59 protein-coding genes, 1 tRNA gene and 1 pseudogene (2 of these 61 only partly in view) are annotated in these 54,457 nt (G+C 64.1%); 27 read left to right on the top strand and 34 right to left on the bottom strand.

The features are described from left to right. The 3 genes in view from ASE49_RS03055 to ASE49_RS03045 are tightly spaced (at most 22 nt apart) and all read right to left on the bottom strand, a layout consistent with a single transcriptional unit that may run on beyond the window. Positions 1-738 carry the 5' portion of a class I SAM-dependent methyltransferase gene (locus ASE49_RS03055; protein WP_056768587.1) on the bottom strand. Its footprint begins 447 nt before the window's first position, so the window shows 738 of its 1,185 coding nt (coding positions 1-738); it begins with the start codon at positions 736-738; the stop codon falls past the left edge of the window. 22 nt (positions 739-760) lie between these two features. Continuing rightward, on the bottom strand, positions 761-1,117 hold the full coding sequence (locus tag ASE49_RS03050) for a hypothetical protein (RefSeq protein WP_056768668.1): 357 nt from the start codon (positions 1,115-1,117) through the stop codon (positions 761-763). A gap of 2 nt (positions 1,118-1,119) precedes the next feature. Beyond that, positions 1,120-1,770 (bottom strand): ureidoglycolate lyase, encoded by a 651-nt coding sequence (locus ASE49_RS03045; RefSeq protein WP_235522800.1) that lies wholly within the window; start codon positions 1,768-1,770, stop codon positions 1,120-1,122. A 5-nt stretch (positions 1,771-1,775) separates the two neighbouring features. On the opposite strand from ASE49_RS03045, the gene ASE49_RS17600 reads away from it, so the two are divergent. The 4 genes and pseudogenes from ASE49_RS17600 to ASE49_RS03030 all read left to right on the top strand — a co-directional run bounded on the left by ASE49_RS17600 (position 1,776) and on the right by ASE49_RS03030 (position 6,089). Beyond that, positions 1,776-2,471 (top strand): TetR/AcrR family transcriptional regulator, encoded by a 696-nt coding sequence (locus ASE49_RS17600; RefSeq protein ID WP_156370049.1) that lies wholly within the window; start codon positions 1,776-1,778, stop codon positions 2,469-2,471. A gap of 907 nt (positions 2,472-3,378) precedes the next feature. Beyond that, a complete protein-coding gene (locus ASE49_RS03040) occupies positions 3,379-4,389 on the top strand; it encodes a DUF1838 family protein (protein WP_056768585.1) in 1,011 nt (336 codons plus the stop codon). Positions 4,390-4,553: 164 nt separating this feature from the next. After that, a pseudogene (locus ASE49_RS18020) lies at positions 4,554-4,754 on the top strand (hypothetical protein); the annotation flags it as partial. Positions 4,755-5,627: 873 nt separating this feature from the next. Beyond that, entirely contained in the window at positions 5,628-6,089 is a 462-nt protein-coding gene (locus tag ASE49_RS03030) for a VOC family protein (protein WP_056768667.1), read from the top strand. Between the two features lie 436 nt (positions 6,090-6,525). Here ASE49_RS03030 and ASE49_RS03025 read toward each other — a convergent pair whose 3' ends face one another. Further along, positions 6,526-6,903: an Arm DNA-binding domain-containing protein gene (locus ASE49_RS03025; RefSeq protein ID WP_056768583.1), complete on the bottom strand. Its 378-nt coding sequence runs from the start codon at positions 6,901-6,903 to the stop codon at positions 6,526-6,528. A 186-nt stretch (positions 6,904-7,089) separates the two neighbouring features. After that, positions 7,090-7,179 (bottom strand) — tRNA-Ser (locus ASE49_RS03020). Between the two features lie 158 nt (positions 7,180-7,337). Between ASE49_RS03020 and hspQ the strand changes: the two genes are divergently transcribed. Further along, complete coding sequence (gene hspQ / locus ASE49_RS03015; RefSeq protein ID WP_056768582.1) at positions 7,338-7,718, top strand: heat shock protein HspQ; 381 nt, start codon at positions 7,338-7,340, stop codon at positions 7,716-7,718. Between the two features lie 23 nt (positions 7,719-7,741). Here the strand turns inward: hspQ and ASE49_RS03010 are convergent, their stop codons facing one another. Then, entirely contained in the window at positions 7,742-9,916 is a 2,175-nt protein-coding gene (locus tag ASE49_RS03010) for a putative bifunctional diguanylate cyclase/phosphodiesterase (RefSeq protein ID WP_056768581.1), read from the bottom strand. Positions 9,917-10,063: 147 nt separating this feature from the next. After that, on the bottom strand, positions 10,064-10,957 hold the full coding sequence (locus ASE49_RS03005; protein ID WP_056768580.1) for an ABC transporter permease: 894 nt from the start codon (positions 10,955-10,957) through the stop codon (positions 10,064-10,066). Positions 10,958-11,056: 99 nt separating this feature from the next. Here ASE49_RS03005 and ASE49_RS03000 point away from each other — a divergent pair, with 99 nt between their 5' ends. The 3 genes from ASE49_RS03000 (at position 11,057) to ASE49_RS02990 (ending at position 14,541) form a co-directional block, all read left to right on the top strand. After that, positions 11,057-11,773 (top strand): GcrA family cell cycle regulator, encoded by a 717-nt coding sequence (locus tag ASE49_RS03000; RefSeq protein ID WP_056768579.1) that lies wholly within the window; start codon positions 11,057-11,059, stop codon positions 11,771-11,773. 23 nt (positions 11,774-11,796) lie between these two features. Next, entirely contained in the window at positions 11,797-12,534 is a 738-nt protein-coding gene (locus ASE49_RS02995) for a peptidylprolyl isomerase (RefSeq protein ID WP_056768578.1), read from the top strand. Between the two features lie 126 nt (positions 12,535-12,660). Continuing rightward, the gene (locus ASE49_RS02990; RefSeq protein WP_162234215.1) at positions 12,661-14,541 is read left to right on the top strand and encodes a hypothetical protein; all 1,881 of its coding nucleotides are present in this window, start codon (positions 12,661-12,663) and stop codon (positions 14,539-14,541) included. 53 nt (positions 14,542-14,594) lie between these two features. On the opposite strand, the gene pnp is transcribed toward ASE49_RS02990, so the two are convergent. The 6 genes from pnp to ASE49_RS02960 all read right to left on the bottom strand — a co-directional run bounded on the left by pnp (position 14,595) and on the right by ASE49_RS02960 (position 19,964). Further along, positions 14,595-16,907 carry a polyribonucleotide nucleotidyltransferase gene (gene pnp / locus ASE49_RS02985; protein WP_056768576.1) on the bottom strand — a complete coding sequence of 771 codons (2,313 nt, stop codon included), beginning with the start codon at positions 16,905-16,907 and terminating at the stop codon, positions 14,595-14,597. A gap of 243 nt (positions 16,908-17,150) precedes the next feature. Beyond that, positions 17,151-17,420, bottom strand: coding sequence for a 30S ribosomal protein S15 (gene rpsO / locus ASE49_RS02980; RefSeq protein ID WP_007686026.1), 270 nt, complete (start codon positions 17,418-17,420; stop codon positions 17,151-17,153). 5 nt (positions 17,421-17,425) lie between these two features. Next, positions 17,426-18,331: a tRNA pseudouridine(55) synthase TruB gene (gene truB, locus ASE49_RS02975; protein ID WP_056768575.1), complete on the bottom strand. Its 906-nt coding sequence runs from the start codon at positions 18,329-18,331 to the stop codon at positions 17,426-17,428. Beyond that, a complete protein-coding gene (locus ASE49_RS02970) occupies positions 18,331-18,837 on the bottom strand; it encodes a DUF2239 family protein (RefSeq protein ID WP_235522799.1) in 507 nt (168 codons plus the stop codon). Before ASE49_RS02970 ends, truB begins: the two co-directional genes overlap by 1 nt. 78 nt (positions 18,838-18,915) lie before the next feature. Further along, entirely contained in the window at positions 18,916-19,275 is a 360-nt protein-coding gene (locus tag ASE49_RS02965) for a DUF6491 family protein (RefSeq protein ID WP_056768573.1), read from the bottom strand. A 98-nt stretch (positions 19,276-19,373) separates the two neighbouring features. Continuing rightward, positions 19,374-19,964, bottom strand: coding sequence for a thymidine kinase (locus ASE49_RS02960; RefSeq protein ID WP_056768572.1), 591 nt, complete (start codon positions 19,962-19,964; stop codon positions 19,374-19,376). A gap of 115 nt (positions 19,965-20,079) precedes the next feature. Here ASE49_RS02960 and ASE49_RS02955 point away from each other — a divergent pair, with 115 nt between their 5' ends. Next, a complete protein-coding gene (locus ASE49_RS02955) occupies positions 20,080-21,564 on the top strand; it encodes a DUF1963 domain-containing protein (protein ID WP_056768571.1) in 1,485 nt (494 codons plus the stop codon). Here ASE49_RS02955 and rbfA read toward each other — a convergent pair. After that, on the bottom strand, positions 21,561-22,004 hold the full coding sequence (gene rbfA / locus ASE49_RS02950; protein ID WP_056768570.1) for a 30S ribosome-binding factor RbfA: 444 nt from the start codon (positions 22,002-22,004) through the stop codon (positions 21,561-21,563). The genes ASE49_RS02955 and rbfA overlap by 4 nt on opposite strands. Before the next feature lie 112 nt (positions 22,005-22,116). Here rbfA and ASE49_RS02945 point away from each other — a divergent pair, with 112 nt between their 5' ends. Further along, positions 22,117-22,503, top strand: a complete 387-nt coding sequence (locus ASE49_RS02945) for an RcnB family protein (RefSeq protein WP_056768569.1) — start codon at positions 22,117-22,119, stop codon at positions 22,501-22,503. Between the two features lie 98 nt (positions 22,504-22,601). Here ASE49_RS02945 and ASE49_RS02940 read toward each other — a convergent pair whose 3' ends face one another. From ASE49_RS02940 to pspF, 8 genes are all read right to left on the bottom strand, one after another. After that, complete coding sequence (locus tag ASE49_RS02940; RefSeq protein ID WP_056768568.1) at positions 22,602-23,135, bottom strand: DUF1697 domain-containing protein; 534 nt, start codon at positions 23,133-23,135, stop codon at positions 22,602-22,604. 114 nt (positions 23,136-23,249) lie between these two features. After that, positions 23,250-26,069 carry a translation initiation factor IF-2 gene (gene infB / locus ASE49_RS02935; RefSeq protein ID WP_056768567.1) on the bottom strand — a complete coding sequence of 940 codons (2,820 nt, stop codon included), beginning with the start codon at positions 26,067-26,069 and terminating at the stop codon, positions 23,250-23,252. Positions 26,070-26,091: 22 nt separating this feature from the next. Then, the gene (locus tag ASE49_RS02930; protein ID WP_056768566.1) at positions 26,092-26,820 is read right to left on the bottom strand and encodes a DUF448 domain-containing protein; all 729 of its coding nucleotides are present in this window, start codon (positions 26,818-26,820) and stop codon (positions 26,092-26,094) included. Further along, positions 26,801-28,435: a transcription termination factor NusA gene (gene nusA / locus ASE49_RS02925; RefSeq protein ID WP_056768565.1), complete on the bottom strand. Its 1,635-nt coding sequence runs from the start codon at positions 28,433-28,435 to the stop codon at positions 26,801-26,803. Before nusA ends, ASE49_RS02930 begins: the two co-directional genes overlap by 20 nt. A gap of 3 nt (positions 28,436-28,438) precedes the next feature. Continuing rightward, on the bottom strand, positions 28,439-29,011 hold the full coding sequence (gene rimP / locus ASE49_RS02920) for a ribosome maturation protein RimP (RefSeq protein WP_056768666.1): 573 nt from the start codon (positions 29,009-29,011) through the stop codon (positions 28,439-28,441). A 197-nt stretch (positions 29,012-29,208) separates the two neighbouring features. Next, positions 29,209-29,982, bottom strand: a complete 774-nt coding sequence (locus tag ASE49_RS02915) for an EAL domain-containing protein (protein ID WP_235522798.1) — start codon at positions 29,980-29,982, stop codon at positions 29,209-29,211. 131 nt (positions 29,983-30,113) lie between these two features. Beyond that, positions 30,114-30,959 (bottom strand): hypothetical protein, encoded by an 846-nt coding sequence (locus ASE49_RS02910; protein WP_056768563.1) that lies wholly within the window; start codon positions 30,957-30,959, stop codon positions 30,114-30,116. A gap of 5 nt (positions 30,960-30,964) precedes the next feature. After that, positions 30,965-31,978, bottom strand: a complete 1,014-nt coding sequence (pspF, locus tag ASE49_RS02905) for a phage shock protein operon transcriptional activator (RefSeq protein ID WP_056768562.1) — start codon at positions 31,976-31,978, stop codon at positions 30,965-30,967. A 174-nt stretch (positions 31,979-32,152) separates the two neighbouring features. Here pspF and ASE49_RS02900 point away from each other — a divergent pair, with 174 nt between their 5' ends. The 6 genes from ASE49_RS02900 to ASE49_RS02875 are packed head-to-tail and all read left to right on the top strand — an operon-like array spanning position 32,153 to position 34,541. After that, entirely contained in the window at positions 32,153-32,410 is a 258-nt protein-coding gene (locus ASE49_RS02900) for a hypothetical protein (protein ID WP_056768561.1), read from the top strand. Further along, positions 32,407-33,252, top strand: coding sequence for a phage shock protein PspA (gene pspA, locus ASE49_RS02895; protein ID WP_082456258.1), 846 nt, complete (start codon positions 32,407-32,409; stop codon positions 33,250-33,252). Before ASE49_RS02900 ends, pspA begins: the two co-directional genes overlap by 4 nt. A 25-nt stretch (positions 33,253-33,277) precedes the next feature. Next, positions 33,278-33,676: a PspC domain-containing protein gene (locus ASE49_RS02890; RefSeq protein ID WP_056768560.1), complete on the top strand. Its 399-nt coding sequence runs from the start codon at positions 33,278-33,280 to the stop codon at positions 33,674-33,676. A 30-nt stretch (positions 33,677-33,706) separates the two neighbouring features. Beyond that, positions 33,707-33,988 carry a hypothetical protein gene (locus ASE49_RS02885; protein ID WP_056768559.1) on the top strand — a complete coding sequence of 94 codons (282 nt, stop codon included), beginning with the start codon at positions 33,707-33,709 and terminating at the stop codon, positions 33,986-33,988. Further along, positions 33,985-34,278 (top strand): hypothetical protein, encoded by a 294-nt coding sequence (locus ASE49_RS02880; protein ID WP_056768558.1) that lies wholly within the window; start codon positions 33,985-33,987, stop codon positions 34,276-34,278. The genes ASE49_RS02885 and ASE49_RS02880 overlap by 4 nt, the downstream gene beginning before the upstream one ends. Then, a complete protein-coding gene (locus tag ASE49_RS02875) occupies positions 34,275-34,541 on the top strand; it encodes a hypothetical protein (protein WP_056768557.1) in 267 nt (88 codons plus the stop codon). Before ASE49_RS02880 ends, ASE49_RS02875 begins: the two co-directional genes overlap by 4 nt. Positions 34,542-34,925: 384 nt before the next feature. On the opposite strand, the gene ASE49_RS02870 is transcribed toward ASE49_RS02875, so the two are convergent. From ASE49_RS02870 to ASE49_RS02855, 4 genes are all read right to left on the bottom strand, one after another. Next, entirely contained in the window at positions 34,926-35,744 is an 819-nt protein-coding gene (locus tag ASE49_RS02870; protein WP_056768556.1) for a sugar phosphate isomerase/epimerase family protein, read from the bottom strand. Between the two features lie 383 nt (positions 35,745-36,127). Then, complete coding sequence (locus ASE49_RS02865; protein WP_056768555.1) at positions 36,128-36,994, bottom strand: dienelactone hydrolase family protein; 867 nt, start codon at positions 36,992-36,994, stop codon at positions 36,128-36,130. A 69-nt stretch (positions 36,995-37,063) separates the two neighbouring features. After that, a complete protein-coding gene (locus ASE49_RS02860) occupies positions 37,064-37,465 on the bottom strand; it encodes a glyoxalase/bleomycin resistance/extradiol dioxygenase family protein (protein WP_056768554.1) in 402 nt (133 codons plus the stop codon). Between the two features lie 15 nt (positions 37,466-37,480). Further along, positions 37,481-38,515 carry an NAD(P)H-dependent flavin oxidoreductase gene (locus tag ASE49_RS02855; protein WP_056768664.1) on the bottom strand — a complete coding sequence of 345 codons (1,035 nt, stop codon included), beginning with the start codon at positions 38,513-38,515 and terminating at the stop codon, positions 37,481-37,483. A gap of 79 nt (positions 38,516-38,594) precedes the next feature. Here ASE49_RS02855 and ASE49_RS02850 point away from each other — a divergent pair, with 79 nt between their 5' ends. After that, entirely contained in the window at positions 38,595-39,041 is a 447-nt protein-coding gene (locus ASE49_RS02850; protein WP_156370045.1) for a hypothetical protein, read from the top strand. Positions 39,042-39,206: 165 nt separating this feature from the next. Beyond that, positions 39,207-40,745 carry a catalase gene (locus ASE49_RS02845; RefSeq protein WP_082456257.1) on the top strand — a complete coding sequence of 513 codons (1,539 nt, stop codon included), beginning with the start codon at positions 39,207-39,209 and terminating at the stop codon, positions 40,743-40,745. Between the two features lie 208 nt (positions 40,746-40,953). Here ASE49_RS02845 and ASE49_RS02840 read toward each other — a convergent pair whose 3' ends face one another. Further along, positions 40,954-42,213: an aspartate kinase gene (locus ASE49_RS02840; RefSeq protein WP_056768552.1), complete on the bottom strand. Its 1,260-nt coding sequence runs from the start codon at positions 42,211-42,213 to the stop codon at positions 40,954-40,956. A gap of 58 nt (positions 42,214-42,271) precedes the next feature. Here ASE49_RS02840 and ubiG point away from each other — a divergent pair, with 58 nt between their 5' ends. Beyond that, entirely contained in the window at positions 42,272-43,033 is a 762-nt protein-coding gene (ubiG, locus tag ASE49_RS02835; RefSeq protein WP_056768551.1) for a bifunctional 2-polyprenyl-6-hydroxyphenol methylase/3-demethylubiquinol 3-O-methyltransferase UbiG, read from the top strand. 3 nt (positions 43,034-43,036) lie between these two features. Here ubiG and ASE49_RS02830 read toward each other — a convergent pair whose 3' ends face one another. The 3 genes from ASE49_RS02830 to ASE49_RS02820 are packed head-to-tail and all read right to left on the bottom strand — an operon-like array spanning position 43,037 to position 44,497. Further along, positions 43,037-43,552, bottom strand: a complete 516-nt coding sequence (locus ASE49_RS02830) for an AAA family ATPase (protein WP_056768550.1) — start codon at positions 43,550-43,552, stop codon at positions 43,037-43,039. Further along, the gene (gene pnuC / locus ASE49_RS02825) at positions 43,549-44,124 is read right to left on the bottom strand and encodes a nicotinamide riboside transporter PnuC (RefSeq protein WP_056768549.1); all 576 of its coding nucleotides are present in this window, start codon (positions 44,122-44,124) and stop codon (positions 43,549-43,551) included. The genes ASE49_RS02830 and pnuC overlap by 4 nt, the downstream gene beginning before the upstream one ends. A 28-nt stretch (positions 44,125-44,152) precedes the next feature. Next, a complete protein-coding gene (locus ASE49_RS02820) occupies positions 44,153-44,497 on the bottom strand; it encodes an arsenate reductase (RefSeq protein WP_056768548.1) in 345 nt (114 codons plus the stop codon). 112 nt (positions 44,498-44,609) lie between these two features. Between ASE49_RS02820 and ASE49_RS02815 the strand changes: the two genes are divergently transcribed. Both ASE49_RS02815 and aroC read left to right on the top strand, forming a co-directional pair. Continuing rightward, positions 44,610-44,810, top strand: a complete 201-nt coding sequence (locus tag ASE49_RS02815) for a hypothetical protein (RefSeq protein WP_056768547.1) — start codon at positions 44,610-44,612, stop codon at positions 44,808-44,810. A gap of 120 nt (positions 44,811-44,930) precedes the next feature. Then, positions 44,931-46,010 (top strand): chorismate synthase, encoded by a 1,080-nt coding sequence (gene aroC / locus ASE49_RS02810; protein ID WP_056768662.1) that lies wholly within the window; start codon positions 44,931-44,933, stop codon positions 46,008-46,010. Here the strand turns inward: aroC and ASE49_RS17595 are convergent. Further along, entirely contained in the window at positions 45,895-46,512 is a 618-nt protein-coding gene (locus tag ASE49_RS17595; RefSeq protein ID WP_235522797.1) for a DedA family protein, read from the bottom strand. The two genes, aroC and ASE49_RS17595, sit on opposite strands and share 116 nt — an antisense overlap. 212 nt (positions 46,513-46,724) lie before the next feature. On the opposite strand from ASE49_RS17595, the gene ASE49_RS02805 reads away from it, so the two are divergent. Continuing rightward, the gene (locus ASE49_RS02805) at positions 46,725-47,177 is read left to right on the top strand and encodes a YaiI/YqxD family protein (RefSeq protein ID WP_156370043.1); all 453 of its coding nucleotides are present in this window, start codon (positions 46,725-46,727) and stop codon (positions 47,175-47,177) included. Positions 47,178-47,186: 9 nt separating this feature from the next. Here the strand turns inward: ASE49_RS02805 and ASE49_RS02800 are convergent, their stop codons facing one another. Further along, the gene (locus ASE49_RS02800) at positions 47,187-47,900 is read right to left on the bottom strand and encodes a hypothetical protein (protein WP_235522796.1); all 714 of its coding nucleotides are present in this window, start codon (positions 47,898-47,900) and stop codon (positions 47,187-47,189) included. 222 nt (positions 47,901-48,122) lie between these two features. Between ASE49_RS02800 and ahpC the strand changes: the two genes are divergently transcribed. Together ahpC and ahpF are read left to right on the top strand one after the other, a co-directional pair. Next, on the top strand, positions 48,123-48,689 hold the full coding sequence (ahpC, locus tag ASE49_RS02795; protein ID WP_056768544.1) for an alkyl hydroperoxide reductase subunit C: 567 nt from the start codon (positions 48,123-48,125) through the stop codon (positions 48,687-48,689). Positions 48,690-48,829: 140 nt separating this feature from the next. Continuing rightward, positions 48,830-50,452: an alkyl hydroperoxide reductase subunit F gene (ahpF, locus tag ASE49_RS02790; protein ID WP_056768543.1), complete on the top strand. Its 1,623-nt coding sequence runs from the start codon at positions 48,830-48,832 to the stop codon at positions 50,450-50,452. 58 nt (positions 50,453-50,510) lie between these two features. On the opposite strand, the gene ASE49_RS02785 is transcribed toward ahpF, so the two are convergent. Next, positions 50,511-51,599, bottom strand: a complete 1,089-nt coding sequence (locus ASE49_RS02785; RefSeq protein ID WP_235522795.1) for a DUF1440 domain-containing protein — start codon at positions 51,597-51,599, stop codon at positions 50,511-50,513. 187 nt (positions 51,600-51,786) lie between these two features. On the opposite strand from ASE49_RS02785, the gene ASE49_RS18825 reads away from it, so the two are divergent. Beyond that, positions 51,787-51,918, top strand: a complete 132-nt coding sequence (locus tag ASE49_RS18825) for a hypothetical protein (RefSeq protein ID WP_268778233.1) — start codon at positions 51,787-51,789, stop codon at positions 51,916-51,918. Positions 51,919-51,991: 73 nt separating this feature from the next. On the opposite strand, the gene ASE49_RS02780 is transcribed toward ASE49_RS18825, so the two are convergent. Next, complete coding sequence (locus ASE49_RS02780; protein WP_442945933.1) at positions 51,992-53,890, bottom strand: ribonucleoside-diphosphate reductase subunit alpha; 1,899 nt, start codon at positions 53,888-53,890, stop codon at positions 51,992-51,994. Between the two features lie 216 nt (positions 53,891-54,106). Between ASE49_RS02780 and ASE49_RS18015 the strand changes: the two genes are divergently transcribed. Both ASE49_RS18015 and ASE49_RS02775 read left to right on the top strand, forming a co-directional pair. Continuing rightward, a complete protein-coding gene (locus ASE49_RS18015) occupies positions 54,107-54,385 on the top strand; it encodes a hypothetical protein (protein WP_156370039.1) in 279 nt (92 codons plus the stop codon). Positions 54,386-54,403: 18 nt separating this feature from the next. Then, on the top strand, positions 54,404-54,457 hold the beginning of the coding sequence (locus ASE49_RS02775) for a GlsB/YeaQ/YmgE family stress response membrane protein (RefSeq protein ID WP_056768541.1). Its footprint extends 192 nt past the window's final position; 54 of the gene's 246 nt are visible here — the first part of the coding sequence; its start codon is at positions 54,404-54,406; the stop codon falls past the right edge of the window.

Raw genomic sequence — 54,457 nt, 5'->3', positions numbered from 1 at the left:
GCCCATCGCTTCGGCACGGGCATGGCCATAGCGCAGCATCGGTGCGCCCACGTCCAGCGCGAAGACTTCCGCGTCGGGGAAAGCCTGCGCAATCGCCACGGTCGAATGTCCCACCGAGCAGCCGAGATCCAGGATGCGCCGCGGCTTGAAGTCCGGGTAGAAATCCTGAACGTGGCTGGCCAGCGTGTGGCCCCGCCCGTCGTTCTTCCATCCGCCGTTGAGCGCACGCAGATAAGTCGAGGCGAAGCGATCGTAGAGAGCGCCGGCACGGAAATCGTCCTGTGCCGTATCGACGATGTAGCTGCCTGGCATGCGGTGATGGTCGAACGCCGAGATGTAGCGCGGAATTGCCAACTCGGGATTCAGCCGCAGGCTTCCCTTGGGTTCGGCGACCTGCGCCTCGACCTTGGCGGCCAGATCGTCGAACTGGCGGTCGATCGCGCCGTCGAGCGTCACCCAGATGCGGTCCTGATAGAACAGCGAAAGCGTCAGCCACAACTGATGCAGCGGGTGAGCCTCCAGCGCCTGGCGGATCTGGGTGCTGGAGGTCGGCGCGGCGCCAGTCTTCTTTTCGATCTGCGGCACGATCACTTCGTCAAGCAGACGGCGATCGAGCGGGTCCATGTTGCGGTTGGTCCACATCCGCATCGCAAGGAAGTGATCTTCCATGGCCTGCTCATCGTGGTTGGCCTGCGGCATGACCGCGTGGCCGAAGTGTTCCTGACTATACTGTTCCATGTCGGCGCTCCTTTTGGAGAAATCAGTCGCGGGTCACGGCGTCGAGCACGCCTTCATAAGCGGTCTGCTCGGTCAGCGCGTTCGGCATCAGCTTGTCGCGCGCAGTGCCCAGCACGCGATCGTAAATGCCCTGCCGGTAGGTGCCGCGATAGTCGCGCGCCTGCGCATCGGGTGCGAACGTGTCGATGTTTGCCGGCCCATGCAACCCGGCCGCTTCGAGCAGGCGCTCGTTCGCGTCGAGCCGGTCCTTGAGCACGACCACTTCGCCCAACAGCGCCAGGATTATGCCGGCCAGGGCGTCCACCGTCTCGCTTTCGAAGACCACCGGCTGGCTGCCCTTGGACCAGGTCTTGCGATCCAGGTTGATACGCTCCGCCATCGTCATTGCACTCCCATCAGTTCGAAACGGAATACGTGGCCCGTGCGGGCGACGATGTCCTTCTTGTCGAGGTCGGGGCCATGGGCCTCCTCCGTCACCGCATCCTTCGCCTTGAGATCGTAGCCGGTCTGGCTGGACAGCAGCACGACAAGATCGGTGCCGTCTTCCACCGCGAAGGGAAATTCGTGCCAGGTGCCAAGATGCATCGCGAAGCCGGCGCTGCCATCGAAGCGGAAGGCGCGCACTTGCGAAAGGTCGGGCAGGTCACTGTCGGAAGGCGGAGCCATGACGGCGATGAAGGACTTGCCGGCCAGCGGCAGGAACGCCTGCGTGTGCTGGAAATGGCGCTCCATGTAGCGCACTTCGCCAGGACGGCGATCCAGCTGCGCCAGCGTGACTTCCACCGGATGTTCGCACACGAAGCGGGCGGGGTAGCTCATTTTCACCGCGCCCTTGTAGAAGTCCACCGACACCGGCTGCACAGGCGCGTCGCGGCCGATAACCGCGCCGAATGGCGCCAGCGCTTCGGCCGTGGCAGGCTCAACGGTAAGCTCGATTACTTTCGCTTCGCCTGGGCCATTATAGCTTCCCTCGAAAATGTCGGAATTGTCCATACGATCATTGTGGCGCGCGACCTGTTGAGACAGACACATTATCCTTGTTCCTCACCACGATTTCCCGATACGAAGTTTATATGAAGGATGTTTCACCTACGCCACTCGCATTCCCGCACGCACTCAGTGACCTGCAAAAAGCCCGGAAATCGCCGCGCCAAGCTCGATCCGCAGCAACGGTCGAAGCGATTCTTAGCGCAACCATTCAGCTTTTAACGCGGGAGGAGCACGGCCATGTGACTACAACCCGTGTCGCAGAGCGCGCTGGGGTATCAATTGGCACAATTTATCAGTATTTCCCGCACAAGAGGGCTTTGCTTTTCGCAGTCTTGAAATCACATCTTGATGAAATAGTAGCATCCGTTGAAGCTGTATCAAATAATAGCTCCGGATATAAGCTAAAGATAATCTCAGACCGTCTAGTTTCGGCGTTTTTAGAAATAAGAATAAATAATATAGCTGCCTCTAGGGCTATATACTTACTTGCTTCAGATTTAGATACAGCGGCGTTGCTGGCAGATGTGCTGTGCCGCCTGCGTAATGCTGTAGCAATCGCGTTGTCAGCCGCAACCGACGCTAATTTCGAAGATATTGATGTCGTTAGTAGCATGATTTGTGCGACATTGTCGGGAACCACCAGAACAGTTTTAGAGCGCGAAGATTCTGAAGCATTGGAAGTTATTGCCCTCCAGCTTCCGGTACTTTGCCGCGCTTATCTTGAGGCGGTGGCAGTTCGTTAGTTTGTAATACTGTGGATCGGCGTCGAACGCGGGACCCCACTGTGAGCGACGCAACTATTTGTAGTCTTGTGGAAAACGTAGATAAGGGAGGAGTTCCAATCGGCGCTGATCTGCTCCCAGCTACGCAAATATTCACCGCAAATTCAACGTTTTATGGAGATTTTTCCGGCGTCGTACCTTCGGCGCCGATCCGCAAACCTGAGCCTCTGCAAGCTCAACTAACCCCAAAGATGTAGTGGTAACACTCGCGCCAGTGCGTGCATGTTATTGAACATAAAAGACTTTATCAAAAGAACTGTTCAAGTTGGGTCTGGCTCGAGGGGGGGGTAGTGCGACTGCATGAAGGGAAATGCCGCAACCCAGGCCGTCCTTGCACCGAAAATCAGACCATCATGTCCCCAAAGAGGGCCACACTGACCAATCTCCTCCCCTTCGCCTCCGGGACGCAAAATTTGCAGGTTCTTCGAGGTCTCCAGCTTGAGGTTCGCGTGTCCGAACTGCGAGCAGTCACGCATGCTGCCATGGATTTTTTAAGAGCCTTCCTATTGGATAAATGTAGAAGTTGCGGCGAAAAGTAAAACTGACCTAGTTCATCCGAATATGGGGGTGCGAGTAATATTCCGAGGAAATCTTGGGCCGGATTGGAGCGCCTGCCAATATTTAGTATTTTTCGAGTGCCTACCTGTCCGATTTTTATATATTTGGTGAACAACTAGCTGACCAAGTAAGTTAGGGGTGACGAATCCACATTCAGTGCGACATAGGCGGTGAAAGACGCTGCACCTAGTTACCGGTGAGCAATGGGCATGAATATAAAATCTGCGTCGAGACGATTTAATTATTACAGATTGAAAATAAAAGCGAATACGTTTTGATAATTTCGGTAATATTTCTCAGGAGATTTTTGATGGATATCACGCGACGCCAGGGCCTTGGCTTGGTAGGTATCGGAACAATGCTTGCGGTTGCCCCATCTTCTAACGCGCTAGCACGTAAAGAGATGCCGAAGTTCTTGACTAAAATTGATTTGCAAAGCGCAGAATGGAATCGAGACACCCGAGCGCGCCTCAATGGTGATCTCAATGAGAGCAATCAACTGGTCGGCTGGTTAGAGGGGGTAATCCAAGGTGTTCGCCCGAACGAGCCCGTTCGTGATCTGATGACCTATGAAGGTGTTAGCGTAGTTCGCATGCATCGGCGATCCGACGGAAGCTGGCGCAAACTACTGCGGGAGACCGTCGTCTACCGTGATATCAAAACTGGAAGGATCATGGATACTTGGCTCAACCCATATACGGAAGAAACCGTAGGCGTCGTACCGATCGCGAACAATCCTTATAACCAGACGATCGAGATCAACTTCATGGGTAAGCCATGGATCGGCAATTGGACCCGGAATCCGGACGGCACACTGACTTTGTTCTCTAACGTCAACTTGTTCTACCCAAACGCCCTGGTGCCATCAGCTTGGCCACGAGAGTCGACGGGCGACTACGCTCAAGTTACGGAAAACTTCAACTGGACGGTTTCTGAGGCAGACCTTGTAAATCCGGAAATGACGTATCTGCCTCGCCTAGGGTCCTGGCAGCGCGTCACTCCGTGGCTGCCCTGGATGTTGATGGGAGCCGCGCCCGGGCACATTAACTACTTCGGGCATTCCGCTTTGCTGCCGGGTGGCATTGATGCGCTGGCACGGCTGCCCCAGGACTTGATCGCGGCGGTTCGCGCGATTGATCCCAACATGCTTCGAGCGCCAACGCTTGAGGAGGATACCCTGCCTAACGAATCCAGTCTTGAAGCCTATGCGAAGGAACAGAAGCCAGCCCCCATGCCTGCCGGTTGGTCACCTCCGCAGCCGCCTGCCCCGCCTAAGTTTAGCGGGGACAAGTCCAAACTGGGCCAGCAGTTTGGACAGTAGGTCTGACTGGCTGTCGTCTTATCAACTCGCGTGTGCTGCGCTCGATTCATGCGGTATCGGCGAGGCGGACGTCAAGGCAACTCGCTGCAGATATTGTTGACACTCCCCTGTCCTGGAATTGCGACCGGCAAGAACGGGAGACCCGGGGGGCAGCGGTCGGGGTTAACGGCGTCGAGTATTCGGACGTCATGATAAAGGGCCCGCACACGTTGACGGTCGGCCGTCTCGGCCTTGATCCCTATTCCGACACGGTCTACTCGTCCTCCCCCCGCACCTTCGCGCAGATCCATGATCTGCTCGGTCAGGGCCTGACGATGGAAGAGGCGATCGAGCGGGTCGCCTTGCCGAACAATCCCGAGAATTGAGGCGCCAGTGCAGGCGTCCCCATGGCGGCGGAGTGAGCCCAGAGGCTGCACGTCCCATCAAGCCGGCCGCCTCCTTCGACTATGGTTTCCTGCTCTATGCAGGGCTCCACATCCTGGGCTTTCTCGCGGTTACGCGAGGCGTTCTCGGGTTTACCATATCCTGGGGGGGTCTTGACATAGACTTCATACTGTCGGCCGGATTGCGATCTCGCTTGCAGGACGGCACTGTCCTCGACTGCGAACGGCTCTGGCTTCTGAGAGCCTGATGCTGCGAATGATGGTTTCTTTTCCGTCGTAGCGGCATCCTGCGCGCTGACGCCACATGCAGCCAAGAGCAAGGTAATAAGAGCTGTAGAAGGCTTAGGTTGCAATGGGTTTGACCCTCACGAGCAATGCTGACCCCTATGTCTACTTTTTTAACCAGTGCCAATGACCGCTTTGCGGGCGTGTCCGGAATGGCTTCTTTGGGGCGCCAGCGATCGGACACTTGCCCTCCATTTACCTCTGAACCAAGGTCCATTTTCGGCTGCCGCTACACTAGGAGGTGCCGTTCGGGAACCGCCCTCAACCCGGACGGTCAGGCGATCCGGGCGCCCAATAACGGCCATTCGTTAAGCGCAATTTTTTCCGTTTCTCCGTCTCCGATTGCCCATTTCGGGAAAGAGCATATGGGAACAAATTTTGGGAGAGCGACACCCGAAGGCGTTCGTCACCGCGATCGAGGCAGCAACGTTCCCGCCAAACGTTCCTATTCGAGAAGAGCCCAAAGTGTTAAAGAAGCACTATGAAGATCATGTTCGCCATGCTGCTGGCGTCGGTTGCAGCCGGGCCGCAGGCCAGACAGCGCAAGCACGGCCCAGTGAGAGTGCAGCAATGAACGACGCCGCAAACGTAATTGCCGTGGACCACACAGGTTTCGCTGTATCGTCTTTGGACGACGCCGTTCGGTTTTGGACGGGAGCGCTCGGTTTCACACTTGAGCGCCAATCGGAGATGGGGGGCGACTTTCTGCACCAGGTGACAGGTGTCGATGATCCGAGTGTGAAAACGGCGATCGTCAGGGCACCAGACGGCTACGTTGTCGAACTGTTGCAATATTCAAGAGGGCACCAGAACGGGGCGGTGCCTTCCAGCGCGGGATCGATCGGAGCGGCCCACCTGGCGCTGACCGTGAAAGATATTCATGCCGCTATGGCCCGCGTCAAGGCAGCAGGATGGAAGGCCAAGGGTAGTCCGCTGCCGATTGCGGGTGGTCCACGGAAGGGTACGTTGGTGGCATACGTTTCAGGCCCCGATCATATCACGATAGAGCTTATGCAACCGCCGGCCCGTTAATGAGCCTGCGGAAGTTTTCCCGCCTCACCATCCCTCTTGGGAAAAGCTGGAGCCCCGCAACGTCGGCTATTGCCACCCGCCTTCCCGAAAGCTGCCGCTCCCCTTCCCACCCCTGATAATGGGCGTTCCTGAAGGCAAATCGCTGCTCCGAAACTAGCCGTCTGTTCATATGGCCAGGCATAGGACTGTCGAATGGCGGCTATCGGCGACATCAGTCCTTCCGAAAGCCCGTGGGGAACGGCAAATTTGTCCCACTTCAAGGCTATGAACGAAGGGCCGTAATCGGCCCCCCATTTTGGTTCGGTAACGTCAGGGATGAGGCCGAACGTTCCCATTCCCTCGACCTTTTCGAAAGACCACCATGGCGATTTCGTACCAGTACCCCGGCTCAAGAAGAACGCGGGCAGAAGTGCTCCATCCGCTAGGTCTCCTGCGGTTATGCGTAAAGCTCGAGGGTCTTGAGCCATTGTTTGGTGTGTTTGCCGTTCTTCCAGCTTTTCACCATCTCGGCGTGCACCGACTTGGCGGCCTGTTCGAACGTCGGAATGACCCTCGTGACCTTGCGTCGTTCTTCGAGGGGATCGATCCCTGCGGCAGCTAGTTTTTTGGCGGCGCCCGCTTCGAGACGAGCTGTGCGGACCGGAATATGCTTGGCGTCGCCCAGGCCGATGTCACGCCTGGTTCCGTTCACCTGGATACGAAGCACCCAGCTCTTGCCGCCCGACGGCGAAACCTTGAGATAGAGCCCTTCCCCGTCCGGATAACGGCCGGGTTCGACAAGTTCCTTGATGATGCTGGCGTTGAGCTTTCCCATGTCTGGGAATTTAGCATCGAATCGGCCTGATCTGAAGCCCCTCGCCCGGCCCCAGTCCCACACTCAGTCCCACATTCATTTTCGAACGACCCCGAACAAGGATGGTCGACACCGGACAATAATCCTTGATTACCGGTGGTTTAGTCCGATTTTCCCGTAAGTGGTGAATGTCGGTGAAGGGGCTCTTGGCGGAGAGGGTGGGATTCGAACCCACGGTACGGTTACCCGTACACTGCATTTCGAGTGCAGCGCATTCGACCACTCTGCCACCTCTCCGCAATGAGATCGTGCTGCGACGGGCGGGCCCGCCGGGGTCAAGCGAAGGGCGCCGGTAGCCGACTTGGGCAGGCTTGCCAAGCCCCGATCTGCAATTATCCCGGCAGCGGTGCCGGGCTTCGCTTGCCTGAAATGCTTGCGAAACCTATATCGGTGGAATGAACAGAGCGTCCTTCTTTTCCCCTCAGGCCGGGCGGGTAATCGATGCTCCCCGGCAGACCCGCGCGCGCTTTGCGATCGGCGAGGTCGTGCGGCACCGTCATCATGATTTTCGCGGCGTCGTTTTCGATATCGATCCGGTCTTCGCCAACAGCGAGGAATGGTATCAGTCCATCCCTGCCGACGTGCGCCCGGTGCGCGACCAGCCCTATTATCACCTCCTCGCCGAAAACGAGGAATCCAGCTATGTCGCTTATGTGAGCCAGCAGAACCTGGACGGGGATGCCGAGGGCGGGCCGGTCGATCATCCGGCGCTGTCGCAGATGTTCGAGGCGTATGCCGGCGGGCGCTATCAGTTACGCCATGGGCTGGCGCATTGACCCGTCCTCGTCCGAGCCGGGTGTTACAACCCCAGAGCGGCGGCTCCCGGACCGGCATCGTGGTCCACATCATCCTGCAACAGCTGCGTTATTGAGTCTGCGGGAATAGGTTTGGACAACAGGAAGCCCTGAACTTCGTGGCATCCGACGCGGCGCAGGAACGCCTGCTGCTCGGGCTTTTCCACACCTTCTGCCGTCAGCCTCAGGCCGTTGGCCCGCGCGAGGTTGACGATCGCCTCGACCAGCGCCGCGCCGGCCTTGGTATCGATGGCATTGACGAACGAACGGTCGATCTTCACCCGGTCCACTGCAAAGTCGCGGATGTGGCTGAGGGAGGAATAGCCGGTCCCGAAATCGTCCAGCGCGCACGCGACGCCGAGCCCGCGCAACGCGGCAAGGCAATGGCCCACCTCGTCGGGCGCGGCCATCAGCGCGGTTTCCGTCAGCTCCACTTCCAGCCGATCCGCCGTGATGGCGCCGCTGGCGAGGACCTGCCGCACCGTGTCCACGAACTTCCGGCTGCGCAGCTGCAAAGGCGAGACGTTGACGGCAACGCGCAACGTCGGCCAGGCGCGGGCATCCTGCACGGCGCGATGCAGGACCCAATCGCCCAGCACTTCGATCAGGCCGGACTCTTCCGCCGAACGGACCAGATCCGCCGGCGGCATAAGCCCATGTTCGGGGTGATACCAGCGCAGCAGTGCTTCCACGCCGACCATGTGCCCGGTCTCCAGCGTGTAGATCGGCTGATAGTGCAACGCCAGCTGACGGTCGCAATCGGCAAGTGCCTGGCGCAGATCGCGGTAAGTTTCCTCGCGCGCCTGCACGTCGACATCAAGGTCGGGCGTGAAGAACCGGTAACGGCTGCGTCCCTCCGTCTTGGCGCGATACAGCGCGATGTCCGCTTTGCGAGTCAGTTCGGTGCGATCAAGACCGTGGAGCGGCGCAAGCGCGACGCCGATGCTGGCCCCGATGAAGGCCTGCGATCCCGCAAGATCGAACGGACGTTCCACCTCGGCCACAATGCGCGCGCAGATGCGTTCGACGGCGTGGCGGTTTTCAGGCTCGCCAACGATGATCGCGAACTCGTCTCCGCCCACGCGTGCAACAAAATCGTAAATGCGCACTTCGGCCAGCAGCCTGCGCGCGACCTGGCGGATCAGCGCATCCCCGGCGGGATGGCCCAGGGTATCGTTGACCTGCTTGAAGCGGTCGAGGTCGATATACAGCAGCGCCAGCAGGGTCTTGTGCCGCCGTGCGCGCGCCAGCGCCTCATCCAGCCGCTGCTCGAACATCGAACGGTTGCCAAGGCCGGTAAGCTCGTCATGGGTGGCGCGGTGCTGGGCATGGCGGCGGCTGTCCTCCAAATCGTGGGTGCGCCGCGCGAGGCGGCTGGCCAAGAGGTAGACGAGCGCGCCTGTCAGCAGCAGCACAACCAGCAGCACCGGGGCCAGAGCGGCAATGACCTGGCTGCCGGGTGCGAACGGCCGCCAGTGCAGATACCCTATTGTATGGCCTTGGTGGTCTTGCATCCCAACCGAACGTTGGCCGCGCAAGGTATCCGGCGCGATGGCGTAATGCGCGTCCGCCAACCCGAACTGGCTGCCGATCCGGCCGAAGAATTCCGCGTCGAGATATTCCACAGCAACATGAAGCGCCTCGGTGCCCGGCTTTTGGGGTATCCGGCCGCTGTCCGAAACGATGGGCTTGACGCTGACGAGAGCAGGCCGTCCCCGCACAATGCCAAAGTCCGCCCGCCCGGCCGACAACATGGCCACATCGCTTTGCCCCCGCCCCACCGGCTTGCCGCTTTTGCGCAAGGCGGCCACCAGCCGGTCAGCCACGCCCTCTACCGCGATGAAGGCTTCCGGCTTCGCGCGCCGTCCGTCCCGCATGGCATAGACTGGCCGATTTTGCGGATCGAGAATGTAGATCTCGTCGATGCCGGCATAGTTCTGGAACCAGATGCCAAGATTCTGGTCGATCCATCCCATGTCGAGCGGACGCCTGCGAACCTGAAGCACGGCATCATCCCACACGGTGGACGATTCCTGCGCATGGCCCACCCGGTCGACCATCTGGCTCAGCACCAGCGCGACCAGCGCACGGTCACGATGCCGGGCGATCCGATCCGCTTCCTTGCCGGACCAGAACAACAACCCCAGGATCAGGACCAGCAGGCAAAAAGCCGCCAGCATCGCCGGCGCCGTGAACCTTGCGGCCTTTGGCCGGCGGCTGTCGCTGGAAGGGTCTCGGGGTGTCACCCCGACAGCTTGCCCTACAGGCAATAACTTTCCGTTAACGATTTATGGTAAGTTCTTGCGGCTACCGCGTCGCGCGCGCGGTTAACCTTTGAGCTTCCAGCCCGAGCGCAGTACCAGGAACGTCACCACCGCCAGCACGACGTCAACCACCCCCATGCCGATCGCGCCGTGCAATACCGCCATGTTGGTATCGCCGATGTCGCTTGCGCCGAGGAAACCGAAGCGAAAGCCGGAGATGACGTAGAAGAACGGGTTGGCCCGGCTGATCGCCTGGAAGGCCGGGGCCAGGTTGTCGATCACGTAGAAGGTGCCCGACAGCAGCGAGAGCGGGGCGATCACGAAGTTGGTGACCGCCGCGTTGTGATCGAACTTTTCCGCCCAGATCGAGGTCAGCAGCCCCAGCAGCGCGAGGAACACCGATCCGACGAGGCCGAACCACACCACCGCCCATGGGTGCGCCATCGACAGGTTGACGCCCGGCCAGAGCAGCATCGCCGCGCTCAGCGCCAGGCCCACCAGGAGCGCGCGGGTAACCGCCGCGCCGACCATCGCCAGCATCAGTTCGCCCTCGGTCAGCGGCGGCATCAGGAAGTCGATGATGGTCCCCTGGATCTTGCCGGCCAGGAACGAGAAGCTGGAATTGGCGAACGCGTTCTGCATCATGCCCATCACGATCAGGCCCGGCGCGACGAACGTGGCGAAGTTGACGCCCAGCATTTCCCGGTTGCCTCGGCCCATCGCCACGGTGAAGATCACCAGGAACATCATTGTCGTGATCGCCGGTGCCCAGATCGTCTGGGTCTGCACCTTGAAGAAGCGGCGAACTTCCTTCATATAAAGGGTCTTGAGCCCTTCCCAGTTGACCGTGTGGATCACCGGCTGGCCCTTGGGTGGAAACCGGCTTGCCGGGGCCCCTTCAGGAGCCAGGATGCCGGCGGTGCCAGGCAGTTCACGCGATTGGGGTTGATCGGCCATGGCCCCGCGACTATCGGCTGATGCGTTCCGAGGCAAGCGGCGGCTGGAAAATCGGGGGCGATTCTGAAAATTGCCCTCCTTCGATGTGATGGAATTGAAATGAGCTGGACGGACGAACGGATCGAGAAGCTGACCAAGATGTGGGAGGGTGGTTCCACCGCCAGCCAGATCGCGGAAGATCTCGGCGGCGTCAGCCGCAACGCGGTGATCGGCAAAGCCCATCGCCTGGGCCTGAAAGCACGCCCGTCTCCGGTCAAGGCCAACGAGAAGCCCGCGCGCCCCGCTGCTCCTGCCGGCGTTACCGCCGCTGCCGCGCCGCGAAAACCAAAGCCGGAAGCCGCGCCCGCGCCGTCCGAGCCGGTAGCAGAGCGCGCCCCTGCCCCGCACGTCGCGCGGCCTGTTGCCCCGGCGGCGCCATCGCCGCGTGCGCCCGAGCCGTCGATGGACGCAGCACCGACGCCCCCTCCAGCCGCTCCGCAGCCGCGTATCGTCTCGGTTGGCCCCGGCGGCTTCCTGCGTCAGGGGCCTGGCGATCAGCAGCCGCCCATTCCGCCCGCGCCGCCGCGCCGTCTGGTTCCCGCCAAGCCGAGCGCGGAAATCTCCGGCAAGACCAGCCTGCTCGACCTTAACGACCGGATCTGCCGCTGGCCGATGGGCCACCCTGGTGAGCCTGACTTCCACTTCTGCGGTGAAAAGGTGAACCCCGGCTTCCCGTATTGCGTGGAACATTGCGGTCGTGCTTATCAGGCGCAGCTGCCGCGCGGTGCGCGCCGGGCGCCGCCGCCGCTGCCCTTCGGTGGTCCGCGGGTTCGCTGACCGGCATGGGGGGCCATAGTAGCATGCGCCGGATCGCCAGGGCTGGGCTGGCGTCGCTGGTGCTATTGCTGCCGCTGTCCGTGCACGCGCAGGACACAGGCCCGGCGCCGGCCACTGCAGCCGCCCCGGCCCCCGCGCCCGTCCCGGCAACGTACGTCTACGTGGCCCTCACCACGTCGCAGGGTGTTATAACCCTTGCGCTCGACAAGACCCATGCGCCGCTAACCGTCGCCAACTTCCTGAAGTACGTGGACACCAAGCGGCTCGATGGCACGACGTTCTATCGCGCCATGCATCTGGACTGGGGAACCACGCCCACCGGCCTGCTGCAAGGTGGCCTGCAAGGCCTGCCGGGCAAAGTTCTGCCTCCGGTGGCGCACGAGCCCACCAACGTTACGGGCCTCAGCCACACGTCGGGCACCATCTCGATGGCGCGCTATGCGCCCGGCACGGCCACGGCGGACTTCACGATCATGATCGGCGATGTCGTAACGCTGGACGCCAATCCCGCCGCTACCGATCCTGACACCCGTGCCGGCTTTGCCGCGTTCGGGCACGTGGTTGCGGGGATGGACGTGGTGAAGGCAATCTGGAACGCGCCGCTTTCCGCCACCAAGGGTGAAGGCGTGATGCGCGGGCAAATGCTGGAGCCGCCGGTGAAAATCCTCACCGCACGGCGAACCTCGGCCCCGCCTACGGCTGCGGTACCCGCCTCCGCTTCGGTCCCTGCACCCGCGTCGGCCCCTAACGCGGCACCCTAGAGCCGGTCACCCTGCGGGGGCGGCGCTAAACCAAATTGTAGCACCGTTTGCCCGGCCCGGGATGGACGGCGGGAATGGCCTGTGGCAGATCCGCGCGGCGGGGCAGCCGCGTGCCGGAGGTGCCATTTGCAGGCCATCAAATACGTCAGCCCGTTGCTCCACGCCCATGCCGGCAGCTGCGCGCCATGTGGCGGCATGGCCCTCCGGTTCGTGCGGACAGACATTCCTGGCAAGGACGCGGTTATCTATGCGGACGCCGGCCTGGTGTTGCGGCACCCCAATCCCGTAATGTCCGACATGCTGGGACATTTCCCGGCGATCTATCTCGATGCATCGCGCCCTGTGCAGGTGCAACTGCTCAGCGCCGCGCGCAGTGTAGTGGCATCCCACCGCATGGCGCCAGGCATGGCCGGCATAGCCACTACCCCAGATGACGGCGGGCTGTTCGCCGATCTTGTTCACATGGCCCCGCCCGCACACCTGCGTGCCTTGCGCACCGAAGGCTGGGACAGCCACGGCAGCGGCGCAGCGGACTATGTTTCGGATGCGCTCGCCACGCCTGATCTTGCCCGCGACCATCCCCGGTTTTGCGTGACGACGGCGAACGGGCGCTGCTTTCGCCTCAATCCCACCGGCGGCATGATCACCGTGGAGCAAGGCGGCGCTCGCGGGGATCCTTCGGGCAGCGGCAGGATAGACGATCGCGCCGCCATCCAGGCGACGGTGGATTATGCAGCAACGGTAGGCGTGACGAAGATCGGCCTGTCCGCCCCTTTGTACACCGTGTGGTTCCCGAAGCGCACCTCCCCGCCCTTCACCGAAGCGGTGGACGGGCACGGGATCGTGATCGCGCCGGACCAGCAGATCCATATGATCGGGCTGGGTTCCGCCCGCTCGACGCTACGCTTCCTGTCGCCAGGCGGCGTTTCGCCCGATGGCACCACCCCCGGCCAGGCGTTCCAGGTGGTGGACGGCAAAGTGTGGCGCGGCAGCGGCTTCTATCTCTACGCCACCCGCCCCATCGAACGCCGCGTGCTGGATCGCACAAGCCCACGCCAGTCGCTGACGCTGGAACACCTGGTGATCGACGGCGCAACGCGCAAATCGGGGTATTACGGCTGGCCCGCACGGCTTGCGGACGGGGCGGGCTGGGACATCACCCACAAGGGCATCCGCAGCCGCGCGGATCTGCGCGGCGCCGACATCACTATCCTCGATTGCGTGATGACCGGGTGGCGCGGTGAGACCGTCTACGCAACCGACGATCCCGCCGCAAAACTGACGGTGCGCAATTCCACCTTCCTGCATTCCAACGGACAGGGCCTGAACCCCAACGGATGCATGGTCGATGTGCAGGGGTGCAAGATCCAGGATTGCTACGTCGGCATCGAAGGGTGGACCGGGCTTGGACGAGGCCGGATCATCGATGTCGAGATCACCGATTGCTACGGCATTCCTGGCAAGTCCGGTGGGGCCTTCGCGCTCGACGGCGAATTTGCGGAGAACCGCCGCATCCAGATGCACGCCCCCGGCCCTGACATCGCCGACAACCCGGCGCCACCGGGCAATCTTGGCCGCTTCCGCACCCAGCAAGGGCAGATCTCCCTGGTCGTGCGCAATTGCGGGCCCGGCCTGATCGGATCGTGGCTGACGGGCAAGATCGTGGCGACCGATACGCGGCTGGTTCTGGGCGATGGCACCGCATTCGCAGGGGGCGCGCGCCATCTCGACCTCGATATAACGCTGATCACCGACACGAACGAGCAGGCGCACGTCGTGATCGCCAACCGCTACACCGGCGTTACGACGGACCATATTCACCTGCGTATTGACAATCAGGCGACCCCCGCCGCCATTGCGGCCAACCGCCGGCCGGACACGGTGATGACCTGGCACGGTGCACTCGGCTCCGACGTCACGGTGCAGATCAGTGGGCGCGACGGTGTACAGGCGCCCAAGCCCGATGCGCCGACCAGCGGGCCGTCCCCGCGTATTACGCATAAGTGAACGAAAAAGGCCGAGATCGCTCCCGGCCTTTTCCTGTCAGTGATCGGTTGCGATCAGTCTTCCTTGAGGAAGGCCGGCAGGTGGTCGGGGTTGCCGCCACCATTGTCGCCGCCGCCATCGCGACGCGGGCCGCGATCGCCGCGCGGACGATCGCCGCCACGGCCACCGCCATCACGGCGCGGACCACGACGGTCACCACCGCGATCGCCGCCACCGCTACGCTCGGGGCGATCGCCACGCGGTTCGCGGGCCGGACGGGTATCTTCCAGCTCAGCGCCGGTTTCCTGATCGACGACGCGCATCGACAGACGCACCTTGCCGCGCTGGTCGATCTCGAGGACCTTGACCTTCACGGCCTGGCCTTCCTTGACCACGTCGGTGGGCTTCTCGACCCGCTCGTTGCGCATCTCGGAGACGTGGACGAGGCCGTCCTTGCCACCCATGAAGTTCACGAACGCGCCGAAATCGACGATGTTGACGACCTTGCCGTCATACACCTTGCCGACTTCCGCTTCCTCGACGATGCCCAGGATCCACTTCTTGGCCGCTTCGATCTGCGCGGTGTCGGACGAGGAGATCTTGATGATCCCTTCATCGTCGATGTCCACCTTGGCGCCGGTTTCGGCCACGATTTCGCGGATGACTTTGCCGCCGGTGCCGATGATGTCGCGGATCTTCGACTTGTCGATCTGGATCGTCTCGATGCGCGGGGCGTGGGCCGACAGCTCGTTGCGCGACGAACCAAGGGCCTTGGTCATTTCACCCAGGATGTGCGCACGGCCGGCCTTCGCCTGCTCCAGCGCCTTGCCCATGATTTCCTTGGTGATGCCGGCGATCTTGATGTCCATCTGCATCGTGGTGATGCCAAGTTCGGTGCCTGCGACCTTGAAGTCCATGTCGCCCAGGTGATCTTCGTCGCCCAGAATGTCTGACAGGACGGCGAAATCGTCGCCTTCCAGGATCAGGCCCATGGCGATGCCCGAAACCGGGCGGACCAGCGGCACGCCGGCATCCATCATCGAGAGCGAACCGCCGCACACCGTCGCCATCGAGGACGAGCCGTTGGACTCGGTGATGTCGGACAGGACGCGGATGGTGTAGGGGAAGTCTTCCTTGGCGGGCAGCACGGGGTGCAGCGCACGCCATGCCAGCTTACCGTGGCCCACTTCGCGGCGACCCGGCGCGCCGAAGCGACCGACCTCGCCCACCGAGTACGGCGGGAAGTTGTAGTGCAGCATGAACGACGAGTACGACAGGCCTTCGAGGCCGTCGATCATCTGTTCGGCTTCCTTGGTGCCCAGCGTGGTGGTGCAGATCGCCTGCGTTTCACCGCGCGTGAACAGCGAGGAACCGTGCGTGCGCGGCAGGAAGCCCACGATCGCCTCGATCGGGCGAACCTGGTCGAGCTTGCGGCCGTCGATGCGCTTGCCGTCCTTGAGGATGGCGGTGCGCACGATGTCCGCCTCGACCTTCTTCATGGACTTGATGGCGATCATCTGAACCTGCGGGCTCTCGCTCGCGAAAGCGTCCTTGGCCTTGGCGCGCGCGGCGTTGAGCGCCTCGGAGCGGGCCGACTTGTCGGTCAGCTTGTAGGCGGCGGCAACGTCCTTGCCGACGGCCTTCTTGAGCTTGGCCTTGATGTCGGCGGTGTTGTCCGACAGGTCGACTTCCCAAGGCTCCTTCGCGGCCTTTTCGGCCAGGTCGATGATGAGGTTTACGACCTTGCGGATTTCGTCATGCGCAAACATGACGGCGCCCAGCATTTCTTCCTCGGTCAGCTCCTTGGCTTCCGATTCCACCATCATCACGGCATCGCCGGTGGCGGCGACGACGAGATCGAGGCGACCGTCCTTGAGGGCGGCGTCCTGCTTGGGGTTGAGCGTGTATTCGCCATCGACGAAGCCAACGCGCGCGGCGGCGATCGGGCCCATGAACGGCACGCCCGAAATGGTCAGCGCGGCAGAGGCGGCGATCATCGCGACCACGTCGGCCTCGGTTTCACCGTCATAGCTCAGGACCTGGGCGATGACGTTGATTTCGTTGTAGAAACCTTCGGGGAACAGCGGGCGGATCGGACGGTCGATCAGGCGGCTGGTCAGCGTTTCCTTTTCGGTCGCGCCGCGCTCACGCTTGAAGAAGCCACCGGGGATGCGACCGGCTGCGGAAAACTTTTCCTGGTAGTGCACGGTGAGCGGGAAGAAATCCTGCCCTTCCTTCACCGACTTGGCGGCGGTAACGGCGCACAGCACCACGGTTTCGCCGTAGGTGGCGAGGACCGCGCCGTTCGCCTGGCGAGCGATGCGGCCGGTTTCGAGAGTGAGGGTCTTGCCGCCCCACTCCATGCTTACAGTCTTGACGTCGAACATAGGTTTTTCCTCGACCCACCGGCCCTATTGCAACGGCGGGGCTTACTGCCGGGGTACCGTCCCGGTCCGGTGCGGGGCTTTTTCGAAGGCCCCAAGGCCCCCCGCCGAATTGCGGGAGATGCCTGGTATTGTAAGCGCGGGCGGCATTCCTGCCAGCCACGCCGTGCGAATGCGCGATAGGCTCTTACCACATCGCGGGCCGCACATGCAAAACGGCCCGCCGAAGCGGGCCGTCACTCGATCTTACTTACGCAGACCCAGCTTCTGGATGAGCGAGTTGTACCGCGCCACATCCTTCTTCTTCAGGTAGTCCAGCAGCGAGCGGCGCTTGTTGACCATGGCCAGCAGACCGCGACGCGAGTGGTTGTCCTTGTGGTGTGCCTTGAAGTGCTCGGTCAGGTTCTTGATGCGCTCCGTCAGGATCGCGACCTGAACTTCCGGGCTGCCCGTATCGCCAGTGGCGCGGGCGTTGTCCGTGATGATATCCAGCTTCTTCTCAGGGGTAACCGACATAACTTCTACTCCGCGACATCCGAAAGATTGAAACCCCGGGAAACGCGGACGCTGCCGTCCGTAATCTCTACCAGTGCCACAGGGACGGTGCCCTGACATGCGCAGTAGAGCCCGTCTGCCTGGGGCATTCCGGCGAGAACGCGGCCCTGTCGGACCGCCCTTGCCTGCTCCGGGTCGAGGTCGATGGCCGGGATGTCGTCCAGCCCCGCCTCCAGCGGCAAGAGTACGTGTTCAAGAGGCGCGCCCTTACCCACATCGTTCAATTTGTCCAGCGAAATCGCCTGCGATAGGTCGAACGGCCCGGCCTTGGTCCGCCGCAGCATAGTTACGGTGCCGCAGCTTCCCAGCGCCTGCGCGATGTCGCGCGCCAGACTGCGAATGTAGGTGCCCTTGGATACGTGCGCCATCAGCGTAGCCCCGTCCGCCGGGTCGAACCGCTCCAGCCGCAGGTCATGGATGGTGACTTCGCGCGCCTTGAGCGTCACGTCCACCCCCGCGCGCGCCAGATCGTATGCCCGCGCGCCATCCACCTTCAGCGCGGAATAGGCAGGCGGCACTTGTGCGATCGGCCCGGTGAAGCGGGCCAGCACCGCTTCCACCTGTTCGCGCGTCGGCCGCACGTCGCTGGTGGCGATCACCGCGCCTTCCAGATCAAGGGTGTCGGTCTCCTCTCCGAACCGCACGGTAAAGGCATAGGCCTTGCTGGCATCGAGCATCCGCCCGGTCAGCTTGGTCGCCTCGCCCAGCGCGATCGGAAGGACGCCGGAGGCCAGCGGGTCCAGCGTACCGCCGTGGCCCACTTTCACCTTCTTGCCATAGCCCGCCTCACGCAGGTTGCGCTTTACCGCGGCCACCGCCTGGGTGGAGCCAAGGCCGACCGGCTTGTCGAGAATGATCCAGCCATGCGGCATCAGCTTGCGTCCTGCGGCCAGGCCAGCGTGCGGGCATGGCGGGCGACGGCGGTGGGCCACAGCACGCACAAGGCGTCGAAATTGTCGCGGTCCCCGGCGTACAGCGCGCGGATCGCCTCTTGATAACCGGGGCGGTCGCCGGCCATCACGGTGAGGAAATTGCACGCCGCATCCAGGCATTCGCGCTGGCTGCGCCCGGCCCGCATCGCCCCCTCCACCAGCTTGCGCAAGGTGACCGACGCGCCGCCCGGCTGCCGCGCCAGCCATTCCCAGTGCCGGGGCATCAGGGTGATTTCGCGAGCCTCCACGCCAAGCGCGGGCCGGCCACGCGGGCGCGGCGCGGCGGGAGCGTCCAGTTCAAGATCCACCTGCCGGCCGGTCTCATCGTCGAACGCCAGCAGATCAGCGCTCCGGGCCAGCGGAGCGAGATCGCGCAGGGCAGCGGCAAAATCCGCCGGCTGCCCCCGCGCGATCACATCGTCTTTATAGAACACGGTAACCGACACAGCGCACTCCGACACAATCAGGAGCCCGCACATATTGATCCGGGTAAAACTGTCAATCTATCCGGATTCAATTATCCGTCATTTGCCTCTGGTTTTTACCGGCGGACCAGACACCCTTTCGAACGACGTGAAAGGATAATGCTGCCCGCCGACCTCAATAGCGCCGAAACGGTCCAGCGTGCCGATCGGGCCGGCATCAATGCCGATGTGCTCGGCGAACGGCAGGTTGAAGGCGCGGCCCATCAGCGTGGCGCGATACCAGTGGCGCTGCTGGTCCTCGAAATAGACCGTATGGTCCCCCTGCGCGCGCCAGTCCTGCACTCCGCCGTGGTCGGCGAACGGGATCGCGGCGGCGGAGGGGTTGTGCGCGGAGGCTGGCGGGATCGCGGCCAGCAGGGCAAGGGCCACAGCGGCAAGGGACAAAGTCAGGCTTTTCATGTCCGGTCCTTCTTCACAATCTCCCTTCCATCAAAGCCGAATGTAGGAAGCGGAAAACTGGCCGCCAACGGTCGGGACACTTTGTTACAGGTGCGCCCTCACCGGCCCAGCGCAGCGCTGAAATGGCGGCGGCACAGCGCCACGTAGCGATCGTTGCCGCCGATCTCGGTCTGCGCGCCGTGGCTCACCGCGCGGCCTTCGCCATCCACCCGCAAGTTCATCGAAGCCTTGCGCCCGCAGTGGCACACCGCTTTCAGCTCCACCAGCGTATCGGCAATGCCCAGCAGCACGCCGGCGCCGGGAAACAGCACGCCGCGAAAATCGGTGCGCAGGCCGTAGCACAGCACGGGTATCCCCGCCTTGTCGGCGATATCGGCGCATTGCCATGCCTGTTCCGGCGTCAGAAACTGCGCCTCGTCCACCATCACGCACGAGAGCGGGTCCGCGGCGTGCGCCCCGCGCACCTGGTCCAGCAGGTTGGTCTGCGCGGTAAACCGGTGCGCGGTGGCGTGCAGGCCGATGCGGCTTTCGATCGCGTGATCGTCGCCCAGCCGCGCGCTGCGATCGTCGATCGCGGCGGTCCACAGCATCGTGCGCATGCCGCGCTCACGGTAATTGAAGTCCGCCTGCAGCAGCGTGGTCGATTTGCCGGCGTTCATGCTGGCATAATAGAAGTAGAGCTTGGCCATCCATACTGGGGATAACACCGCGAAACCGCCCATGCACGGATAACGACGGGGTTCTCCCCGACGATATTGCTCCTAAGAATCAAGCTGGCACAAGAACCTGGGAGCGTAACCGGCCATGACAAGACTGATCGCGGCACTGATCGCCTTCGCGGTCCCCGCTGCGCTGGCCGTCTATCTGCTCATCGCCCCGCTGGGCGGTGGCTGGCAGATGCTGGACGGGCTGGCCGCCGGCATCCTGGCGACGCTGGGCACGGTGGGCGGCGTGGCCACGCTAGTGGTGCTGGGCATCGCGCTGGCACTGATCGCCATGCTGATCGCCGGACGCGGCGGGGCGCGCGATCCGCTGCTGCTGGACGCATCGCAGGAAGTGCCGTTCGAAGCGGACGACACCGCGCCGCCCCTGCCCTGGACCCCGGAGCCCGAAGCGCCCGCACCGCTGCCGCCGCCCGGCGCCGTGCTGCTGGCGCGCAAGCCGCGTGAACGCGCGCGGGACTGGTTCGGCGATACCAGCTGGTTCGGTGGCCTGCCGCGCCTTGGCCCGCAGCCCTGGCCGTGTGACGATGCCGGCACCCCGCTTCCGTTCGTCGCGCAGATAGACCTGGCAGACCTGGCCCGCGCGCAGCCCGCCTCGCCGCTGCCGTCCTCCGGCTCGCTGGCGTTTTTCCTGGGCACGGGCGCAGTGGTGGCGGTGCCGCCGGGCAGCCACGATTTCGCCGACCCGCCTTACGGCCTACCCGCCGCGTATGACGAGGGTGGTACGGTGCTGCCGGTCCGGCCCGGACGGTCAAGCCGCTGGTTCTTCCCGTTCTGGCCGGTAGATCTGATCGCGCAGGACGCTTTCGGCAATCACGCGGCGGCGCGTGATCATCCGTTTTACGCTGCCGGGGTGGGCGAGCCGGTGCAGGCCTTGTGGTGGCACGGCGTGTTCCATCTGGCGGACCGGCTGCACGATGCGCTGGACGATTCCGATCGCCCGCTTGCGCTCTATCAGGAGGCCATCGTGCGCCAGCACGCCACGCTGGCCCGCCTCAGGCTGGACCCGCAGGCCCAGCCCTACGCCGCCGAAGATGCGCAGGAGGAGCTTGACGCGCTGGAGGCCGATCTGGAAACCCTGCGCGCGCAATGCGCCGCGCTGCCGGACATGGTGCTGGCGGTGGACGGCTTCGTTGCCGGGCGCGATCCGTGGACGGCGCTGTTGCCCGAGGAGCGCGACGTGGTGGCCGATCTGCTGTCCGAAATCCACGAGCAGTATGGCGAACTGGTGCGGAGCCATGTGCCCGGAACCATCGCCCAGCTTGCCACCCTGTCGCTGCGTGTGATGATGTCCGGCCCGCCTGACGTGTTCGCGGCCATGCCCACCGACATGCTGCTGCGCATCAACCGCGAATACCTGCTGCCCCCGGCAATCCCCCATCGCCTGTTCGGCCTAGCAGAGGGGGACGATCTGCTGCTGCTGGAACTGGGCTATGATGACATGATGGAGTGGAACTGGTCGGAAAATGGCGCATTCCGCTTCACCATCGATGCGCGAGCCGCCGCCGCCGGGCACTGGAGCGCGGCGCGGCTGGCCTTCGTGGAAGACCCCGCGATCGCAGGTTAATCCGCCGCCGCGGCCCCGCCATTCGCAGGCTCGGCGCTGTCGTCCGCGCGCGCATCAAGGTCGCGCCTCACGCGCGGATCGTTGAGCAGCGCGTCGATGCGGCTCGCCTCGTCGAAGGTCTCGTCCGGCATGAAGCGCACTTTGGCGGCGAATTTCATCTTGAGCCGCTGCGCCACTTCGCGCTGGAAGAACGCGGTGTGCGTGCGCATCGCCTTGAGCACCGCCTCCTCGTCCTGCCCCAGCAGCGATTTCACGTAAACCGTCGCCTGGCGCAAGTCCGGCGTCATGCGCACTTGCGTAACCGACACGGAGTGGCTGCTCAGCGTATCGTCATGCACCTGCTGACGGGTCAGAATTTCGGAAATGACGTGGCGCACCTGCTCGCCCACCTTGAGAAGGCGGACGGAGTGCTGCTCGGGGGTTGTCTGGTTTTTTGCCATCGTTCTTCAGTCCAAATAGGGCGGCTGCGACAATTTGCCACAAACTGATACGCCTCCGGGGGCTTGTGCCCGCGTTATCCGGTGTGAAACGAGCCGTCAAAGGAGTGTATTGATGAAGACGTTTACCGCCGCCCTTCTCGCCGCCGCCACGTTGAGCCCGATCTTGGCCGCGCCCGCCATGGCGCAGATGTCCCAGCAGCGCGACGACCGTGACCACCGCAACGATCGGGGCGACGATAATCGCCGTGGCGACAACGCGGGACGGGGCAACGATCGCCGCGATAACGCCGGCGCATCGCGCGGCTACCGCTCGTTCGCTAAGGGCCAGAAGTTCGACAGCCGCTATGCGCGCAATTACCAGGTCGTGGATTATCGCAAGTATCGCGGCGTGAAGGCACCGCCGCGCGGCTACCGCTACGTGCGCTCGGGCAACGACCTGTTGCTGGTGGGCGTGACCAGCAACGTGGTCGCCGCCGTGACCTCGGGCATGTTCCGCTAAACGCCTGATTTCGTTAAGCGCCTGAACTGACAGGCCCGACTTGGGGGTGGCCGCTCTGATGGCTCGGGCGGCCGCCCCTTTTGCGTTCCGGGCAAACCTCACATCTTGGCCGCGATCCGCGCCAGCGAGCGGACGTTGCGCGCGGTGCCCCGACACCCCAGCCGCCGCTCGATAAAGGCGTTGCTCAGCTTGGATGCTCCCACCCCGTCGACGTAATCGATATACAGGCAGCGCGGCCCGATCGCCAGTTTCTCCGGCCCGCGTCCGCTGTGGTCTGCCGCCAGCCGGGCGAAGTGCGCGGGATCCGGCTCGCGCTCCAGAAACAGCGTGTGCACCAGATTGTCCTGCCCGATCCCGGTGAACGGATTGTCGTCCACTGCCGCGCGCACCTGCTCCCGGTTGCGCACGGCAGCAAAGGTGCGCATGTCGAAACGCTCCAGCATCATGTGCGCGAACAGGTCTTCCAGGCCATCGGTGGGCCGCTCGTCGAAATCGAACAGCACGTTGCCGCTGGCCACCACGGTCTCCACGTTCTCGAACTCCTCGCGCTCGAACGCGTAGCGCAGGTCCGCCATCGTCAGGCGGTTGCCGCCCACGTTGATGGATGCGAAAAAAGCACAGTAGCGGGTCATGTCGGTATCCCCGAAAATAAGTGGCCCAAAACACAGGGCCTGAAAACCGTCACGGCCACCGCCGGATCGCTCCGACGATGGCCGCTGGCATGCCGTGACGGCGAAGCGCCGGGTTTAGCCGACGGTACGCTCGCGCTCGCTGACCTCGAACACTTCCAGGTGATCGCCCGGCTTGATGTCGTTGGTATCGGCCAGCACCACGCCGCATTCCATCCCTGCGCGCACTTCGTCCACATCGTCCTTGAAGCGGCGCAGCGACTGGATGGTCGTGCGGCTGACGATGACGTCGTTGCGGGTGAGACGCGCGTTGATGCCCTTGCGGATGAACCCTTCGACCACCAGCAGACCGGCAGCCTTGTCCTTCTTGCCGGCAGGGAACACCTGCTTGACCTCGGCGCGGCCAACCACGGTTTCGATCCGCTCCGGCCCCCAGATGCCGGCCATCTGCTTGGCGACTTCGGCGGTCAGCTCATAGATGATGTCGTAATACATCATCGGCGTCTTGGTCTTTTGCAGTTGCTCGCGCGCCTTGGCGTTGGGACGCACGTTGAAGCCCACGATCGGCGCGCCACTGGCCGCAGCCAATGTCACGTCGGATTCGGTGATCGCGCCCACCCCGGAGCTGAGGATGCGCACCTTGATCTCGTCGTTCGACAGGTTGTTGAGCGCGGCATTGATCGCCTCGACCGAGCCTTGCACGTCGCCCTTGATCACCACCGGATATTCGATGACGCTGGCCTTGGCGGCAAGCGCGGAGAACATCGTGTCGATGTTGGTCGGCGCAGTTGCGGTGCGCTTGGCGGTGGCCTGCTCCTGGCGATAGACCGACACTTCGCGGGCACGCTGCTCGCTGTCCACCACCGAAAGCATGTCACCGGCCATCGGCACGCCGCCGATACCCAGCACTTCCACCGGCATCGCCGGGGGCGCTTCCTTAATCTGGCGGCCCTTGTCGTCGAGCATGGCGCGCACGCGCCCGCTCTCGGTGCCGACCACCAGAATGTCGCCGACCCGCAGGGTGCCGCGATTGACCAGGACGGTGGCGAGCGGACCCTTGCCCTTGTCGAGCTTGGCCTCGATCACCGTCGCCTCGGCCTCGCGGTCGGGGTTGGCCTTCAGCTCCATCAGCTCGGCCTGCAGCAGGATCTTTTCGATCAGATCGTCCAGACCCTTGCCGGTCTTGGCCGATACTTCCACGTCCTGCACGTCGCCCGACATTTCCTCGACCACGATCGAGTGTTCCAGCAGGCGCTCACGCACTTTCTGGGCATTGGCTTCGGGCTTGTCGATCTTGTTGATCGCCACGATCATCGGCACGCCAGCGGCCTTGGTGTGGTTGATGGCCTCCACCGTCTGCGGCATGATGCCGTCGTCAGCGGCTACCACCAGCACCACGATGTCGGTGACGTTGGCGCCGCGCATGCGCATCTGCGTGAACGCGGCGTGGCCCGGCGTATCGAGGAAGGTGACGAGATCGCCGCCCTTCGTCTTGATCTGATACGCACCCATATGCTGGGTGATGCCGCCCGCCTCGCCGCGCACCACATCGGTGCCGCGCAGCGCATCGAGCAGGCTGGTCTTGCCGTGATCGACGTGGCCCATGATCGTAACCACCGGCGGACGCGTCTTGAGCGTGGCGTCGGCATCGACGTCGGTCGAGGCATCGATGTCCACGTCGCTTTCCGACACGCGCTGGATGTTGTGGCCGAATTCCTCGACCAGCAGCTCCGCAGTATCCTGGTCGATCGCCTGATTGACGGTGACCATCATGCCCATCTTGAACAGCGACTTGACGAGGTCGGCAGCCTTTTCGGCCATGCGGTTCGCCAGTTCGGCCACTGTGATGGCTTCTGGCACCACGACGTCGCGGACCTGCTTTTCACGCTGCTGCGACTTGCCTCCGTGCGAACGGCGTTCCTTTTCGCGGGCCCGCTTGAGCGCGGCAAGCGAACGCGCGCGCGCGCCTTCATCGTCGTTGAGCGCGCGGCTGACGGTCAGCTTGCCATCGCGGCGGCGATCGCCGCCGCCCTTGGCGTTGCGGTCGGTCTGCGGGCCGGGACGGGGCGCTGCAACGGTGCCCTTCTTGGCCGCATCGGGCTTGCGCGCGCCGCCAGTGCCAGCCGACGAGGCCGTATCGGCAGTGTCCGCCGCAGCGGCAGCGGTGTTGGCTGCCGGGGCGGGCGCAGGCTCGGGGCGGCGGATTTCCGGCCGGGCCACTGGGGTGAACCGGCGCGGCGCCGGCACCGGCGTTGCCACGGCTGCAGGCTCGGGAGCCGCTGCCGCAGCAGGCGCGGAGGCCTGCGGTGCGTCTGCGGACGATGCCGGGGCGTCGGCAGCGGGCGCTTCGGCTGAAACGGCAGGAGCAGGCGTTTCTGCCGGCGCTTCGACCGCTGCCGGGGTGGCATCGGCAACCGGTTCGGCAGCCGGAGCGGGTGCAACGGCGGGCTCCGACGCGGCGGGCTCGGGCTGCTCGGGCTGCGCGGGTTCCGATTGTACCGGTTCAGGTGCAGCAGCCGGCGCAGCGGCTTCCTGGGCGCGGGCGCGTTCTTCCTCGATCGCGCGCAGGCGGGCTTCCTGCTCGCGGCGGGTCGCTTCCTCCAGCATCTGCTGGCGGGCTTCCTCGGCGTCGCGCTGCATGCGCGCAACACGCTCCTGCGGCGTTTCGTTCGAAGGCGGCGCACGGCGGGCGACAAGCGCCTCTGCCGGGCGCGGCGCGGGAGCCGCTGCGGGCGCAGGCGCGGCGGCAGCGGGTGCAGCCGGCGCGTCGGGCGCGGCCTCACCTGGCTTGCCGATAAGTTTGCGGCGCTTCACCTCGACCACCACCTTGTTGGTGCGGCCGTGGCTGAAGGTCTGCTTGACCTCACCCGCTTCCACCGAGCGCTTAAGCCCAAGCGGCTTGCGGCCCAGGGTCGGTTTGTTGTCGGTCTCGCTCATATTTCTCGTCTTAGCCCTTCGGTCAATTCGTCGTGACGGACGCGGCCGGGGCCGCTCCGTGCTCATCATCCATGCCGGTCGTGCCGTCTTGCCGGCTGGAGACCTGCCCCTGGAAATGCAGAAGGCGCTGCAGCTGCGATTCGACTCGCTGAGCCGCTCCGCTGTCGTTCAGCGCCAGATGAACGACGTTGTCGCGGCCCAATGCCACAGACAGCGTGTCCCGGTCCAGTGGCAAGCGCACACCGCGCAAGCCGCTGCCTTCTTCTTCCCGACCGACCCGCCAGGCCTGATCGAGCTTGCGCGCACCATCTTCGCGGGCGTCAGACGCATGGGCCAGCCATTCGACTTTCCCTTCGCGAGCATTCTGCGCGATCCGGTCCGATCCCATCAGCAGCCTGCCCGATTTCAGTTCGAGGCCGATGCGGTCGGTCAACGCGCGCACAAGCGCCGCTTCGATGCGATCAGCAAGATCGTCGGGAATGGTAAGCGCGGCGCCCTTGTAGGCCCGTGCCAGCGCACCCTTTAACTTGTGCTTCTGAATGGCTTTTTCAAGTTCGTCGCGCGAAACGCCGATCCACGCGCCGCGCCCGGGGGCACGCGCGTGGACATCGGGAAGAACCATCCCGTCCGGCGAAATCGCTAGCCGGATGAATTCGTCGCGCGCGGCTTTCCCGCCGGAGAGGATGCAGGTCCGCTCCGCCGGGCTACCGTCGATCTCGGCGCTTACGCGATCATTGCGAGGATTCCGCATTGGCGGCCTCCTCGAGTTCGGGCTCGGCCGCCGGTTCTTCGTCGAACCAGTGGGCACGTGCGGCCATGATGATCTCGTTGCCCTGCTCTTCGTTCAGGCCATAATCGCCCAGCACGCCGCCCTTGTCCTCATCGCGCGAGGCACGGCGATTGACGGTGCCATCGCGGCGGCGCTGTTCGGTGCGCTTCTTGGCGATCAGTTCGTCGGTGGCAAGATCGGCCAGATCGTCGAGCGTCTTGATGCCAGCCTTGCCCAGCGTGACCAGCATGGCCTCGGTAAGGTGCGGCAGGTCCGCCAGCGCATCTTCTACGCCCAGCGCACGGCGGGCTTCGCGGTTGCCTTCTTCGCGGCGGTCCAGCGCTTCCTGCGCGCGGCTTTGCAGCTCCTCGCCCAGTTCCTCGTCGAACCCTTCGATCGCGGCCAGTTCGGCCAGATCGATATAGGCCACTTCTTCCAGCTCGCTGAAGCCTTCGGCTACCAGCAGCTGCGACAGCGTCTCGTCGACATCGAGTTCCTCCTCGAACATCTTGGAGCGCTCGACGAATTCCTTCTGGCGCTTCTCCGAGGATTCAGCCTCGGTCATGATGTCGATCTGCGAGCCGGTCAGCTGGCTGGCCAGACGCACGTTCTGGCCGCGGCGGCCGATCGCCAGTGACAGCTGATCGTCGGGCACCACCACCTCGATGCGGCTTTCCTCCTCGTCGATGACGACGCGGCTGACGGTGGCGGGCTGGAGCGCGTTGACCACGAACGTGGCGGTGTCCTCGCTCCAGGGGATGATGTCGATCTTCTCGCCCTGCATTTCCTGCACGACGGCCTGCACGCGGCTGCCCTTCATGCCGACGCACGCGCCGACCGGGTCGATCGAATGATCGTGGCTGATGACGCCGATCTTGGCGCGCGAGCCCGGATCGCGGGCGGCGGCCTTGATCTCGATCACGCCGTCGTAGATTTCCGGCACTTCCTGCGCGAACAGCTTCTTCATGAAATCAGGATGCGCGCGGGACAGAAAGATCTGCGGGCCACGGTTCTGGCGCTCCACCCGCAGCACCAGCGCCCGCACGCGCTCACCCACACGGGCCGCTTCGCGCGGGATCTGCTGATCGCGGCGGATCACGCCCTCGGCGCGGCCCAGGTTGACGATCACGTGCCCGAACTCGACCGACTTGATCACGCCGGTAATCACTTCGCCGGCGCGATCCTTGAATTCCTCGAACTGGCGATCGCGCTCGGCATCGCGGACCTTCTGGAAGATCACCTGCTTGGCGGACTGCGCATCGATGCGGCCCAGGTCCACCGGCGGCAGCGGATCGACGATGAAATCGCCGACCTTGGCGTCCTTCTGGATTTTTTCGGCCTGCTTGAGATCGACCTGCTTGAAGTAGTCCTCAACCTCCTCGACCACCTCGACGACGCGCCACAGACGCAAATCGCCGGTGCGCGGATCGAGTTTGGCGCGGATGTCGTTCTCGGCGCCGTAACGGTTGCGGGCCGACTTCTGGATGGCTTCTTCCATCGCTTCGATGACGATCGACTTGTCGATCATCTTCTCCGTCGCGACGGCGTTGGCGATCGCGAGCAGCTCGGCGCGGTTGGCGGAAATCGCACTGGCCATGGCTTAGTCTTCCTGTTCCTCAAGAATGTCGTCCGCGCCGCTGGTATCGAGCGGGCGGCTTGCTGCGATCAGCTTGTCCGTCAGGATAAGCCGGGCCGATTGCACGTCGGCAAGGGGGAAGCTGACCGGGCCGGACTTTTTGTCGTCCACCGTGACGGTCTCTTGCCCCGGTTCACCCGCGATGCCCACCAGGTCGCCGTGCAGGCCCTTGCGGTTGCCTTCGACCGGGTTGACCAGGTTCAGCTTGATTTCATGGCCTGCCCACTTGGCGTAATCCTTGGGGCGGGTCAGCGGGCGGTCGATCCCCGGCGAACTGACTTCGAGCCGGTAGGCTTCGGCAATCAGGGTTTCGCCGGTGCTTTCCAGCTGGTCCATGCGATCGGAAATGCGGTGCGAGAGCGCGGCGCAGTCATCCAGCACAAGTTGCCCGGTCGCCGGGTCCTCGGCCATGATCTGCAAGGCAATCTCATCGTCGCCCACTTCGCTCTTGCCGAAGATGCGCACGCGCACGAGATCGAAGCCCAAGGCGTTGACCTCGGGTTCGATGACTTCGGTAAGGCGTGCGATATCGACCAAACGTAGCTCCACAAATGCCGGCATGGTGCAAAGCAGCTTCGCGCCGGCCCCTTTCGGCGCCAGCCCGTGCGTTGCTTCACCAATGACGGGATGAGGCGCAGATACGCGCGATTCCGGAAAATTGCAAGGGGGATAAGCGGGCAAATGGTGCGGGATGGATGAAGTCCACCCGCACGTCGGATGCAACGAGGCAGCCCTCAGGCGGCGACCGCTGCGGGCTCCGGACCGGACGGCATGACGATCTGCGGCAACACCCGGAAACCAGGCCGCGCCAGCAGGTAACCCTGGATATACCGCACGCCGATGCCGCGCAGGGCCTCGTATTCCGCGACCGTCTCCACCCCTTCGGCGATGACGACGATGCCCAGAGCCTGCGCCATGCGGATCATCCCTTCGACGATCAGGCGGCGCGGCATACTGGTATCGATGCCGCGCACCAGTTCCATGTCCAGCTTGAGCAGATCGGGCTGGAAGCGGGCGAGCAGGCCCAGCCCGGCGTGACCAGCCCCGAAATCGTCAAGCGCGGTGGAAAAACCCATCTTGCGATAGGATTCGACGATGTTCAGCAAGTGCGCGGGATCGGTGATCTGCTCGTTCTCGGTGAACTCGAAGATCAGGCGCTCCGCTGCGAAACCGGTGGCCGCAGCAGTCTTGAGCGTCAGCTGGATGCAGGCGAGAGGCGAATAGACCGCGTTGGGCAGGAAATTGATGGAGAGCTTCGCGCCCGTCTCGATGATCCCGGCAGCAACTGCGCCTTCGATCGCGGCAACCCGGCACTGCTGGTCGAACGCGTAGCGGTTCTCCGGCGTCACTTGCGCCAGAACCTGCGCCGCGCCCTCGCCGTTTCCGCCGCGCACAAGCGCCTCGTACGCGAACGGCAGACCGGTCTCGGTATCGACGATCGGCTGGAAAGCCATGGCGATATCGAACGCGCCATGCTCCTGCTTGCAGCCCTGACACCCAACTTGCATGATTCGCAGTCTCCTAGCCTCGCAGCGTACCGCCCAGACGATAAGATACTGTTAACTCGATTGAATTGGCGGACGGCCAGAACCGCCTGCGGATCGCGTCGTGCTGCAGTTCGATAGATTCCACGATGCCCTTAATCCCCACCATCTCGCATGGCCGAACGGACGCGTTGCAAGCGTCCGTTCGCCAAGACCCAGACCAGTTTGTTGGGTATCGTGATCACCGCCAGCGGCAACGGAATGTTGCGGCTCACAAAGGCGTGGATTTCGGTCGGCTGGCGGTCGAGAAAATGGGTCAGGAATAGTATTTCGGCGTGGCTTTTCCTGGCTGCAGTCATGTCCAGCGGAAAGCAGGCGCTCATGAACTTGCGCTCCCCTTTCACCGCGCCGTTGGGCCCAACATCGAACCGGTAATGGCCGCCTGCAGGGTATACGCCCGCGTCCATGGTCGACGTCAGAAAATACACCGGTATCGTACCGTCAGCCTGCGGCGGAAGCACCAGGGAATTGGGCGGGGAGGCCGAACATAGCGCATGGCCCGGCGTCGTAAACTTCGCCTTGGCGGCATCGCGCGCGGCCACCATGCGCAGAGCCAGTGGGGACAGGCTGGCGTCGGCACCTGGCGCCAACATTGCGCCGTCGACCTTTGCCGTGTCATCCACCCGGTAGCGAGCGACGGCGCGCAGGCTAGCCGAGGCCTGCGTAACGAACGTGACCTGCAACTGCCGATCGGCCAGGGGCTCGACGATGTAGCCTCCGAGCGCCAGATCCTTGTCCTCAGGCTTGCGTCCAGACGATTGCAAATCCGCGAGAAACCGATCGGTCGCATGCCATGCCGCTTGATCGTAACGAAACATCTGTTCGCCGCGCTCCTGCGCCGCATTCATCGCCGCCATTTCCGCCGCCGTGGGCGCGGCTGCGAAGGCCGGGGTTGAACAGAAGCTCCATACCGCGGCGAACGCAAACAGAATGCGCTTCATTAGTCTTACCCCCCACCAGCCCTGAGCCCATGCTTTTTCAGGCAATGGCGCAACTGGTCGTACGTCAGGCCAAGGTCTGCGGCAACCTTGCGCTGGTTCCAGCGCTGGCGTTCCAGCGCAGCCGTCAGCAAGGCGCACTCGTGCGCGTCCACCGCTTCGCGCAAGGATGCAGGTATAACAGCAGCAGGTGGAGGCGTCGTGTTTTCGGCGCAGGGTGACGGCGGGGTCGCGGCCTCTACCGGTGCCCAGGCGCTGGCGAACGCGTCGAACACCACTTCGGCGACCGGCGTGCTCTCGTCGCCCCAGCGATAGACGGCGCGCTCCACCACGTTGCGCAGTTCGCGCACGTTGCCGGGCCACGGATAGTCCTCCAACGCCGCCATCGCGCCTGCAGTGAAACCGGGAAACCGATCCCATCCCAGTTCGCTGGCCATGCGCCGGCCATAGAAATCGGCCAGTTCGGCAACGTCGCCTTCGCGGGCGCGCAGCGGCGGCAAGGTGATGACCTCGAAGCTCAGCCGGTCCAGCAGGTCGGCGCGGAACGTGCCTTGCGCGGCCATGCGCGGCAGGTCGGCGTTAGTGGCGGCAACGATGCGCACGTCCACCGTGAGCGGGCGGGACGCGCCGATGCGCACGACCTCGCCATATTCGATGGCGCGCAGCAGCCGTTCCTGCGCCGCCATCGACAGGTTGCCCAGCTCGTCGAGAAACAGCGTGCCCCGGTCCGCCTCCTCGAAACGACCGGCGCGCGCGCGGGTGGCGCCGGTGAACGCCCCGGCCTCATGCCCAAATAGTTCCGCCTCGATCAGGGTTTCAGGCAGCGCCGCGCAGTTGAGCGTGACCAGCGGCTCGCCCCAGCGCGGCGACAAGTGATGCAACCGCTGGGCGATCAGCTCCTTGCCGGTCCCCCGCTCGCCGATCACCAGCACCGGGCGGCGCACCGGCGCGGCCCGGCTGGCCCGCTCCACCGCATCGAGGAAGGCCGTGGATTGACCGATGAACTGGCTTTCGCGCTCCATATTCCCAATAGTTAGCAAAAATTCCCGTTCATTGGCAATTCATTTTGAACAGCGGTTGGCCGCGAAAGGGCAAAAGCGCGCAAAACCGGGCGTGCAGGCATTTGGCACGGTCATTGCGATAGGGTTTGGACGCAAGCGATTGCGCGTACGTTCAGGACCAGAGGAAACCGCAAGATGCTCCCCATCACCGCCACCCAGACCGGCCAGGGACCCGTCCGCTCCGCCCCCCTTCGCGCGGCCCCCCTTCGCGCCGCCTTTGCGAACGCCACGCTGGCCCGCACCAAGCTGGACTGGGCAATCATCGCCGCCCTGCTGGCGATGGGCGCGCTCAACCTGTACGTCATGGCTGACCAGTTCGGTGCGACCAAGGCGTATGCCGCCACGCACGAGGCCGGCACGCCGACCCGCGCCTGCGGAGCATCGCTCGCATGAGCAGGCTCGACGCGGAGATCGAAATCCTGCAAAATCCGGCGCAAGGCGCAGGGCACACCGCCCAACGCGCCGGCGCATACCGCCACGATGTTTTCACGGCAGCCAACGACTCCGCGTCACGGCCCGCCCATACCGCATTCGCACGAGGACACACCGCCATGGGCATCTTCAGCCGCACCCGCGATATCGTCGCCGCCAACTTCAACGACCTGCTAGAAAAAGCGGAAGACCCGGCCAAGATGATCCGCCTGATCATCCTGGAGATGGAGGAAACGCTGGTCGAAGTGCGCACCAGCAGCGCGCGCACCATCGCCGACCAGAAGGAACTGCGCCGCCACGTCGGCAAGCTCGACAAGCTGCAGGCCGACTGGGCGGACAAGGCGCAGCTGGCGCTGTCCAAGGGGCGTGAGGATCTGGCCCGCGCCGCGCTGCTAGAACGCAAGAAGGCCGCCGACATGGGCGAGCAGCTGGCCGGTGAGATCCTGGTCCTCGACGATGCCCTGCGCGCGTATGAAGCGGACATCGAAAAGCTGCAGAACCGCCTGCGCGAGGCGCGCAGCCGCCAGTCCTCGATCGCCGCACGCCTGCAGAGCGCCGAGAACCGCGTCAAACTGCGCACGCTGCTGGCCAGTGAGCGGGTGGACGAGGCCATGGCCCGGTTCGACCAGCTGGAACGCCGCGTCGATTACGCCGAAGGCCGGGCCGAGGCGATGAGCCTGTCCGACCGCCGCCAGCCGACTCTGGCAGACGAGATCGCGGCACTGGCCGATGGCGACACGATCGATGCCGAACTCGCCCAGATGAAGCGCGCGATGGCCGACAAGCCCGGCGCTGACCAGTAACGACCTTACAGAAGGGACCAGACCAGTGTCACGCGGACATTTCTATCTCGACAAGTCGAACGCCAAGATCTCGGGCGTGTGCGCCGGCATCGCGGATTATACCGATGTGGATGCGCTGTGGATCCGCATCGCTGCGGTGATGCTGCTGATCTTCGTGTCGCCGATCGTCATCCCGGTCTATATCGCCATCGCGGTGATGGCCGACAAGCGCCCGCTGGGGCTTTACAGCGAAGACGAGGAACTGCGCCTGCTGCGCCGGATGCGCCGCCGCCGCGATCGCAAGGGCCTGAATTTCGGCCCTGCCCTGCGCTCCAGCGCCTTGCGCAACGACTTGTCCGACATGGACCGGCGCATCGCGGAGATGGAAGCGCACTATTCGCACAGCAGCTCGCGCCTGGCGGCCGAGATCGACCAACTGCGCTGAAACGGCGCACCGGGTAACAGGGACAAGTACGTGGAAGACATCATCTGGATACTCATTCCGCTGGCACCATTCATCGTGGGCGGCTTCGCGATCTGGACCAAGCACCAGCACAAGCTGGCCGAATTGCAACTCGCAGCAACCGCCGAAAAGGCCGCGCAGTACGCGTCCAACAGCCGGGAACTGGAAGAACGGGTTCGCGTGCTGGAACGCATCATCACCGATGGCGGCTATGACACCGCACTGCAGATCGAGGCCCTGCGCGATACGCGTGAGGTTGAAGCCGCCCGCACGCCGCCGAGCACCCGCCAATGAGCCCGGGCGACTTCATGGGCCTGTGTGCGGTGCTGGTGACGATGATCGTGTTCGGCGCGATCCTTGCCGGCATGTACAAGCGCCGCCTCGCGTTCCTGGAACGGAAGCTGGAGATCACCGCCGGGGCCACGGCGGAAAAGGCCGCGCAGTATGCCACGCACAACACCGAACTGGAAAATCGCGTGCGTGTGCTCGAAAGGATCATTACGGAAGAAGGCAGCAGCCGCGACATCGCGCGTGAGATCGATGCGCTGCGCGACAGGCCGTTGATGGAGGTGATCAAGCGATGAGTTTCTGGACTGCCGTCGTCGTGCTGGCCGGGATCGGCTGCATCACCTGGCTCAAGGCCCAGCGCTATCGCGCCCTGGGCGATGCGGCCTCCGCTGACCGGATCGGGCGGCGCGGCCCCGCTTACGACCATTCCGCCCGCGAGCGTGAACTGGAACGCCAGGTTGAGGAAATGCGCAAGCGCATCATCGTGCTGGAACGCATCGCCACGGACGAAAAGCGCGGCAATGACTTGGCCCGCGAGATCGAATCGCTGCGCGAATAAACCACTGCGCGCGGCCCTACCTTGACTTCGCGAACCATTTAGGTTATACGCCGACAGCCGTGGTCCACGCCATCAGCGTCTGCTTACGAAGCGGTTCACGATGAAGCGGGCTTGCGCGCTTCACACCACGGTGGCGGGGCGCTTGTGCCCCAAGCCTCGGACCGGCGCTGATTGCGAGCCTGCGCCGCCGGACCGGAACCGCTTTCCCCCAAGGCCGAGCCGGGCTGAGAACGCTCCTACCCGGCCATTCGCGCGTGCATGCATCCCCCTCGCGTCCCGCAAAGGACGCCTTGGCGCCGACCCGATGTTCCTTTGGGTTCCCAAGCCAATCCCCGGCGCATCCCGCACTCGCCAGCGGGCGTGAACCTGTAAGCATGCGGCGCGTCAGGCCAGGAAATCGCGCGTGCGCTTCACCACTTCGCCCACATAGGCGCCCGGCATGCGGCCTCCGCGCGCGGCGCTGGCCAGCGGCACCGTCAAGTCCAGAATCACCCCGCGCGGCAAGGCGTCCACGAATTCGCGCAAGGGCAATTCGCCTTGGCCCGGTATCATCCGCTCGGTCATCGCTTCGGTCAGGTAATCGCCCTCCGCCCGGCGCGGCCCATCGGCAAGCTGGACGTGCCCGATCAGCGCGGGGTCCAGCAGCGCGATCTGGCGCACCGATCCGCCGGAGCGGAAGAAATGCAGCGCGTCGATCACCACGCTAGCCTTGCCCTCGCCGATCTGCTGCACCGCCGTGATAGCCTCGGCCAGTGAGCGGATGGTCAGCACCGGGCTGAATTCGATCGAAAAATCCATGCCGCGCGCCGCCGCCATATCGGCCAGCCCGGCAAGCTGGGCCACGGCCCTGTCACGCTCGGCCCCATGGTCGCTCGCGGCTACGCGCAGCGCCCCCAATTCGGCGAACAGGTCCATGTCACTGGCCGTTTGCGCGGTTTCGGCATCGCCATCGGGCCGCACCCGCAGGCCGCTGCCCAGGCATAGCGCCACCTTGCGCTCAGCCAGCACCGCCTTCAGATCGCGGCGAAGCTGCGCATTCTCGCGCAAAGACCAATGCGCATAACCGTGCGGGTTATAGCGATCGGGCAGCCGCTCCAGGCCCATGGATACAGCGCTGCAGCCAAGATCGGCCGCCAGCGTCACATGCTCCACCGGACCAAGCCCCATCACGGTCAGCAGATCGATCCCGAACGGGTGCGGCATTATCGCTCATCCTCTATCACCGCCGGCACCATAGCGCGTCGGCGGCGGGGAGACATCGATATTCGCGCGCACTGTCCAAACCGCAGTTCCATACAGCAGCAAGGCGCAGCGATGATCCGCCGCGCCTTGCGCTTCTCCCTGTCCCCTGGCTTTTCACGACGGTCCCAGCCGACCGGCGCGCATTCTCCCTGCGACGTTTCTCGTTCTATCCGGCGCGCCACCTTGCGGGTGCGACGCCGGCCACCCTCGTCCATAAGACCAGGACCACGTGTAGTGCTGTCAGGAATTGCGTCTTGACCAGCATCCATTTCCCATGACGACCCGTCTTTGCAGGTTCGCCCAACACTGTGCATTCAAGGCGTGAACACGGGTTTTGTCAAGCGTTACAGCTGGGCAAACAGCGCCAGCATCCGCTTCCACGCCCGGTCCGCCTCGTCCGGATCGTAGGCCGGCGAATCCGCCACGGTCCAGCCGTGATCAGCTGCGTAGACTTCCACTTCGGCGGGACGGCCCGCGCCCTTTGCCGCGTTTTCCAGATCGGCTTTTTGCTCCGGCTGCCTGGCCGCATCGTTGCGCGCGATCGCGAACAGATACCGCGCCTTGGTGGAGGCCAGCAGGCGATGCGGACTGTCCGGCGCGTCGGTTACCAGACCCGCGCCGTGCAGGGACGCCGCCGCCCCGACGCGCGCCGGCATGGCAGCGGCGGTGCGCACCGTGAACGGGCCGCCCATGCAATAGCCGTTGCTTCCGATCTTGCGCGCCGTGTCCACCGCGTCCTGCGTATCGAGGAAGGCGACGAACGCCTTGGCATCACGGGTGATCGCATCGGGGGTGAGTGCAGCGCGCATCGGGGCGACCTTGGCCTGGCCTTCGGGGGTCAGGTATTCCGAAAAGCTTTTCATGATCGGCGCCGGGCCAGAGCGGTAATATTGGTTGACCACCAGCACCGCGTAGCCTTGCGAGGCCAGGTTGCGCGCCATGATCTTGAACACGTCGCGCAGGCCCGCGATGTCGGGCCACATCACGATGCCGGGATGCTTGCCCTTGGCCGGATGCACGAAGAACGCATCGCACACCCCGTCCGCCGTGGTGATCGAAACCATGCGCTCGGTCAGCGGCGATCCGCCAGCAGCCGCTGCCGCGCCGGTGCAGCCCGCCAATGCCATGCTGGCGCCCAGCACCGTGAAGGTGCGCCGATCGAACCCGGTGATCTTCCCTTCAGCGGGCGAGGTGAAATCGGCGTCGCACATGATCGTAGTCTTTCGCAAAAGGGCCACACGTCCTTGTGCAAGAGCGCCCGGGCCGGCGCAAGGTTGCGATCAGCCCTCGGTGAAGTTCAGTTCCAGATTGACCGCGTTGGGATCGGCAAGAAAGATCTGCTTCAACCCGAGCTGGGGATGATCGCTGGTGCGGTAGGCGATACCCAGCGCGTCCAGCCCTGCGCATGCCTGAGCAAAGCCTGCGCACCGCAGCGCCACGTGATGCAGCGCATTGGTGGGTTGGCCCGGACGATACGCGTCGTATCGTCCCGCTGCCGACAGCCGGTCCACCAGGTGAACGACCGCCTGGCCATTGCCATCGCGCATCCAGTAACCGGCCATACCTTTGCCAATGGCCGGATTTTCGGCGCGAGTAAGGCCAAGGGCAGCCTCGTAAAAGCGCGCGGTGCCCTCAAGATCGTCGGTCAGGATGTTGACGTGGTCTATGCCGCTGATCTGCATCCCGCCCTCCCCGTGTCAGGCCGCAACAGCCGGTGTGCCGGTGCGCGCGGACAACGCGCCCTCGCATTCGGCCAGCAATGCGGCGATGATGTCGGCCACAGGCTCCTCTTTGGCGACCATGCCCACGGACTGGCCCGCCATGATTGAGCCGTTCTCGACATCGCCGTCGATCACCGCGCGGCGCAGCGCGCCCGCCCAGTAATGCTCGATCTCCAGCTGCGCGGCGCCCATATCCACTTCGCCGCTGTCCAGCTTGCGGGCAACCTCGATCTGCTTGGCGGTGAACGCCTCGGTGCCCTTGTTCTTCAGCGCGCGCACCGGAATCACCGGCAGGCGCGGATCGACCTGCACCGATGCGGTGGCATCGCGTGCAGAAGCGCGGAAGAACGCCTTCTTGAAGGCAGGGTGCGCGATCGATTCGCTGGCGCAGGCAAACCGGGTGCCAAGCTGCACGCCCGCCGCGCCCATCTCAAGGTATCCGGCGATCGCCTCGCCCCGGCCGATGCCGCCCGCCACGAATACCAGATGCTCGTCCGCCAGGCTGGGCAGGATTTCCTGCGCCAGCACAGACGTTGACACCGGGCCGATGTGGCCGCCCGCCTCCATGCCCTCGATCACCAGCGCGTCGGCGCCGGAGCGCAGCAGCTTGCGGCCCAGCGCCAGCGTGGGCGCAAAGCAGATGACCTTGGCGCCCCCCGCCGCGATCGCCTCGACGCTGCCCTTGGGCGGAATGCCGCCAGCCAGCACCACGTGCGTCACGCCGTGGCGCGCGCATACCGCGATCAGGTCGAACAGCTGGGGGTGCATGGTGATGAGGTTGACGCCAAACGGCTTGGCGGTGAGCGCCTTGGTCGCCGCGATCTCCGCATCCAGCAGCGCCGGGGTCATCGCGCCGCAGGCGATCACGCCAAAGCCCCCGGCGTTGCTGATCGCCGAAACCAGATTGCGCTCCGATACCCAGGACATCGCCCCACACAGGATGGCCGTTTCGCTGCCGAGAAATTCGCATCCGCGCGCCATCCGCGCCGCTGTCCTGGTATATGCGTTCATCATTAATCCATCTGGGCGCTAGTAGGATTGCGCCATATAAACACCAAGTGTTCTGCACAAGCAGTGCTGGTATCAGCGCATGTCGCGGCAGGCCTTAGCAAAAAATCGCAGGGAGAGAAGTGTCATGGATGAAGGGAAAGATCGTCAAACCCCTTTGCAGGGGTTTGCGGGCGGCGATACGTCCCGGCCCTCTTCGCTTCCGTGGCCCTCGTTCGACGAGGATGGCGCGCTGTCGCCAGCACAAGCGGAAGATCTCCTGTTCGAAGATATTCTCGAACTGGAAGGATCGCTGCGCGCCTCGATTGGCGATGCCGGTGGCGATGCCGGCGAGAGCCTGGACATACGCGGCATTGCAGGTGCTACAGACAGCGTTGCCTTGCGCGCAACCCGGGAAGCTGGCGCGTATCTTCGCGCATCGCTGCAGGCGTTGCGGGATGCCGCGCAGCGCGGGAATGCCGCCGCCACACAAGGCGCAAAGCAGGCCATGATCGATGCCCTGACGGCGCTGCGGCAACCGCCTGGTTGATCTGCACTAAACGACTTAGTTGCTTGTACCTAGCTTTGCTGATCGGCTTTGACGATCACAGAAAAGCGATTGTATAGCTTATGTTAGTCTCAGCATCGCGCTAGAACCAAGGGGTAAGGCCGGACCGCGAAAAGGCGAACCGGCCATGACTCAAGGAGAACAGCGATGTCTGGATCTAACCCTCCGATCGGCAAGTGCCCCTACGATCACAGCGCGCCGGGTGCCCTGAGCGCTACGCCGCTGACCACGGCTTCCGGTGCCCCGGTGCCCGATGGCATGAATTCGATGACCGCCGGGCCGCGCGGTCCGCTGCTGATGCAGGACGTGTGGCTGCTGGAAAAGATGGCCAACCTCAACCGCGAGGTGATCCCGGAGCGGCGCATGCACGCCAAGGGCTCCGGCGCGTTCGGTACCTTCACCGTGACCGGCGATGTCAGCCGCTATACCCGCGCCAAATTCCTGAGCGACGTCGGCAAGCAGACCGAGCTTTTCGCCCGCTTTACCACCGTTGCCGGTGAACGCGGCGCCGCCGATGCCGAGCGCGACATTCGCGGCTTCGCGGTGAAGTTCTACACCGAGGAAGGCAACTGGGACATGGTGGGCAACAACACCCCGGTGTTCTTCGTGCGCGATCCGCGCAAGTTTGCTGACCTGAACAAGGCGGTGAAGCGCGATCCGCGCACCAACCTGCGCAGCGCTACCAACAACTGGGACTTCTGGACCCTGCTGCCCGAAGCGCTGCACCAGGTCACCTACGTGATGGGCGACCGCGGCATTCCCAAGAGCTACCGCCACATGGACGGTTTCGGCAGCCACACCTATTCGTTCTACAACGAGGCCGGTGAGCGGTTCTGGGTGAAGTTCCACTTCAAGACCCAGCAGGGCCATGCGCATCTGACCGATGCCGAAGCGGCGCAAGTCGTGGCGGCGGACCGCGAATCCAACCAACGGGACCTGTTCGACGCGATCGAACGGGGAGACTATCCGCGCTGGAAGGTCATGATCCAGATCATGGCCGAGGACGAGGCGGCCACCTGTGGCTTCCATCCCTTCGACCTGACCAAGGTATGGTCGCAGAAGGACTATCCGCTGATCGAGGTCGGCATGATGGAGCTGAACCGCAACGCGGAGAACTTCTTCGCCGACGTGGAGCAGAGCGCGTTCGCCCCGTCCAACCTGGTGCCCGGCATCGGCGTTTCGCCGGACAAGATGCTGCAGGCGCGCCTGTTCGCCTACACGGACGCACAGCGCTATCGCCTTGGCGTCAACCACCATCAGATCCCGGTCAACGCACCGCGCTGCCCGGTGTTCAACAACCATCGCGATGGCCAGGGCCGGGTCGATGGCAACTATGGTGGCCGTCTGCACTACCACCCGAACTCGTTCGGCCAGTGGCAGGACCAGCCCGATTTCCGCGAACCGCCGATGAAGATCGACGGCAATGCCGACTTCTGGGATTTCCGGGAGGATGACGACGATTACTTCAGCCAGCCGCGCGACCTGTTCAACCTGATGGACGATGCGCAAAAACAGCGCCTGTTCGCCAACACGGCAGCGGCGATGGGCGATGCGCCGGACTTCATCAAGCAGCGCCACATCGACAATTGCGCGCGTTGCCATCCGGACTACGGCGCGGGCATTGCCGCCGCACTTGGCATGAGCGTTACCCCCGCGCTCCAGCCAGAGCCGGAACTGGCCGACTAACCACGCACATCCCAGCTTCCCCGCCGCACCAATCCCTCGATGCGGCGGGGCAGTCCTGCAGCGCCCGCATCATAAAACAACGCGGGCGCCGGGGCATCGTCGTGCCTGATCTGACCGTCAGGGACGCGTCAAACTACGACAGATCCCATGCGCGACCGGTTCATCCGCGCATGGGATCTTTTTTTGTATCGAGCAGGTTTGAGGGAGCTCAGGCCGCGGCATCGAGCCCGTAGGCGGTGTGCAGCACGCGCACGGCCAGTTCGGTCTCGTCGGTGTCGATCAGGACCGACACCTTGATCTCGCTGGTGGAGATGGCGATGATGTTGATGCCGCGATCGGCCAGCGTCTTGAACATCGTTGCCGCAACGCCGGCATGGCTGCGCATGCCGACACCCACGACGCTGATCTTGGCGACATTGCCTTCCGCGATCATGCGGTAGAAGCCGATCTCGTCCTTGCGCGCTTCCAGCATGGCCTGCGCGCGCGTCAGGTCGGACTGGGGCACGGTGAACGTTACGTCCGTCTCGCCTAGGTCCTTCGCCACGTTCTGGATGATCATGTCGACGTTGATGTTCGAATCGGCAAGCGGCGCGAAAATCGAGGCCACCGCGCCGGGCCGGTCGGCAATGCGGGTGAGCGTGATCTTCGCCTCGTTCTTGTCGGCGGCGATGCCGGTGATGAGCTGACGTTCCATGTCGCTTCCCTCTAGTTCTTCGTCGCTGACAATCAGGGTGCCGGGGATGGTATCCGCCGCCGGCGCGGTCTCGTCGATGAACGAGGAGAGCACTTGCACGCGCACCTTCTCCTTCATCGCCAGGCTGACCGAGCGGGTCTGCAGCACTTTGGAGCCGACCGAGGCCAGTTCCAGCATTTCCTCATACGTCACCAGCGGCAGCTTGCGCGCCTTGGCAACGATGCGCGGGTCGGTCGTGTAAACGCCGTCCACGTCGGTGTAGATGTCGCAGCGATCGGCCTTGACCGCAGCGGCCACCGCCACTGCCGAAGTGTCCGACCCACCGCGCCCCAGCGTGGTAACGCGCCCTTGTGGGGATACGCCCTGAAAGCCGGGGATCACCGCGATTTCACCAGCGGCCATCGAGGCGGTCAACGCGTCGGCGTCGATATCCTCGATCCGGGCCTTGGCGTGGGCATCGTCGGTCTTGATCGGCACCTGCCAGCCCAGCCACGAACGTGCTTTGCAGCCCATCGCCTGCAGGGTGAGCGCCAGCAGGCCAGAGGTCACCTGCTCGCCCGAAGCCACGACCACGTCGTATTCGGCCGGATCGTAGAGCGCATTCGCCTCGCGGCAGAAATTGACCAGCCGGTCGGTCTCGCCCGCCATCGCGGAAACGACCACGGCCACTTCGTGCCCGGCATCCTGCTGGCGCTTGACGATGCCCGCCACGCGCCGGATGCGCTCGGAACCGGCCATCGACGTGCCGCCGAATTTCATCACGATACGTGCCAAGGCCACGTTGCTCCCGCGTAGAGTGGAAAAGAGTCGGTCGGGCTGGTAAGGGGGGATCATGGACAATGCAACCGCAACAATTCCGCACGCACCCCTCCCCCCCAGCGCAACAATCGATCCCAAAGAGGCCGCGCACTTTGGCGCACTGGCGGCGGACTGGTGGGATCCAAAGGGTTCGTCCGCCATGCTGCACACGCTGAACCCGGTGCGCCTGGCCTTCGTGCGCGACGCGATCGACGCGCATTTTGGCGGCGACACGCGCAGCGTGCGCCCGTTGTCCCGCAAGCGCGCGCTGGATGCCGGCTGCGGCGCGGGCCTGCTGTGCGAACCGCTGGCCCGGATGGACGCCGATGTCACCGGCGTTGACGCGGCGCCCGAAAACATCGCGGCGGCCCGCACCCACGCCGCCGCGATGGGCCTGTCGATCGATTACCGCGCGGGCGAACTGGGCACGCTGGGCCTGTCGGGCTACGATCTGGTCTGCTCGCTCGAAGTGATCGAGCATGTGACCGACAAGGCCGCGTTCCTGCGCCATCTCGCCGCCGCCATGGCGCCGCGCGGGCTGATGATCCTGTCCTGCCCCAATCGCACCGTGCGCTCACGCGTGATGTTGGTGGAAGCGGCGGAGCGGCTGGGCAAAGTGCCGCGCGGCACGCATGACTGGGGCCAGTTCGTGACGCCGGAAGAACTGGCCGCGCTGGCGCGCGACGCCGGGCTGGAACTGGGCACGCCGCGCGGGATCGCTTGGTCGCCGGTAAAAGGGCTGCATCTGTCTGACGACATGGCGCTGAATTACATCGTCACCGCCCGCAAGGCCTGACGCTCACGCGCCTGCCAGCAGCGCCTCGATCGCGGCAGCGGCCTGCGCCTCACGCGCGTGCCACGCCCCGGCGATGCGAATGAAGGGCACGCCGGCGCGCACCAGCATCTCTTCGGCCAGCGCGGCAAAGCGGGCCCGCGCCTCATCCTCGCCAAAGAAGCGGGTGCCATCCTCGCGCCAAGGAACGTCCGCCTCGAACAGCAGATACAAGTCCGCCTTGGGATAGCCGAGCAGTTCGTCCGGCACGTGGCCGAACAGCATCTGCGCCCATGCCGCCGTCATCAACTGGTCGGTATCGAGCAGCAGGACCGGCGGGGCGGCTTCCATCGCATGGCGGTTCAGCCGTGCCTGCCCGCGCGCGATCACCAGCAGGTCCGCCATCGTCAGGTCAACGCCGCGCTCCTCGGTATAGGTGCGGCCATATTCGGGCACGTAGGGCCAGCCGCGTTCCACCAGAAAGTGTTCGCACAACACAGACTTGCCGGTGCTTTCGGCACCGTGGAAACACACCGTCTTCATACTGCCTTCCGATAGGCGGCGATCCAGGTCCGCAGGCCCAGCGCGGACATCGCCAGGAACACCACATATAGTGCCGCCGTGGGCCACAGCCCTTTGGCGATGTATACCGCGATGGACGCCACATCGATCGCGATCCAAACCACCCAGTTCTCGATCCGGCGCAGCCCTAGCAGGATCTGCGCCGCGATGCTGGCCCCGGCGATCGCGGCATCGGCATAGGGCAGCGCCGCGTCGGTAAAGCGGTGCATCACCCAGCCCAGGTTCAGCGCCAGAACCGCCGTGGCCGCGCCCCAGCCCAGCCGGGCCAGCGGCGACAGCCAGCGCACCGGCACCTCCGCCTCTCCGTCAAGGTCGCGGCGGGCAGCGCGCCTCCACAACACCCAGCCCCACGCTTGCGCGGCGAAGAAGAACAGCTGCAGCCCCGCTTCGCCGTACAGCCGCGCCTGAAAGAACACGACCGCATACAGCGCCACCATCGCCATGCCGAACGGATAGTTCCACACGCTGCGACGCACCAGCAGCGCGATGTTGGCAAGCCCCAGCAAGGCCGCGATCCATTCCGTCCAGTTCAAAACCGCGCGCCTGCCAAACCGATGACTGTCAACCCAGCGCCGCCGCCCATTCGGCCTCCTTGAAGCCGACCAGCAGGCCGCCGGGATGCTCAACCACGGGCCGCTTGATTGTACTGGGATTGGCCACCATCAGCGCAATCGCCCGACCTGCGTCAAGGTTCGCCTTATCCGCTTCGGGCAGCTTGCGAAACGTGGTGCCGGCCCGGTTCAGCACCGTGTCCAGCCCCGCCGCCGCGATCCATGCAGCCAGCTTTCCCGGATCGGCGCCTTCCTTCTTGTAATCATGAAACCGGTAAGCAATCCCGCGCCCGTCCATCCAGGCCCGCGCCTTCTTGACCGTGTCGCAATTGGGAATGCCGTAAATATCTGTCATTTTCGAAACTCAGCATGTTGGCATGGGAGGACTTTTTGACGAGTAGTTAGGCGATCATTGACCGCTAAACACACGACCCGTTGCTTTCAGCAATTTGAAAGCCAATAATCCGATGACTGCTCCCCAGCCTGCCGAAAACAGAAGCAAGAAGAAGGAAACAGCCCAACGAGCGGGTGCAGCGGCGTTCGGCAACCCGATAAATATCGGAGCAGCCGATAGTGCCGCGGCGGCGCAAGGCCAAACCAGTCGTGGCTGGGCACGTTTCATGAGTGATGCGACGATCAAGGTGATTATCGTTAAAAGCGCGCTGTAGGGCATGACCAAGATCGATGAGAAATCCATCTTTCCGTTCTGCCATGCGCCGTCAAAGCGATCCAGAGGCGAATTTGCAGCGCTGGACAAAGCGCGCGTTTGGCGACAAGGCGCGCAGGTTATGAGCGTGAACAGCTTTGGTCGCCTTTTCCGTTTCACCACTTGGGGCGAAAGCCACGGGCCCGCGATCGGTGCGGTGGTGGACGGGTGCCCGCCGGGACTGTCGCTTGACGAAGGCGTGATCCAGCCGTTTCTCGATGCGCGCCGTCCGGGCCAGTCCAAATACACCACCCAGCGCCAGGAACCGGACGCGGTGCGCATCCTGTCCGGCGTTTTTGAAGGGCGCACCACCGGCACCCCGATCAGCCTGATGATCGAGAATGTGGACCAGCGATCGAAGGACTATTCCGATGTCGCCACGGCCTATCGCCCCGGCCATGCGGATTATGCCTACGACGCCAAGTACGGCTTTCGCGATTATCGCGGCGGCGGGCGTTCGTCCGCCCGCGAAACCGCCAGCCGGGTGGCGGCGGGCGCGGTGGCGCGGCTGGTCATTCCAGAAGTGACGATCCGGGCCTACGTGTCTGAGATCGGCGGCGACATGATCGATCCGGGCAATTTCGACGAGCACGAGATCGGCAACAACCCGTTCTTCTGCCCCGACGTGGCGGCGGCCAGGCGGTGGGAAGAGATCGTCGACGATGCCCGCAAGTCAGGCTCCTCGGTCGGCGCGGTGGTGGAATGCTATGCCACCGGCGTGCCGGCGGGCTGGGGCGCGCCGCTGTATGGCAAGCTGGACGCCGATCTGGCCGGCGCCATGATGGGCATCAATGCGGTGAAGGGCGTGGAGATTGGCGACGGGTTTGCCGCCGCGCGGCTTTCCGGCGAAGAAAACGCGGACCCGATGCGCCCGGCGATGGAAGGGCCGGACGGCGCGCCGGCGTTCCTGGCCAATCACGCGGGCGGCATCGCCGGGGGCATTTCCACCGGCCAGCCGGTAACCTGCCGCGTGGCGTTCAAGCCGACCAGTTCCATCCTCACCCCGCAGCAGACCATCACCCGCGATGGGCAGGCGGCGGAGATGTTCACGAAGGGTCGGCACGATCCGTGCGTCGGGATTCGCGGGGTTCCGGTTGTGGAAGCGATGATGGCGCTGGTGCTGGCGGACCACAAGTTGCTGCATCGGGGGCAGTGCGGCTGACGCCGGCCTGTTCGCCGCGTTCAGCCAAGCGACGCCGCACCAGCAATACAATACCGGCGATCACCGCCACAACTACCACGATCGCCACCACCATGCCGGGGCTCGGGCTGAAACGGCCCATCGCCTTTTCGATCGCGTGGCCGAAGAAATAGCCTGCACTGATGAAGGTCACCCCCCACACCGCCGCCGCGACGGCGTTCACCAGCAGGAACGTGCGCGCGGGCAACCGCGTGGTGCCAATCGCGATCGGGCTTACCGTGCGCAGGCCATAGATGAAACGGAAGGCGAACACGAACAGCGCTGGGTGCTTGTCGAAAATCTCCAGCGCCTTGGCGAACGCGGGCTTTTGCTGCGCCTTGCGCACGAAGGCATGATCGCGGAAACGCCGGCCCAGCAGGAAGAATATCTGGTCCGCCACGAAAGATCCGCAGGTCGCCGCTATCACCGCAGGCACAAACGCAAGCAGCCCCTTGTGCACCATGATGCCGCCGATGATGACCACCGTCTCACCCTCGATACCGGCACCGACGAACAGGCCGGGCAGTCCGTACTGGGCAATGATGTGATCGAGAGAGATGGCGGTGCCCTTCGCTGGCGGGATACGCCGCGTTGGGGCGGTAGTTTGGAATAACCACGCCGCCGCGCGCTGGTTCCTTTGGGGCGGGATGGACGGTCGGCACTTGGCCCCGTGCCCAAGGTATGCGTAAAGACCTGATGCCCCGCATCCTGATCGACGCCGACGCCTGCCCCGTCAAAGACGAAACCTATAAAGTCGCCGCGCGCCACGCGGTGCCGGTGGTGGTCGTCAGCAACAGCCCGATCCGTGTGCCGCAAACCGCGCTGATCACCCGCAAAGTGGTGAGCGACGCATTCGATGCGGCTGACGACTGGATAGTCGAAAACACAGATGCGGCCACCGTCGTCATCACCGCCGACATCCTGCTGGCCGATCGCTGCCTCAAGCTGGGCGCAAGCGTGGTGGCGCCCAACGGCAAGCCCTTCACCTCCGCGTCAATCGGCAGCGCCATCGCCACCCGCGCGATCATGGCCGACTTGCGCGCCGGCGGCGACATAGTGGGCGGGCCGGCGCCGTTCTCGAAGCAGGATCGATCCCGCTTCCTCTCCGCGCTGGATGAAGTGCTGGTTAAGCGCGCGAGAGGGGCCTGAACCGGTCCGCTAGAGCCCGGCGGCGGTCTGCGAACGGACGACCTTCCCTGCTGCGTCCAGAAAATCGATGCGCGCCGCGCCATCGTTGTCCACCTGCAGCGTCAATCGCGCCCGACCCTGTCCATCGCGCAACACCAGCTTCGATGCCCCGTCGAAATCGCGGCCCAGGAAGGCGCGGCGCATGCTTTTGCCGAGCCCGGCGGCGTTGAAGGCGGCGTCCTTGCCGGGGCCATCCGGCATAAGGCGCAATGCCGTCATGCGAGGGAAATCGGCCGGACGGTCAGGGCGGTCCTCGACGAAAACGCCAGCCCGGCGCTGATCGCCGTCTTCCAGTGACTCGAAATAGAGCGTCTGATCCTGATGCCAGCGATCGAATGACAGATGGCCTGAGTTGGTGGGCTTGCCGTTTACATTGGCGCCATCGAACACCAGCCCGCCGTTCTCGGTCCCCTCGTCGTTGAGGAAGATCAGCCCTGCCTCGGTCCGGTTCGGGTGCGGATACTCCTTGCCGTCGATGAACAGCCCGCCGATGTGATCGCTGCCCGCGATGATAAGGCGCAGAGTCCCGTCATTCTCCCGCACGTTTATCCGCTTGACGTCTATCGTGTCGAAGCGCGCCGGGGTGACGGCACCAACCCCTGCAAGCAGCGTCCAAGCGGCAATTGCGGTCATGACGGCGGCGTAAGTCCCGATGGCACGGGATGGGTCTAGGCGAAGGTTCAAAGGACGTCTCCTGCCGGATGGCTGCGGGCGGGAAAGGTAACCCGTCATTCCGTCCGGCCCAAGCCATTGGCCACGCCTTATCGATATAACCGCACAATCCATCGCCGGGTGATCGCCTGACCCGATGAGGCCAATCGGATCAGGCCCCTTAAAATTGTCACGTCTTGGGCCTATTTCCGGATCAGTCGTTTCAACCACCCACCTTTGAGGGAGAATATATCCATGGGTATCGTCGGTAGCACCATCAAGCCGTTCAAGAACACCGCCTTCCAGCAGGGCAAGGACTTCTTCGACGTGACCGAGGCGGACATCGCCGGCAAGTGGGCCGTGTTCTTCTTCTACCCCGCAGACTTCACGTTCGTTTGCCCCACCGAACTGGAAGACCTTGGCGAGCAGTACGACGTGCTCCAGGGCCTGGGCGTTGAAGTCTATGGCGTGTCCACCGACACCCACTTCAGCCACAAGGCCTGGCACGACACGTCGGACAAGATCAGCAAGATCAAGTACGCGTTCCTGGGTGACCAGAACCACAAGCTGACCAATAACTTCGGGGTGCTGCGCGAAGACGCCGGCCTTGCCGACCGCGCCACTTTCGTGGTCGATCCCGACGGTGTGATCCAGCTGGTGGAAATCACCCCTGAAGGCGTGGGCCGCAACGCCAAGGAACTGGTCCGCAAGATCAAGGCCGCCAAGTACTGGCGCGAGCACCCCGGCCAGGTCTGCCCCGCCAAGTGGGAAGAAGGCGGCGAAACCCTGGCACCTTCGCTCGACCTCGTCGGTAAGCTCTAACCCCTACGCGACTGACCGGGTCGCGTGCTGAAGGTGTGCGGCCCGGGGCTCCCCTCCCCCGGCGCCGCACCCTTGTGCCGCCGGCGGACAGCCGGACCCCGGACCGCCCCCTCGTCACACATATTCCAAAGGACCCTGACATGCTCGAAGCCACCCTGAAGCAACAGCTCTCGCAATATCTCGCAATGCTTCGCGAGCCGATCGAGCTCGTCGCCTCGCTTGGCGACGATGCGAAATCCGCCGAAACCCGCGAGCTGCTTGAAACCATCGCCTCGCTTTCGGACAAGGTCACCGCCACGTTTGATGGCGACGATGTGCGCCGCCCCAGCTTCATCATTCGCCGTGCGTCGGACGCCAGCGCCTGGGTGCGCTTTGCCGGCCTTCCGTTGGGGCATGAATTCACCTCGCTCGTGTTGGCCCTGCTGTGGACTGGTGGCCATCCGCCCAAGGTTTCGGACGACGTTCTGGAACAGATCCGGGCACTGGAAGGCGGCACCGAGTTCGAGATGTATTTCTCGCTATCCTGCCACAACTGCCCTGACGTGGTGCAGGCACTGACGCTGATTTCGCTCAACAACCCGCACGTCAACGCCACGCTGATCGAGGGCGGCACGTTCCAGACCGAGGTCGAGGAGCGCGGCGTAATGGCCGTGCCCGCCGTCTTCCTGAACGGCAAGATGTGGGGTTCCGGCAAGATGAGCGTCGAGGAAATCCTCGGCAAGCTGGACACCGGCGCGGATGCCAAGGCCGCCGCAAAGCTGGCGGAAAAGAAGCCGTTCGAAGTGCTGATCGTGGGCGGTGGCCCCGCTGGTGCCGCCGCGTCGGTCTACACCGCGCGCAAGGGCTTTTCCACCGGCATCGCCGCCGAGCGTTTCGGCGGGCAGGTGCAGGACACCATGGGCATCGAGAACTTCATTTCGGTTCCCTACACCGAAGGCCCCAAGCTGGCGACCGCGCTGGAAGGCCACGTCGGCGAATACGACATCGACGTGATGAACCTCCAGCGCGCCGAAAAGCTGATCCCGGCTACCGAGGTTGGCGGCTTCCATGAGGTCGTGTTCGCCAATGGCGCGTCGCTCAAGGCGCGCAGCCTGATCCTCACCACCGGTGCGCGCTGGCGCAACCTGGGCGTTCCGGGCGAGGAGCAGTACAAGAACAAGGGCGTCGCCTATTGCCCGCACTGCGACGGCCCGCTGTTCAAGGGCAAGCGCGTGGCGGTGATCGGCGGCGGCAACTCCGGGGTCGAAGCCGCGATCGACCTGGCCAATATCGTCGGCCACGTCACCCTGATCGAATTCGACTCCAAGCTGCGCGCCGACCAGGTGCTGGTGGACAAACTGGCCTCGATGAAGAACGTCGACATCTTCACCTCTGCCCAGACCACCGAGGTTGAGGGCGACGGCGAAAAGGTCAACGCGCTGGTCTACAAGGACCGCACCAGCGGGCAGGAGCATAAGATCGAACTGGAAGGCGTGTTCGTCCAGATCGGGCTGGTGCCCAATACCGAATGGCTCAAGGACAGCGGCGTCGCTCTCTCGCCCCGCGGCGAGATCGTCATCGACGACAAGGCGGCTACCAACCTGCCCGGCGTGTTCGCGGCGGGAGACGTGACGACGGTGCCGTACAAGCAGATCATCATTGCCATGGGCGAGGGATCGAAAGCGGCGCTCTCCGCATTCGATTACTTGATCCGCAACGAAGCGCCGGAAGACATCGCCCAAGCCGCGCAGGAAGACGCTGCGCGGGAAACTCAGGCCGCCTGAAGACGATCTCTCTCAACGAGAGGCGGGCGGGAGTCGCAAGGCTCCCGCCCGTTTATGTTCAGGCTGCCAGCGGCGCCGGGTCGCGGTCGCGCTGTTTCTGGCGCATCGCCGCATAACCGGCCACCGCCGCAGCACCCGCCAGCGACAGCGCATCTTCCGCAAAGGCGACCGGGCGATCACGGCCCAGCGCCGAGGCTAGGCGCATCCGGACGCGATAGCTGACGTACGCCCCTGCCACTGCCCCCGCCGCGCCAAGTCCGGCGGCCAGCCAGCTCTTGCCGGGCCGCGCCGCCGCAGCGCCAGATAGCGCGCCGCCTATCGCCCTCCCGGCCAGCCCCGGCGGCGAAATGCGCGCCGGGATGCCGGGCTGCTTGTCCGCCACGTATTCGCCGATGGCCGCAGCGCTCATCAAAGCGCCGGTCCATTTCGAGCCGAGCAGCGCCAACGGCGTGCCTTGCAGGCCCAGCCCGCTTCCCGCAGCCGCTATGGTGACGGCAGCCGGCGGCGTGAACGTGCGCTGCCCGTTCGCCAGGCCCAGCAGCAGCGGCACCGCAATGTCATCCAGCGTGATCGCATCGCGGCTTGGCAGCGCCCGGCGCGCCAGCCTTTCGCGCAGAACCTTGCGCACCGCCTCGGTCACGAAGCCGAACACCAAGTGCGAGGCATAGCCGTACAGATGCGTGCGCACGGTGTAGCGCCACGGCGGGCGCGCCAAGCCGGTCAGCGGAACCGCGATCTGATCCACCAGCGTGGCAGCGGCAAGCCCCAGCGCCAACCCGCGCCAGCGCGTGACGCCGGGGCGCACTTCCGCCATCGCGCCATACAGCGAGCCGGTCAGCGCGCCGACGATGTAATGCACTGCCTCCCCGCCAACCGCGCGATCGGCGTTACCAAGGCGGTATCCCGTCGCCAGCATGGATGCACGATCGGCGGCCTTCTCGGTCGCGGGAATGCCACCGCCGTCGGGACGGAACACGGGGATGACCAGCGTTTGAAAGCCGTTCATGGCAGCCGATGCGGCAATCCCCGCCACTGCGCCAGCCGCCGCGCCGCGCGCAACATCAACCGTCGTATCGACGCGGTTCGGCGCTGACAAAGGCGGCGCCGACGGCATAAAGGCGGTTTCCGGAATAACGGGCGTGGTCATGGGCATGTCCTAGATGGAAAATGGGTTTGCCTCTTGTGACGAACGGGCACCGGCATGGTTCCCGTTACGCCATCTGGCGCGCACGATGCGCCCGTCGTTCGGGGCGGTCTGGCATGCCTGCGTGATGCACCGGGAACGCCGCCCCCTCGCCGCCCGTTGGCCCTGCATACCCTCAAGGAGAGTGACGATGCCCGCCAACGAACCCCAGGACCCCAAGACCAACGCTACGCCCAAGCCGGAATCCGAGCAGGAGAAGGAAATGGTCGAAGCCCAGAAGGATGCCGCCGAGGAGCGCGAGGAAGAAGGCGGCTACCAGTAAAGCCACCTACCGAAACGAAAACGGCCTTCCGGTGTCCCGGAAGGCCGCCCTCGGTGATCGTGACAGTGCCGGCTTACTGGCAGGCCAGGCACTCGTCGTAGTCGGTGGTTTCGGTGGCCAGTTCGAACTTGGCGAGTTCGCTGGTGTTGTCCGCTTCCACGCCGCCCGCAAAGCCGGCGCGCTGCACGGACTTGGAGCGCAGGTAATACAGGGACTTGATGCCTTTTTCCCACGCCTGGAAATGGAGCATCATCAAGTCCCACTTGTCCACGTCCGCCGGGATGAACAGGTTCAACGACTGTGCCTGGTCGATATAGGGCGTGCGATCTGCGGCGAATTCGAGCAGCCAGCGCTGGTCGATCTCGAAGCTGGTCTTGAATATCGCCTTTTCGTCCACCGACAGGAAATCGAGGTGCTGGACCGAGCCGCCATGCTCCAGGATCGAATTCCATACGTTGGTGGAATCCTTGCTCTTGGTTGCCAGCAGCTTTTCCAAATACGGGTTCTTCACCACGAAGCTGCCTGACAGCGTTTTGTGCGTATAGATGTTGGCCGGGATCGGCTCGATGCAGGCGGACGTACCGCCGCAGATGATCGAGATCGAGGCGGTGGGCGCGATCGCCATCTTGCAGCTGAAGCGCTGCATCACGCCCATGTCCGCCGCGTCCGGGCACGGCCCGCGCTCATTCGCCAGCAGGAACGAGGCTTCATCGGCCTTGGCGGCGATGTGCTGGAACATCTGCAGGTTGAGCGCCTTGGCCATCGCGCTTTCGAAGCCGATGCCACGCTTTTGCAGGTACGAGTGGAAGCCCATCACGCCCATGCCCACCGAACGCTCCCGCGCGGCGGAATACTTGGCGCGGGCCATCTCGTCCGGCGCCCGGTCGATGAAGTCCTGCAGCACGTTATCGAGGAAGCGCAGCACGTCCTCGACGAAATTCTTTTCGCCCTTCCATTCTTCCCAGGTTTCCAGGTTGAGCGAGGACAGGCAGCACACTGCCGTACGGTCGTTGCCCAGGTGGTCGCGCCCGGTGGGCAGGGTGATTTCCGAACACAGGTTCGACGTGGACACCTTGAGCCCCAGATCACGATGATGCTTGGGCATCGAGCGGTTCACGGTGTCGGAGAACACGAAGTAGGGCTCACCGGTGCGCAGGCGCACTTCGACCAGCTTTTGCAGCAGCGAACGCGCGTCGATCGTCTTGCGGATCGAGTGGTCCTTGGGGCTGCGCAAGTGAAACTCGGCCCCATCGCGCACGGCTTCCATGAACTCATCGGACAGCAGCACGCCGTGGTGCAGGTTAAGCGCCTTGCGGTTGAAATCGCCGGTGGTGGTGCGGATTTCGAGGAACTCCTCGATCTCCGGATGCGACACGTCGATGTAGCACGCCGCCGAACCGCGCCGCAGCGAGCCCTGGCTGATCGCCAGCGTCAGCGAATCCATCACGCGTACGAACGGGATGATGCCGCTGGTCTTGCCGTTGAGGCCAACCGGCTCGCCGATACCGCGTACATTGCCCCAGTAGGTGCCGATACCGCCCCCACGCGAGGCGAGCCACACGTTCTCGTTCCAGGTGGCGACGATACCTTCGAGGCTGTCTTCCACCGAATTGAGATAGCACGAGATCGGCAGCCCGCGCCCGGTGCCGCCGTTCGACAAAACCGGCGTTGCGGGCATGAACCACAGCTTGGAAATGTAATCGTACAGGCGCTGCGCATGCTCCTGATCGTCGGCATAGGCATCGGCCACGCGGGCGAACAGATCCTGATACTGCTCGCCGGGCAGCAGATAGCGGTCTTCCAGCGTGTCCTTGCCGAAATCGGTCAGCAGCGCATCGCGCGACGCATCGGTGACGACAGCGAAGCGGCGCGCATGGATGGTCTTGGAATCGCTGGGCACCTTCGCCGCCGCATCGCCATCGCCCGCAGGAGCAGCGCTTGGCGCGGCCGGCTTGGGTGCCGCGCCGCCCATGGAGGCAAACAGCCCCTCGATCGCGCTCGGCCCTTCGGCATAGCTCATATCCGCATCAGACACCTGACCCTCGCTTCCGTTCCTGAAATCCACTGGCGCCCTCGTTCGTTTACTGTGCCCCGATGGCGCGGCGATACAGGCGTTTCCATGCCGGAACATGATAAGCACACCTGAACAATTCGCACGGTACGAGAGCCTCTCACACCAAACCTAGTGGTGAAGACGCTCATTTACACCATCTATGGTGCTATGAATCATCAGGCCGACATAAAGTCAATGCTGCCGCCGACCGCCTCGGGACGCGAGTCGGCAGCCCTTCGTTGTCAACGCATCGGAACAAAAGAATTTATCCCAAGATTCGTGGGCGACCTTGCGCCGAAACGCATGGCGAATCGAAAATGGGAGCCAACGGCAATGATCCCGCACACCACCCTTGCAACCGGCGGCAAGCATGCCTCTATACGTGCGGGGTTAGGTGGCGGCGTGGCCGCATGACGGGAGTTGCGGATAATCATGTTCAACATCATCGGCGCGATCATCAGCGGCCTTATCATCGGCTGGCTGGCC

It is taken from the genome of Novosphingobium sp. Leaf2 (assembly GCF_001421325.1).
Taxonomy (GTDB): domain Bacteria; phylum Pseudomonadota; class Alphaproteobacteria; order Sphingomonadales; family Sphingomonadaceae; genus Novosphingobium.
The sequence above is the reverse complement of the archived record's forward strand: the minus strand, read 5'-3'. Positions and strand labels throughout refer to the sequence as shown.

What these genes read in the sequence shown, in the direction of transcription:
- ASE49_RS02900 (WP_056768561.1), top strand. Translation starts at nt 32,153, where the DNA reads ATGCTCCCCATCACCGCCACCCAGACCGGCCAGGGACCCGTCCGCTCC.
- ASE49_RS03000 (WP_056768579.1), top strand. Translation starts at nt 11,057, where the DNA reads ATGAGCTGGACGGACGAACGGATCGAGAAGCTGACCAAGATGTGGGAG.
- pspF (WP_056768562.1), bottom strand. Translation starts at nt 31,978, where the DNA reads ATGGAGCGCGAAAGCCAGTTCATCGGTCAATCCACGGCCTTCCTCGAT.
- ASE49_RS03050 (WP_056768668.1), bottom strand. Translation starts at nt 1,117, where the DNA reads ATGGCGGAGCGTATCAACCTGGATCGCAAGACCTGGTCCAAGGGCAGC.
- ASE49_RS02945 (WP_056768569.1), top strand. Translation starts at nt 22,117, where the DNA reads ATGAAGACGTTTACCGCCGCCCTTCTCGCCGCCGCCACGTTGAGCCCG.
- rbfA (WP_056768570.1), bottom strand. Translation starts at nt 22,004, where the DNA reads ATGGCAAAAAACCAGACAACCCCCGAGCAGCACTCCGTCCGCCTTCTC.
- ASE49_RS02815 (WP_056768547.1), top strand. Translation starts at nt 44,610, where the DNA reads ATGACTGCTCCCCAGCCTGCCGAAAACAGAAGCAAGAAGAAGGAAACA.
- ASE49_RS02830 (WP_056768550.1), bottom strand. Translation starts at nt 43,552, where the DNA reads ATGAAGACGGTGTGTTTCCACGGTGCCGAAAGCACCGGCAAGTCTGTG.
- ASE49_RS02870 (WP_056768556.1), bottom strand. Translation starts at nt 35,744, where the DNA reads ATGCCGCACCCGTTCGGGATCGATCTGCTGACCGTGATGGGGCTTGGT.
- ASE49_RS03040 (WP_056768585.1), top strand. Translation starts at nt 3,379, where the DNA reads ATGGATATCACGCGACGCCAGGGCCTTGGCTTGGTAGGTATCGGAACA.
- ASE49_RS03045 (WP_235522800.1), bottom strand. Translation starts at nt 1,770, where the DNA reads ATGTGTCTGTCTCAACAGGTCGCGCGCCACAATGATCGTATGGACAAT.
- ASE49_RS02965 (WP_056768573.1), bottom strand. Translation starts at nt 19,275, where the DNA reads ATGAAAAGCCTGACTTTGTCCCTTGCCGCTGTGGCCCTTGCCCTGCTG.
- ASE49_RS02780 (WP_442945933.1), bottom strand. Translation starts at nt 53,890, where the DNA reads ATGGGCGGCGCGGCACCCAAGCCGGCCGCGCCAAGCGCTGCTCCTGCG.
- rpsO (WP_007686026.1), bottom strand. Translation starts at nt 17,420, where the DNA reads ATGTCGGTTACCCCTGAGAAGAAGCTGGATATCATCACGGACAACGCC.
- ASE49_RS02880 (WP_056768558.1), top strand. Translation starts at nt 33,985, where the DNA reads ATGAGCCCGGGCGACTTCATGGGCCTGTGTGCGGTGCTGGTGACGATG.
- ASE49_RS02995 (WP_056768578.1), top strand. Translation starts at nt 11,797, where the DNA reads ATGCGCCGGATCGCCAGGGCTGGGCTGGCGTCGCTGGTGCTATTGCTG.
- ASE49_RS03025 (WP_056768583.1), bottom strand. Translation starts at nt 6,903, where the DNA reads ATGGGAAAGCTCAACGCCAGCATCATCAAGGAACTTGTCGAACCCGGC.
- truB (WP_056768575.1), bottom strand. Translation starts at nt 18,331, where the DNA reads ATGCCGCATGGCTGGATCATTCTCGACAAGCCGGTCGGCCTTGGCTCC.
- nusA (WP_056768565.1), bottom strand. Translation starts at nt 28,435, where the DNA reads ATGGCCAGTGCGATTTCCGCCAACCGCGCCGAGCTGCTCGCGATCGCC.
- ASE49_RS02910 (WP_056768563.1), bottom strand. Translation starts at nt 30,959, where the DNA reads ATGAAGCGCATTCTGTTTGCGTTCGCCGCGGTATGGAGCTTCTGTTCA.
- aroC (WP_056768662.1), top strand. Translation starts at nt 44,931, where the DNA reads ATGAGCGTGAACAGCTTTGGTCGCCTTTTCCGTTTCACCACTTGGGGC.
- ASE49_RS02820 (WP_056768548.1), bottom strand. Translation starts at nt 44,497, where the DNA reads ATGACAGATATTTACGGCATTCCCAATTGCGACACGGTCAAGAAGGCG.
- ASE49_RS02875 (WP_056768557.1), top strand. Translation starts at nt 34,275, where the DNA reads ATGAGTTTCTGGACTGCCGTCGTCGTGCTGGCCGGGATCGGCTGCATC.
- ASE49_RS02915 (WP_235522798.1), bottom strand. Translation starts at nt 29,982, where the DNA reads ATGCAAGTTGGGTGTCAGGGCTGCAAGCAGGAGCATGGCGCGTTCGAT.
- ASE49_RS02940 (WP_056768568.1), bottom strand. Translation starts at nt 23,135, where the DNA reads ATGACCCGCTACTGTGCTTTTTTCGCATCCATCAACGTGGGCGGCAAC.
- ASE49_RS02960 (WP_056768572.1), bottom strand. Translation starts at nt 19,964, where the DNA reads ATGGCCAAGCTCTACTTCTATTATGCCAGCATGAACGCCGGCAAATCG.
- ahpC (WP_056768544.1), top strand. Translation starts at nt 48,123, where the DNA reads ATGGGTATCGTCGGTAGCACCATCAAGCCGTTCAAGAACACCGCCTTC.
- ASE49_RS02785 (WP_235522795.1), bottom strand. Translation starts at nt 51,599, where the DNA reads ATGACCACGCCCGTTATTCCGGAAACCGCCTTTATGCCGTCGGCGCCG.
- ASE49_RS02865 (WP_056768555.1), bottom strand. Translation starts at nt 36,994, where the DNA reads ATGTGCGACGCCGATTTCACCTCGCCCGCTGAAGGGAAGATCACCGGG.
- ubiG (WP_056768551.1), top strand. Translation starts at nt 42,272, where the DNA reads ATGGACAATGCAACCGCAACAATTCCGCACGCACCCCTCCCCCCCAGC.
- ASE49_RS02845 (WP_082456257.1), top strand. Translation starts at nt 39,207, where the DNA reads ATGTCTGGATCTAACCCTCCGATCGGCAAGTGCCCCTACGATCACAGC.
- ASE49_RS18825 (WP_268778233.1), top strand. Translation starts at nt 51,787, where the DNA reads ATGCCCGCCAACGAACCCCAGGACCCCAAGACCAACGCTACGCCCAAG.
- ASE49_RS03005 (WP_056768580.1), bottom strand. Translation starts at nt 10,957, where the DNA reads ATGGCCGATCAACCCCAATCGCGTGAACTGCCTGGCACCGCCGGCATC.
- hspQ (WP_056768582.1), top strand. Translation starts at nt 7,338, where the DNA reads ATGAACAGAGCGTCCTTCTTTTCCCCTCAGGCCGGGCGGGTAATCGAT.
- ASE49_RS02955 (WP_056768571.1), top strand. Translation starts at nt 20,080, where the DNA reads ATGACAAGACTGATCGCGGCACTGATCGCCTTCGCGGTCCCCGCTGCG.
- ASE49_RS02860 (WP_056768554.1), bottom strand. Translation starts at nt 37,465, where the DNA reads ATGCAGATCAGCGGCATAGACCACGTCAACATCCTGACCGACGATCTT.
- ASE49_RS02930 (WP_056768566.1), bottom strand. Translation starts at nt 26,820, where the DNA reads ATGCGGAATCCTCGCAATGATCGCGTAAGCGCCGAGATCGACGGTAGC.
- infB (WP_056768567.1), bottom strand. Translation starts at nt 26,069, where the DNA reads ATGAGCGAGACCGACAACAAACCGACCCTGGGCCGCAAGCCGCTTGGG.
- ASE49_RS03030 (WP_056768667.1), top strand. Translation starts at nt 5,628, where the DNA reads ATGAACGACGCCGCAAACGTAATTGCCGTGGACCACACAGGTTTCGCT.
- ASE49_RS02855 (WP_056768664.1), bottom strand. Translation starts at nt 38,515, where the DNA reads ATGAACGCATATACCAGGACAGCGGCGCGGATGGCGCGCGGATGCGAA.
- ASE49_RS02850 (WP_156370045.1), top strand. Translation starts at nt 38,595, where the DNA reads ATGTCGCGGCAGGCCTTAGCAAAAAATCGCAGGGAGAGAAGTGTCATG.
- ahpF (WP_056768543.1), top strand. Translation starts at nt 48,830, where the DNA reads ATGCTCGAAGCCACCCTGAAGCAACAGCTCTCGCAATATCTCGCAATG.
- pnp (WP_056768576.1), bottom strand. Translation starts at nt 16,907, where the DNA reads ATGTTCGACGTCAAGACTGTAAGCATGGAGTGGGGCGGCAAGACCCTC.
- ASE49_RS03010 (WP_056768581.1), bottom strand. Translation starts at nt 9,916, where the DNA reads ATGCTGGCGGCTTTTTGCCTGCTGGTCCTGATCCTGGGGTTGTTGTTC.
- pspA (WP_082456258.1), top strand. Translation starts at nt 32,407, where the DNA reads ATGAGCAGGCTCGACGCGGAGATCGAAATCCTGCAAAATCCGGCGCAA.
- ASE49_RS02805 (WP_156370043.1), top strand. Translation starts at nt 46,725, where the DNA reads ATGCCCCGCATCCTGATCGACGCCGACGCCTGCCCCGTCAAAGACGAA.